At 33.3% G+C, this 57,671-nt stretch carries 56 protein-coding genes and 3 tRNA genes (2 of these 59 cut by a window edge); 33 read left to right on the top strand and 26 right to left on the bottom strand.

The window, feature by feature from the left end:
* Positions 1-341, bottom strand: the 5' portion of a protein-coding gene (locus AC4FRF_RS00685) for a fatty acid desaturase family protein (RefSeq protein ID WP_491157516.1). 754 nt of this gene lie to the left of the window's left edge; 341 of the gene's 1,095 nt are visible here — the first part of the coding sequence; the start codon lies at positions 339-341; its stop codon lies off the left edge, out of view.
* Positions 342-450: 109 nt separating this feature from the next.
* Here AC4FRF_RS00685 and rsmG point away from each other — a divergent pair, with 109 nt between their 5' ends.
* Entirely contained in the window at positions 451-1,080 is a 630-nt protein-coding gene (gene rsmG / locus AC4FRF_RS00680; RefSeq protein ID WP_491157515.1) for a 16S rRNA (guanine(527)-N(7))-methyltransferase RsmG, read from the top strand.
* A gap of 83 nt (positions 1,081-1,163) precedes the next feature.
* Here the strand turns inward: rsmG and pruA are convergent, their stop codons facing one another.
* From pruA to AC4FRF_RS00625, 11 genes are all read right to left on the bottom strand, one after another.
* On the bottom strand, positions 1,164-2,792 hold the full coding sequence (gene pruA, locus AC4FRF_RS00675) for an L-glutamate gamma-semialdehyde dehydrogenase (RefSeq protein WP_491157514.1): 1,629 nt from the start codon (positions 2,790-2,792) through the stop codon (positions 1,164-1,166).
* A gap of 156 nt (positions 2,793-2,948) precedes the next feature.
* Positions 2,949-3,335, bottom strand: coding sequence for a Co2+/Mg2+ efflux protein ApaG (apaG, locus tag AC4FRF_RS00670; RefSeq protein ID WP_373392399.1), 387 nt, complete (start codon positions 3,333-3,335; stop codon positions 2,949-2,951).
* A gap of 79 nt (positions 3,336-3,414) precedes the next feature.
* Positions 3,415-4,671, bottom strand: a complete 1,257-nt coding sequence (locus AC4FRF_RS00665) for a type IX secretion system plug protein (protein ID WP_491157513.1) — start codon at positions 4,669-4,671, stop codon at positions 3,415-3,417.
* Positions 4,672-4,750: 79 nt separating this feature from the next.
* The gene (locus tag AC4FRF_RS00660) at positions 4,751-5,515 is read right to left on the bottom strand and encodes a class I SAM-dependent methyltransferase (RefSeq protein WP_491157512.1); all 765 of its coding nucleotides are present in this window, start codon (positions 5,513-5,515) and stop codon (positions 4,751-4,753) included.
* A 51-nt stretch (positions 5,516-5,566) separates the two neighbouring features.
* Positions 5,567-5,980: a GxxExxY protein gene (locus AC4FRF_RS00655; RefSeq protein ID WP_491157511.1), complete on the bottom strand. Its 414-nt coding sequence runs from the start codon at positions 5,978-5,980 to the stop codon at positions 5,567-5,569.
* A 63-nt stretch (positions 5,981-6,043) separates the two neighbouring features.
* The gene (gene map, locus AC4FRF_RS00650) at positions 6,044-6,862 is read right to left on the bottom strand and encodes a type I methionyl aminopeptidase (protein ID WP_491157510.1); all 819 of its coding nucleotides are present in this window, start codon (positions 6,860-6,862) and stop codon (positions 6,044-6,046) included.
* Between the two features lie 43 nt (positions 6,863-6,905).
* Positions 6,906-8,294 (bottom strand): TolC family protein, encoded by a 1,389-nt coding sequence (locus AC4FRF_RS00645; RefSeq protein ID WP_491157509.1) that lies wholly within the window; start codon positions 8,292-8,294, stop codon positions 6,906-6,908.
* On the bottom strand, positions 8,294-9,640 hold the full coding sequence (locus AC4FRF_RS00640; protein ID WP_491157508.1) for an HlyD family secretion protein: 1,347 nt from the start codon (positions 9,638-9,640) through the stop codon (positions 8,294-8,296). The genes AC4FRF_RS00645 and AC4FRF_RS00640 overlap by 1 nt, the downstream gene beginning before the upstream one ends.
* A gap of 2 nt (positions 9,641-9,642) precedes the next feature.
* Positions 9,643-11,304, bottom strand: coding sequence for a peptidase domain-containing ABC transporter (locus AC4FRF_RS00635; protein ID WP_491157507.1), 1,662 nt, complete (start codon positions 11,302-11,304; stop codon positions 9,643-9,645).
* Between the two features lie 317 nt (positions 11,305-11,621).
* Positions 11,622-13,145, bottom strand: a complete 1,524-nt coding sequence (gene gpmI, locus AC4FRF_RS00630) for a 2,3-bisphosphoglycerate-independent phosphoglycerate mutase (protein WP_491157506.1) — start codon at positions 13,143-13,145, stop codon at positions 11,622-11,624.
* A 141-nt stretch (positions 13,146-13,286) separates the two neighbouring features.
* Positions 13,287-15,623, bottom strand: coding sequence for a DUF5916 domain-containing protein (locus tag AC4FRF_RS00625; protein ID WP_491157505.1), 2,337 nt, complete (start codon positions 15,621-15,623; stop codon positions 13,287-13,289).
* A gap of 264 nt (positions 15,624-15,887) precedes the next feature.
* Here AC4FRF_RS00625 and AC4FRF_RS00620 point away from each other — a divergent pair, with 264 nt between their 5' ends.
* The 3 genes from AC4FRF_RS00620 (at position 15,888) to AC4FRF_RS00610 (ending at position 17,007) form a co-directional block, all read left to right on the top strand.
* Entirely contained in the window at positions 15,888-16,610 is a 723-nt protein-coding gene (locus tag AC4FRF_RS00620; protein ID WP_491157504.1) for a murein L,D-transpeptidase catalytic domain family protein, read from the top strand.
* A 165-nt stretch (positions 16,611-16,775) separates the two neighbouring features.
* A tRNA-Gly gene (locus AC4FRF_RS00615) sits at positions 16,776-16,848 on the top strand.
* An 86-nt stretch (positions 16,849-16,934) separates the two neighbouring features.
* A tRNA-Gly gene (locus tag AC4FRF_RS00610) sits at positions 16,935-17,007 on the top strand.
* 35 nt (positions 17,008-17,042) lie between these two features.
* Here the strand turns inward: AC4FRF_RS00610 and pepE are convergent.
* Positions 17,043-17,750, bottom strand: a complete 708-nt coding sequence (pepE, locus tag AC4FRF_RS00605; RefSeq protein WP_491157503.1) for a dipeptidase PepE — start codon at positions 17,748-17,750, stop codon at positions 17,043-17,045.
* Positions 17,751-17,878: 128 nt separating this feature from the next.
* Here pepE and AC4FRF_RS00600 point away from each other — a divergent pair, with 128 nt between their 5' ends.
* From AC4FRF_RS00600 to AC4FRF_RS00580, 5 genes are all read left to right on the top strand, one after another.
* A complete protein-coding gene (locus AC4FRF_RS00600) occupies positions 17,879-18,616 on the top strand; it encodes a hypothetical protein (RefSeq protein ID WP_491157502.1) in 738 nt (245 codons plus the stop codon).
* The gene (locus AC4FRF_RS00595) at positions 18,603-19,328 is read left to right on the top strand and encodes a carboxypeptidase-like regulatory domain-containing protein (protein ID WP_491157501.1); all 726 of its coding nucleotides are present in this window, start codon (positions 18,603-18,605) and stop codon (positions 19,326-19,328) included. The genes AC4FRF_RS00600 and AC4FRF_RS00595 overlap by 14 nt, the downstream gene beginning before the upstream one ends.
* Complete coding sequence (gene bamP, locus AC4FRF_RS00590) at positions 19,318-20,070, top strand: BamP family beta-barrel-assembly machinery protein (RefSeq protein WP_491157500.1); 753 nt, start codon at positions 19,318-19,320, stop codon at positions 20,068-20,070. The genes AC4FRF_RS00595 and bamP overlap by 11 nt, the downstream gene beginning before the upstream one ends.
* A 113-nt stretch (positions 20,071-20,183) precedes the next feature.
* Positions 20,184-20,510 carry a Sec-independent protein translocase subunit TatA/TatB gene (locus AC4FRF_RS00585; protein ID WP_491157499.1) on the top strand — a complete coding sequence of 109 codons (327 nt, stop codon included), beginning with the start codon at positions 20,184-20,186 and terminating at the stop codon, positions 20,508-20,510.
* Positions 20,510-21,073, top strand: a complete 564-nt coding sequence (locus tag AC4FRF_RS00580; RefSeq protein WP_491158284.1) for a phosphatase PAP2 family protein — start codon at positions 20,510-20,512, stop codon at positions 21,071-21,073. Before AC4FRF_RS00585 ends, AC4FRF_RS00580 begins: the two co-directional genes overlap by 1 nt.
* A gap of 75 nt (positions 21,074-21,148) precedes the next feature.
* Here the strand turns inward: AC4FRF_RS00580 and AC4FRF_RS00575 are convergent, their stop codons facing one another.
* The gene (locus tag AC4FRF_RS00575) at positions 21,149-21,790 is read right to left on the bottom strand and encodes an O-methyltransferase (protein WP_491157498.1); all 642 of its coding nucleotides are present in this window, start codon (positions 21,788-21,790) and stop codon (positions 21,149-21,151) included.
* A 108-nt stretch (positions 21,791-21,898) separates the two neighbouring features.
* Here AC4FRF_RS00575 and rlmN point away from each other — a divergent pair, with 108 nt between their 5' ends.
* Complete coding sequence (gene rlmN / locus AC4FRF_RS00570) at positions 21,899-22,942, top strand: dual-specificity RNA methyltransferase RlmN (RefSeq protein ID WP_491157497.1); 1,044 nt, start codon at positions 21,899-21,901, stop codon at positions 22,940-22,942.
* Between the two features lie 74 nt (positions 22,943-23,016).
* Here the strand turns inward: rlmN and AC4FRF_RS00565 are convergent, their stop codons facing one another.
* The gene (locus tag AC4FRF_RS00565) at positions 23,017-23,865 is read right to left on the bottom strand and encodes a hypothetical protein (RefSeq protein WP_491157496.1); all 849 of its coding nucleotides are present in this window, start codon (positions 23,863-23,865) and stop codon (positions 23,017-23,019) included.
* A 179-nt stretch (positions 23,866-24,044) separates the two neighbouring features.
* Between AC4FRF_RS00565 and AC4FRF_RS00560 the strand changes: the two genes are divergently transcribed.
* Positions 24,045-25,022 (top strand): polyprenyl synthetase family protein, encoded by a 978-nt coding sequence (locus AC4FRF_RS00560; protein ID WP_491157495.1) that lies wholly within the window; start codon positions 24,045-24,047, stop codon positions 25,020-25,022.
* A 76-nt stretch (positions 25,023-25,098) separates the two neighbouring features.
* Positions 25,099-27,153, top strand: a complete 2,055-nt coding sequence (dnaG, locus tag AC4FRF_RS00555; RefSeq protein WP_491157494.1) for a DNA primase — start codon at positions 25,099-25,101, stop codon at positions 27,151-27,153.
* On the opposite strand, the gene AC4FRF_RS00550 is transcribed toward dnaG, so the two are convergent.
* Positions 27,154-27,783 (bottom strand): LuxR C-terminal-related transcriptional regulator, encoded by a 630-nt coding sequence (locus AC4FRF_RS00550; protein WP_491157493.1) that lies wholly within the window; start codon positions 27,781-27,783, stop codon positions 27,154-27,156.
* A 97-nt stretch (positions 27,784-27,880) separates the two neighbouring features.
* A complete protein-coding gene (nadE, locus tag AC4FRF_RS00545) occupies positions 27,881-28,681 on the bottom strand; it encodes an NAD(+) synthase (protein WP_491157492.1) in 801 nt (266 codons plus the stop codon).
* A 100-nt stretch (positions 28,682-28,781) separates the two neighbouring features.
* Between nadE and gldB the strand changes: the two genes are divergently transcribed.
* Both gldB and gldC read left to right on the top strand, forming a co-directional pair.
* On the top strand, positions 28,782-29,741 hold the full coding sequence (gene gldB, locus AC4FRF_RS00540; RefSeq protein WP_491157491.1) for a gliding motility lipoprotein GldB: 960 nt from the start codon (positions 28,782-28,784) through the stop codon (positions 29,739-29,741).
* Positions 29,741-30,076, top strand: coding sequence for a gliding motility protein GldC (gene gldC, locus AC4FRF_RS00535; protein WP_491157490.1), 336 nt, complete (start codon positions 29,741-29,743; stop codon positions 30,074-30,076). The genes gldB and gldC overlap by 1 nt, the downstream gene beginning before the upstream one ends.
* Positions 30,077-30,174: 98 nt before the next feature.
* Here the strand turns inward: gldC and yihA are convergent, their stop codons facing one another.
* Together yihA and AC4FRF_RS00525 are read right to left on the bottom strand one after the other, a co-directional pair.
* Positions 30,175-30,795 carry a ribosome biogenesis GTP-binding protein YihA/YsxC gene (gene yihA, locus AC4FRF_RS00530; RefSeq protein WP_491157489.1) on the bottom strand — a complete coding sequence of 207 codons (621 nt, stop codon included), beginning with the start codon at positions 30,793-30,795 and terminating at the stop codon, positions 30,175-30,177.
* 19 nt (positions 30,796-30,814) lie between these two features.
* Entirely contained in the window at positions 30,815-31,579 is a 765-nt protein-coding gene (locus AC4FRF_RS00525) for an alpha/beta fold hydrolase (RefSeq protein WP_491157488.1), read from the bottom strand.
* 380 nt (positions 31,580-31,959) lie between these two features.
* Between AC4FRF_RS00525 and mraZ the strand changes: the two genes are divergently transcribed.
* From mraZ to AC4FRF_RS00445, 16 genes are all read left to right on the top strand, one after another.
* On the top strand, positions 31,960-32,430 hold the full coding sequence (gene mraZ, locus AC4FRF_RS00520) for a division/cell wall cluster transcriptional repressor MraZ (protein ID WP_491157487.1): 471 nt from the start codon (positions 31,960-31,962) through the stop codon (positions 32,428-32,430).
* Positions 32,405-33,313: a 16S rRNA (cytosine(1402)-N(4))-methyltransferase RsmH gene (rsmH, locus tag AC4FRF_RS00515; protein ID WP_491157486.1), complete on the top strand. Its 909-nt coding sequence runs from the start codon at positions 32,405-32,407 to the stop codon at positions 33,311-33,313. Before mraZ ends, rsmH begins: the two co-directional genes overlap by 26 nt.
* A 12-nt stretch (positions 33,314-33,325) precedes the next feature.
* Entirely contained in the window at positions 33,326-33,667 is a 342-nt protein-coding gene (locus AC4FRF_RS00510) for an FtsL-like putative cell division protein (RefSeq protein WP_491157485.1), read from the top strand.
* On the top strand, positions 33,658-35,661 hold the full coding sequence (locus AC4FRF_RS00505; RefSeq protein WP_491157484.1) for a penicillin-binding protein: 2,004 nt from the start codon (positions 33,658-33,660) through the stop codon (positions 35,659-35,661). Before AC4FRF_RS00510 ends, AC4FRF_RS00505 begins: the two co-directional genes overlap by 10 nt.
* A complete protein-coding gene (locus tag AC4FRF_RS00500) occupies positions 35,661-37,121 on the top strand; it encodes a UDP-N-acetylmuramoyl-L-alanyl-D-glutamate--2,6-diaminopimelate ligase (RefSeq protein WP_491158283.1) in 1,461 nt (486 codons plus the stop codon). Before AC4FRF_RS00505 ends, AC4FRF_RS00500 begins: the two co-directional genes overlap by 1 nt.
* Positions 37,122-37,128: 7 nt before the next feature.
* Positions 37,129-38,358: a phospho-N-acetylmuramoyl-pentapeptide-transferase gene (gene mraY, locus AC4FRF_RS00495; protein ID WP_491157483.1), complete on the top strand. Its 1,230-nt coding sequence runs from the start codon at positions 37,129-37,131 to the stop codon at positions 38,356-38,358.
* A 1-nt stretch (position 38,359) separates the two neighbouring features.
* Positions 38,360-39,691 carry a UDP-N-acetylmuramoyl-L-alanine--D-glutamate ligase gene (murD, locus tag AC4FRF_RS00490; RefSeq protein ID WP_491157482.1) on the top strand — a complete coding sequence of 444 codons (1,332 nt, stop codon included), beginning with the start codon at positions 38,360-38,362 and terminating at the stop codon, positions 39,689-39,691.
* Positions 39,692-39,780: 89 nt separating this feature from the next.
* Positions 39,781-41,070: an FtsW/RodA/SpoVE family cell cycle protein gene (locus AC4FRF_RS00485; RefSeq protein ID WP_491157481.1), complete on the top strand. Its 1,290-nt coding sequence runs from the start codon at positions 39,781-39,783 to the stop codon at positions 41,068-41,070.
* 11 nt (positions 41,071-41,081) lie between these two features.
* Positions 41,082-42,170 carry an undecaprenyldiphospho-muramoylpentapeptide beta-N-acetylglucosaminyltransferase gene (murG, locus tag AC4FRF_RS00480; RefSeq protein WP_491157480.1) on the top strand — a complete coding sequence of 363 codons (1,089 nt, stop codon included), beginning with the start codon at positions 41,082-41,084 and terminating at the stop codon, positions 42,168-42,170.
* Positions 42,171-42,411: 241 nt separating this feature from the next.
* On the top strand, positions 42,412-43,764 hold the full coding sequence (gene murC / locus AC4FRF_RS00475) for a UDP-N-acetylmuramate--L-alanine ligase (protein WP_491157479.1): 1,353 nt from the start codon (positions 42,412-42,414) through the stop codon (positions 43,762-43,764).
* The gene (locus AC4FRF_RS00470; RefSeq protein WP_491157478.1) at positions 43,748-44,473 is read left to right on the top strand and encodes a cell division protein FtsQ/DivIB; all 726 of its coding nucleotides are present in this window, start codon (positions 43,748-43,750) and stop codon (positions 44,471-44,473) included. Before murC ends, AC4FRF_RS00470 begins: the two co-directional genes overlap by 17 nt.
* A 6-nt stretch (positions 44,474-44,479) precedes the next feature.
* Positions 44,480-45,859 carry a cell division protein FtsA gene (gene ftsA / locus AC4FRF_RS00465; RefSeq protein ID WP_491157477.1) on the top strand — a complete coding sequence of 460 codons (1,380 nt, stop codon included), beginning with the start codon at positions 44,480-44,482 and terminating at the stop codon, positions 45,857-45,859.
* 52 nt (positions 45,860-45,911) lie between these two features.
* Positions 45,912-47,897, top strand: coding sequence for a cell division protein FtsZ (gene ftsZ, locus AC4FRF_RS00460; protein WP_491157476.1), 1,986 nt, complete (start codon positions 45,912-45,914; stop codon positions 47,895-47,897).
* A 178-nt stretch (positions 47,898-48,075) separates the two neighbouring features.
* Positions 48,076-48,525 carry a GatB/YqeY domain-containing protein gene (locus AC4FRF_RS00455; protein ID WP_491157475.1) on the top strand — a complete coding sequence of 150 codons (450 nt, stop codon included), beginning with the start codon at positions 48,076-48,078 and terminating at the stop codon, positions 48,523-48,525.
* A gap of 79 nt (positions 48,526-48,604) precedes the next feature.
* Positions 48,605-48,678 (top strand) — tRNA-Arg (locus AC4FRF_RS00450).
* 90 nt (positions 48,679-48,768) lie between these two features.
* Positions 48,769-49,587, top strand: a complete 819-nt coding sequence (locus tag AC4FRF_RS00445; protein WP_491157474.1) for a zinc-dependent peptidase — start codon at positions 48,769-48,771, stop codon at positions 49,585-49,587.
* Between the two features lie 36 nt (positions 49,588-49,623).
* Here the strand turns inward: AC4FRF_RS00445 and rpe are convergent, their stop codons facing one another.
* Both rpe and AC4FRF_RS00435 read right to left on the bottom strand, forming a co-directional pair.
* A complete protein-coding gene (gene rpe, locus AC4FRF_RS00440) occupies positions 49,624-50,286 on the bottom strand; it encodes a ribulose-phosphate 3-epimerase (protein ID WP_491157473.1) in 663 nt (220 codons plus the stop codon).
* A 154-nt stretch (positions 50,287-50,440) separates the two neighbouring features.
* The gene (locus tag AC4FRF_RS00435) at positions 50,441-51,304 is read right to left on the bottom strand and encodes a sigma-70 family RNA polymerase sigma factor (protein WP_007804760.1); all 864 of its coding nucleotides are present in this window, start codon (positions 51,302-51,304) and stop codon (positions 50,441-50,443) included.
* A 239-nt stretch (positions 51,305-51,543) separates the two neighbouring features.
* On the opposite strand from AC4FRF_RS00435, the gene AC4FRF_RS00430 reads away from it, so the two are divergent.
* Positions 51,544-52,017 (top strand): hypothetical protein, encoded by a 474-nt coding sequence (locus AC4FRF_RS00430; protein WP_491157472.1) that lies wholly within the window; start codon positions 51,544-51,546, stop codon positions 52,015-52,017.
* A 77-nt stretch (positions 52,018-52,094) separates the two neighbouring features.
* On the opposite strand, the gene AC4FRF_RS00425 is transcribed toward AC4FRF_RS00430, so the two are convergent.
* The 4 genes from AC4FRF_RS00425 to AC4FRF_RS00410 form a co-directional block, all read right to left on the bottom strand.
* Complete coding sequence (locus tag AC4FRF_RS00425; protein ID WP_491157471.1) at positions 52,095-54,239, bottom strand: polyribonucleotide nucleotidyltransferase; 2,145 nt, start codon at positions 54,237-54,239, stop codon at positions 52,095-52,097.
* Between the two features lie 183 nt (positions 54,240-54,422).
* A complete protein-coding gene (gene rpsO / locus AC4FRF_RS00420) occupies positions 54,423-54,692 on the bottom strand; it encodes a 30S ribosomal protein S15 (RefSeq protein ID WP_035661095.1) in 270 nt (89 codons plus the stop codon).
* Positions 54,693-54,842: 150 nt separating this feature from the next.
* Entirely contained in the window at positions 54,843-55,787 is a 945-nt protein-coding gene (locus tag AC4FRF_RS00415; RefSeq protein ID WP_491157470.1) for an energy transducer TonB, read from the bottom strand.
* Between the two features lie 127 nt (positions 55,788-55,914).
* Positions 55,915-56,370, bottom strand: coding sequence for a GAF domain-containing protein (locus AC4FRF_RS00410; RefSeq protein WP_491157469.1), 456 nt, complete (start codon positions 56,368-56,370; stop codon positions 55,915-55,917).
* A 79-nt stretch (positions 56,371-56,449) separates the two neighbouring features.
* Here AC4FRF_RS00410 and xrtF point away from each other — a divergent pair, with 79 nt between their 5' ends.
* Positions 56,450-56,986 (top strand): exosortase family protein XrtF, encoded by a 537-nt coding sequence (xrtF, locus tag AC4FRF_RS00405; protein ID WP_491157468.1) that lies wholly within the window; start codon positions 56,450-56,452, stop codon positions 56,984-56,986.
* Positions 56,976-57,425: an exosortase F system-associated membrane protein gene (locus AC4FRF_RS00400; RefSeq protein WP_491157467.1), complete on the top strand. Its 450-nt coding sequence runs from the start codon at positions 56,976-56,978 to the stop codon at positions 57,423-57,425. The genes xrtF and AC4FRF_RS00400 overlap by 11 nt, the downstream gene beginning before the upstream one ends.
* 74 nt (positions 57,426-57,499) lie before the next feature.
* Here AC4FRF_RS00400 and AC4FRF_RS00395 read toward each other — a convergent pair whose 3' ends face one another.
* Positions 57,500-57,671, bottom strand: the 3' portion of a protein-coding gene (locus AC4FRF_RS00395; RefSeq protein WP_491157466.1) for a transglutaminase family protein. 3,254 nt of this gene lie beyond the right edge of the window; the window shows 172 of its 3,426 coding nt (coding positions 3,255-3,426); its start codon lies off the right edge, out of view — the gene reads right to left on this strand; the stop codon is at positions 57,500-57,502.

Genomic DNA, 57,671 nt, shown 5'->3' with positions numbered 1-57,671 from the left:
GCCAAGACATAAATGGTTCCACCCATAATTTTGTTGACCCATTTCTTGTTAGAATAAGAACCATGATTGCCATCGTGCATTACATTCATCCCTAATCCTGCCATTCCTATTCCCATAACAATGGTTAAAAGAAGGTGTGCCCAAAAAGGCATATCGCTAGTCAGAATTAAAAAATAAGGAACCAGAAAAACTGTGAATAAAATAATGGCTTTTAAATGCAGTTTCCAATTACCTGCTTTTGAAATGTTATTTTCTTTGAAGTAATTGTTTACCCGCGAGTTAAGCGTTCTAAAGAACTTTAGTTTGTCTTGCTTAGCAAATGTAGGTGCGGTAGTGTTCATATAATTCAAAAATAGTTTTCAAAGATAATTATTTATAAATTTTAACTCTGCAAAATTGAGTTAAATATTTCAAACTTAAAAATAGTACTTTTGTTAAAAAAATAAAACGATGGACGAAATATTGAGCTACTTTCCGGATTTGACCGATATTCAAAAAGAGCAGTTCCAAAAATTAGATGTACTTTATCACGATTGGAATGAAAAAATAAATGTAATCTCTAGAAAAGATATTGATTCATTATATACCAAGCACGTTTTGCATTCTTTAGGAATTGCTAAAATCATGAAGTTTGAACCCGGAAGTTATGTGTTAGATGTAGGGACTGGTGGAGGATTCCCTGGTGTTCCATTGGCAATTCTATTTCCTGAAACGCGTTTTTATTTGATTGATGTAATTGCTAAAAAAATTAGAGTGGTGCAAGGCATAGTGGATGCTTTAGGATTGAAAAATGTAAAAGCAGAACAAATTCGTGCCGAAAATGTAAAAGGCGATTTCGATTTTATTGTGAGCCGTGCGGTGACTAATATGCCCGATTTTGTTTCTTGGGTAAAAACCAAAATCAAAAAACAACAGAAACACGAATTGAAAAATGGAATTCTGTATTTAAAAGGTGGAGATTTGACGGAAGAATTAAAAGATTTCCCCAAAGCAACCCAATATGATTTAGCTGATTTCTTTAAAGATGAATTTTTCGAAACGAAGAAAGTAGTGCATTTACCATTGAAGTTTGTGGTGTAATTGAAATCATAAAATAACATAAAAACGCCGAATCTTTAACTAAGATTCGGCGTTTTTTTTAATCTAAATTCTGAAATCTATATTTATTCTCCTAAAAACGGATAGCGGTAATCTTCTGGAGAAACAAAAACTTCTTTGATGGTTCTCGGTGAAACCCAACGCAACAAGTTGATCGCTGAACCCGCTTTGTCATTGGTTCCGGAAGCTCTTGCTCCACCAAAGGGTTGTTGTCCAACAACGGCTCCGGTACATTTATCATTGATGTATAAGTTTCCAGAGGCGTTTTGTAATTTAACAGTCGCTTCTTCAATAGCATAACGGTCTTGACTGAAAATAGCTCCCGTAAGTGCATATTCTGATGTTTGGTCGATGAGTTCAAGGGTTTCAATCCATTGAGTATCTTCGTAAACATAAATAGTTAAAACAGGTCCGAATAATTCGGTTTCCATGGTTACATATTTTGGATTTGTAGTTAAGATAACTGTAGGTTCAATAAAGTATCCAACAGATTTGTCGTAGTTTCCTCCAATAATAATTTCTGCATCAGCATCATTTTTTGCTCTGTCAATGTAACTCGCTAATTTGTCAAATGAACCTTCGTGGATTACAGCAGTAATAAAGTTGCTGAAATCTTCTGGCGAACCCATTTTCATAGATTTTACATCAGTTGTAAGTTGCTCTTTTACCGCTGGCCATAAACTTTTTGGAACATATACTCTTGATGCAGCTGAACATTTTTGACCTTGAAATTCAAATGCACCACGCACAATTCCTGTTACAGCTTGTTTTACATTGGCACTTGGATGCACCATAATAAAATCTTTTCCACCGGTTTCACCTACAATTCTAGGGTAGGTTTTGTAATGATGTACATTGCTTCCTATTTTTGCCCAAAGATCTTTAAAAACATGAGTAGAACCTGTAAAATGCAACCCGGCAAAATCTCGACTGGCTAAAATGGTATCGGTAATCATTGTCGCATCGCCAAAAACAACATTGATAACTCCGTTAGGAAGTCCAGCTTCTTTAAAGATATCAATGATTATTTTTGCCGAAAAAACTTGGCTGTCACTTGGTTTCCAAACGACTACATTTCCCATCATAGCAGCACTTGCAGGTAAATTAGCTGCAATGGCAGTAAAATTAAATGGAGTAATAGCATATATAAAACCTTCTAAAGGACGGTATTCTAATCGATTCCAAACACTTGAATCTGAATAAGGCTGATCAGCGTAAATTTGAGTCATATATTCGACATTGAATCTTAAAAAGTCGATTAATTCGCAAGAAGCATCAATTTCCGCTTGATGAATGTTTTTAGATTGTCCAATCATTGTTGCAGCATTAATTCTTGCTCGATAAGGACCTGCAATCAATTCGGCTGCTTTTAGGAAAATAGCGGCACGTTGTTCCCAAGCCATATTTGCCCAAGCTGTTCTTGATTCAAGAGCATTTGCAATGGCTTTTTCGATATGTGTTTTTTCGGCAAGATGGTAGCTTCCTACAATGTGTTTGTGATCGTGTGGTGGAGTGATGTTTCTAGTGTTTCCTGTTTTGATTTCTTCGTTTCCAATGTAAAGCGGAACCTCTATTTTAGTATTCCACATTTTTTTGTAAGCGGCTAAAACGGCATCTTTTTCTGGGGAATTAGGCGCGTAGTTTTTTACAGCTTCGTTTATTGCTTTGGGTACTTTAAAAAATCCTTTTAACATGTTGTTGTATTTTAGTTATCTAAAAGCGTTTAGATAAGGTTAGAAAAATATATTCGAAAGTTGCGAATAATCAGGTATGCTAACAAAAGTACGAAAGGAGAATTTAAAACTTTTATAATGAAGCTATAATAAGTTGTAAAATAAGGTTGCTAAATGTTAATTTAATGCAAATGGAGCACATAACCTAAAAGTAGGGATAATTACTTTGAAGGTTTTAGTGTTTGTAAAATTAATCATGTTGAAGTGTCCTTTCATAGCTCCATAAGGAGAAGAAAGTAAGCAACCGGAACTATAAGTATGATTTTCTCCTGGTTTTAATACTGGTTTTTTGCCAATGATGCCTTCGCCATCTACAATTTCAATATTGTTTAATGAATCAAAAATCTCCCAATGACGAGAAGTTAATTGTACAGAATCCTTACTGTGATTTTCGATTGTGATATGGTAACTAAAGGCAAAGTGAATCTTGTAGTTTTTGAAGTAGGTACCTTCAAAACTAGTCAAAACGGTAATTTTTATGCCTCTTGTTATTTGAGAAACCATATTAAAGTATTAAATCAGTGTTTAATAGGGGCAAAATTACAAAATTTTCATTTGCTTTTCTCTATTTTTAAATCTTTTTTTAGTTAATGATGTTCAGGGAGTTAGCATTCCCTTTTCCAATGATTCTATCATAGCGTCCTGTGTTCTCTTTGTAATAAACTAAAACGGTATATTCGTTTTCAGTTTGGTAGAAATTTCCGTCTATTGCATTTTCGTTGTCAATGACTCCTTTGTTGTCTGCAATAACATATTGAAAGTTAGTAAAGCCCTGTTTGATTAAAATAGGTTTTTCATAAATTCCTTTTTTCTCGTTGTAGTCCATTTTGTATTCAGGTGATAAACTATAGTTGTTAAACATTCCTGTAATATAAATGTCTTTATTAAGTCTATAAGTTGGTGCAGAAAGGCTGAAATAAATCCAAGCATAATCGGCCTCAATTTCATTGTTGCTTGCGTTTGCATTGTTGACTACAAAATTACCGTTTACATCTTCAAATCGAGTATAAGGGAAATTTTTTCTAGCATTGTTAGTATAGAGCAAGCAATTGTAAATATCTGTACTTGAGTCTATTTTGGCGATATAATTGCTGGCAACTCTAATGTTTTTATTGTCAAAATATAAGAATTCGTTTCCTGCCCAAAATTGAGTTTCAGTATCGTATTTGTATATCAAATCATTCCCAATAGTGTATTGCGGTTTTATGTTTTTTATGGCGTTATTGAAATTACCATTTTGTAATAATGTTACTCTTATGTTTTTTAAGGGGTTTTGAAAAATAATACTATTTGATTTTATCGAAAATTCTAAGTTTTGCTTAGATTCTATAACACTTACATTTCGAGCTCTTTTTATTTGCAATGGCACGGTGGCGATATCTTCATAAAGCATGAATTTTCTAGAAAAAACAACTTCTCTGTCTTCGTTTAAAATTTTAAGAATATAGTTGCCACTAAGGCGCAATTGCTGGGTGAATTGGTTTGGGATGCTTAAATTATAGTGAGAATATATTTGTAAGGTGTTGAAAGAATTGGAATAATTTTGAATTCTTTGGTTGTCAAATCCTTGTAAGTATTCGTTTTTAGGAATGTTTGTTGGGACCCAATTGTAATCACAATGAATGATTTCATAATAGTAATTTGCTTCATTACCAAAAAGGTCATCGAATTGGAATTGGAAGCTAGTTCCTAATTGGAAAATAGGAACGGCATTTTGGCTGTTTTGAACAAAAGTAACCGTTTTTATGTTGTACGGAGGTATCAATTCTTCTTGTACTTGCGCTATGGCAGAAACAAAAAAGAATGACATCAGGATTCCGAAAAGAAAATTTTTAGGCATAATTGTTTTAATTGCTATTATGTAAATATAACAAATAAAGCCTTAAAATAGTATGTGGAGTTAGGAGTCTTTTAGGGATTTATTTAAAACAAACAGGGATTATTTCTCCTTTTGCCAGACAATATTTTTCTACTAATTCAGGATTTATAGTGTTGGTGTAATCTTCTTCAACTACTTTGAAACCAATACTTCTTAATTTGTCAAAATAATCACGGCCATAAATACGCACGTGGTCGTATTGACCAAAAATCTTAGCGCGTTCTTTTTGGTCGGTAATGCTATCATCGGCAAAAGTAACTTCTCTTTTTAAATCTTGAGGAATTTGTAAAATAGCCATCCCGCCAGGTTTTAGTACGCGATATAATTCTTGCATTGCTTTTGTGTCATCAGGAATGTGCTCTAAAACGTGGTTGCACAAAATCACATCGTATTGATTGTCTTCAAACGGAAGGTTACAAATATCAGCTTTTACATCAGCCAAAGGTGAAAACAAATCAGTTGTAGTGTAATCTAGGTTTTTTTGGTTTCTAAAGCGTTTGTAAAAAGCTTGCTCGGGAGCAAAATGCAATACTTTTTTTGGTGTTGTGAAAAAATCGGTTTTCTCGTTCAAATACAACCACAACAAGCGGTGCCTTTCTAATGAAAGGGTGCTTGGTGAAAGGACATTGTTTCGTTGTGTTTCGTATCCATAAGGCAACATCGACTTGAAACTTTTCCCATCAATAGGATCAGTATATTTATTTCCCTTTAAGGAAAAGGCAATAAGAGGACGAGCTACATAACTCAAACGAATTAATAGTGGACGCGGAATGGTGTTTAAGATGAGTTTGAAAAGTTTTTTCATAAGTTGTTACACAGAGATTCGCTAAGAACTACACGGAGATTCGCAAAATGATTATAAATATTCCTTAGAGTTGATGAATCTTTTTATGTTGTTTTTTAATATTTTAGAATTAAAATTAATTAAAAGTCCTAACGGATATTCCCCTAATTTTAGGTAGGTAAGAATTTGTGCAAAATGAACTGAACTAAATTCTTCTACAGTTTTTAATTCTAAAACTAATTTGTCTTCAATTAATAAATCTATTCTGTAACCTTGGTCTAGTTTGATTTCTTTATAGCTGATAGGAAGTGAGATTTCTTTTTCTACCTTTAATCCTGCTTTTTGAAGTTCATAAATCAAACACGCTTGATAAGCAGATTCTAAAAGCCCCGGGCCAAGTTGGCGGTGTACTTCGATTGCTAAACCAATGACTTTATACGAAAGCGCATTCAATTCTTCATTTAACTCTAAAGTTCCATTTTCCATAAATGCTGCAATTAAAACTTTGTGAACCTTCGTGTAGTTCTTAGCGAATCTTAGCGAAATAATCTAAATCACCAAAGGCACTTTTCTAAACTCATCTTCTTCGTTGCTTTCAATTCCTAATGCTTTGTATATGTAAGCAAAAGTAGATAGCAACTCTGGTTTTCCGTCTACTAAAGCAATGTCGTGCTCAAAATGTGCAGATGGTTTTCCATCGGCCGTCAAAATTGTCCAGCCGTCTTTTAATTGTTTGATGTTGCGGGTTCCTTGATTGATCATAGGTTCAAGTGCAATAACCATTCCCTCTACAAAAAGTTTTCCACGACCTTTTTTACCATAGTTAGGCATTTCAGGATCTTCGTGCATTTTTTGTCCTAATCCGTGACCTACTAATTCACGAACTACTCCGTAACCATGGCCTTCTGTATATTTTTGGATAGCGTTCCCTACATCTTCCACACGATTTCCAGCTTTGAATTCGCGCATTCCAACATAAAGAGATTCCTTAGTAACTTGTAATAATTTTTTAGTTTCAGGAGCTACTTCACCAACTTCAAAAGTATAGGCGTGGTCACCGTGAAAACCGTTTTTGAAAGCGCCACAATCAATCGAGATAATATCACCGCTAACAAGAGGAGTGTTGTTTGGAATTCCGTGTACTACTTGTGCATTAGGGCTCATGCAAAGTGAATTTGGGAAACCATATAAACCAAGGAAACTTGGTTCAGCTCCATGATCACGAATAAATTCTTCAGCTAATTTGTCAAGGTGTAATGTGGTTACTCCTTCCTTTACTTCAGAAGCAAGCATTCCTAATGTTTTTGATACGATTAAGGCACTTTCGCGCATTAATTCTATTTCTTCACGGGATTTAACTACAATCATATTTTTTATTTTCGATTTGCAAAAATACAATTTTATAAATTATTTAATCCGGATTAGCCATTATTTTAAAAAGCTCCGAATTAGACACGAAAAAACTGTTCTCTAAAGCTATTTTAGATAACTGCGCACTTACTAATTTATTCTCACGGCTATTGATTAAAAATAGCGAACTTTCTCCAAATGAAAATAATCTTTCTTCCGATTTCAACATTGTCGAATAATCTTCAACAACGCTTTTAATCAGTTCTTTTTGTTGGGATAAAGCTTCAATTTCCATTTTTTGGGCATTGATTTTATTGGTCAATTGCACTTTTTCTAAATCTAATGTAAATTCGGTTTCCTGGACTTTGTATTTGGCTAATTTTAAACTGCCTCGTTCTTTTCTTAAAAATAGTGGGAAATAAAAGTTCAGACCTATTTTATAATCTTCAAATCTATAATTGTCAATATAACTAGGTTCGGATAAATACGAATAGCCTACATCAATTTTAGGCAAAAGCATATTGGCTTTTAATTTTCTGTCTACATTTAAAATATCAATTTTACTTTGCAGTGCATTGATTTTTGGGTGTTCGTTAATGGAAAAATCAGAACTTAAAAGTGCATTGGTTTTTAAAGTTTCCTGAATGGTATATTCCAATTGCGCTTCAGGAATAATATCATCGGCCAATTCTAAAGGAATGTTGTTTTCTAACCAAAGGAAATTGGAGAGTTCTAATTTGGCTTTTGCCAACTTAAGCTGAGAACCTATTAAACTCAAGCTTCTGTCTTTGACAGTTATGCCTGCTTCAACACTGTCAATAGCGCGTTTATCACCTTCTTTGATAGAAGTTTGAATTCCTTTAAATCGAATAACAGCATTATTTTTATATTCTTCATATAATACTACTTCATTGAAGCTTTTTTTCCAATTAAAATAAGCAATAGAGGCATCATACAAAACTGCAATGGCTTGTAATTTCTTTTCGGCTTGGCTCAGTTGAATTTGCATTTTAGCTTTCCGCAAATCGGCCATTCTTTGATTGATGAATAAGCCTTGACCTAATGGAATATTAATTCCTAGCGAAGTTAATCCTTGATTAGGAACTGTGTTTTGTGGATTCAAATAGACTCCTTCGTTGTTGTCAAAACCAGCTTTGATTTCGATACCATACCAAGTTGGAATTTTAAAACTGCTGTTTAGAATAGAATAGTATTCCTTGTCTTTGAATTGTTTTTTGCTAAAATCGACTTCTATTTTAGGGTCAAATCCGCCTCGAGCCATCATTAAATTGGCTTGCGCTTTGCTGATTTCTAAATTGGCATTCTTAACCAATGGATGATACTTTTTTACAAAGCCCAAAAACTCATTGTAAGTGAGTTCTTTTGAAGTAATTTCTTGGGCATTTAAAGTAAAACCAAATAATAAAAACGCTAAAAAAATATGTTTCATTATTTTTTCTCTTTTGTTGTTTTGGTTGTTGGTTTGTAATAATTAGGAGGGAATCCGTTTAAGGTTCTCCATATTTCAAACCAAACAGGTACGTTGTCTAATAAGGCAATGGTTTGTGCTCCAGCACCAATGCTTAGTTGTTCGGGCCATTTGTTTTCGGCTTTATCAGGAGCAATAAGTACTCTGTATTTTCCATTTTCGCTGATGAAGTTTTCAATAGCCACAATTTCTCCACCAAAAGTTCCATAAGACATATCAGGCCATCCGGAAAATACAATTGAAGGCCATCCATCAAACCAAACTCTGATTTTGTCTCCTTTTGAAATTAATGGCAAATCAATTGGATTCACATAGGTTTCTACCGCAATATCATAATTTGCAGGCATAATCGTTGCAATTGGAGTTCCTTCTTTAATCGTTTCACCTATACCAGATTGCAATGCTCTATTAATATAACCATTTTGCGAAGCTTTAATGTAATACATGCCATTACGGATGCTGTAATTCGTGTATTGATTTTGGAGTTTGTTTACTTGAGCGTCAGTGTCATATTGGCTGCTAAGAGCTGTAAATTTATCGCTGTTGGCTTTTGAAATTTTTTCAGCATATTCAGCACTAATTCTATTTATTTCAACTTTAGCATTAATAAGTTCGTTTTTACTGCTCAAGTATTTGTTTTCCTGGGTGATAATTTTAGCTTCAACTTCTTGTAGTTTCAATCTCTTTTCTTCAATGTCGGTTAGTGGTTTTAATCCCTCTTTGTTTAATTGAACCGTACGATTGTATTGTGTGTTGGCAATTTTTAGTTGTGTTTTTACAGCGGCCAAATCCATGCTATCACTTTTAATTTTTAAAATAGATTGCAGGATTTTATTTTGCGCTTGTTCCAGCTTTAATTTTCGTTCATTGGTGATGGCTTCAATTTGGTTAGATAACATATTTACTTTAGAGCCATAAGATTCTAATGATTGTTTTTTGGCGTTCATTTGGTTTTTAGTATTCTCAACTAAATTAGGATCCATGTAATCTTCTTTAATTTCTGAGATAAATAAAATAGTGTCTCCTTTTTTTACAAAATCACCTTCTTGAACGTACCATTTTTCTATTCGACCAGAAATTACACTTTGGATGGATTGTGGTCGTTGGTTGGGTTTTAACGTCGTTACATTCCCTGAACCGGAGATAGTTTGTGTCCAAGGTAAAAAAAGTGCTGCCAGTCCAATTATAGAAACACCAGCTATAATTCTATTTAAAATTTTATAATGTGGTCTATTGCTTAAGTTTTTAACTGTTTCGTATCGCTCCAGCGATTGCAGTTTTGTTTTGTTGTTAGATATGTTTAACATGCTTAATTATTTTTTAAATCAACTTGAATCGCTCCGTTTTGCATTATAATTCTTCTGTTGCATTTGGTTGCCCAATAAGGATTTTTTGAAGAAACAATAATGGTCCAATTGTTTTTTTCTGAAGTAATGAAATCAATAATTTCATTGGCTACTTTTTCGTCCATCATATCTGTTGGGTCTTCGTAAAATAATATTTTGGGTTTATGAATAATACTTCTGGCCAATAGCAATTTTTGAGCGTTGGAAGAAGATAGTTGTCTCCCTTCTGGGAAAATGTGTGTGTCCAAACCTTTTGGTAGCGATTTTATAAATGGAGAAAGTTGTACACCGTCAATTGCCCACTTTAAATCCTCGGAGGTGATGCTTTTGTCGTTGAAAGTAATGTTTTCTAATAAGGTTCCTTCAAATGGTGTTTCGCCTTGAATGATACTTCCTATTTGAGAGCGGTATTGTTTTAAATTGATTTTTTTAAAAGTATCATCGTTAATGAAAAACGAGCCAGAGGTTCTTTGTAATAAGCCTGATAATATTCGAATGAGGGTTGTTTTTCCGGCTCCATTTTCTCCTTCAATAACTATTTTTTCTCCTTGTTCTATTTTTAACGAAATAGCTTTTAAAATTTCGGTATCTGAATCAGGGAATTTAAAAGATAGATTCTCTGTTTCTATAGAAATGTTAGTGTAGCAAGAATCAATGTTGTTGTCGCTTTCATTTTCTAATTCTAGGTCGGTTACTTGACCTATTTTTTCAATTGAGGTTAATACATCATAAAAAGTTTCTAGTCCGAAAATTATTTTTTCGGATGAATTAATGACTAATAAAATAATGATTTCGGCCGCTACAAATTGTCCTATATTCATTTCTTGAGATAGTACTAAAAAACCACCGATAAGCAGTAAACTGGCTGTTATAATGACTTTAAAAACAATTAATTGGGAGAATTGTCTTTTAATAACATCAAAATGTTTTTCTCTGTAATTTAAATAATCATTTACCAGATTGTTGTTTTTTTGTAAACCAAAATCATAGTTTAAGTCGTTTTTAAAACTGTAATTATTTCGGGCTATTTCTTGTAACCAGCTTGCAACTTTGTATTTGAATTTTGATTCTTTAAGGCTGGTTTCTAATCCTACTTGATAGGAAAATTTGAAAATAAAATATAAAAATCCAAATAACAAAATTCCAAAAACAATAAAATAGGGATGGTATAGAGACAATAAAATAATTCCAAAAATAATTTGTAAAAGAGCTGCAGAAAAATCAATTAATAGTTTTGAAGTTCCTTTTTGAATCGTCAAGGTGTCAAAAAAACGATTGGCCAATTCTGGCGGATAACTATTGTATAATTGGTTTGTTTTTATTTTTGGTAAGCGAGCTCCAAAATCAAATGAAGCGCGAACAAATATTTTTTGTTGCAGGTTTTCAGTAATACGCAATTGCATTAAAGACAATATTCCCACTAATATTACACCAAAAACTACTAAAATAATTAATGCAATCCAAGATGCGCTCACTCTTCCGGATTGTATTAGGTTTGTAATGGCTTGGATTCCTAAAGGTAAAGACAAACTGATTAATCCAGCAAAAATGGCATAGAAAAATATTTGAGAAACATCTCTTTTGTCTAATTTTAGTAAGTTGTAAAAACGTTTTAAAGGAGTCATAATGGCTGTTTTGTTTTTTATTTTGAGTACTTATGAAGCTGTTTTTTTCAATAAGTTTAATTTAGTTATTTTATGTTAATTTCAGCAAAATTAATAGCGATACTTTTATTTTAAAGGTTTTAACATTAAATTATGTGAAAAGATATGCAATTCTAATGTTATTTTAATGTTGGTCTAATTTTGGAGATTTTTGTATTTAAAAGTTGTAATAACAGCATGATGAATTTTTAATTTTAAAATTTTGTTGAATAAATAATAGAATAAAAAAAAACGGCTGTTCGAAAGAACAGCCGTTTGCTTAAATATTATCAGAAGTATTATTTTTTCAATAATGAATGACTTGACATGGCATCAGGTTGTTGTACTCCCATTAAATCTAAAATAGTTGGTGCAATATCACCTAAAACACCATCTTCTATTGCTAGTTGATCATTGTCAACTAAAATAAAAGGAACTGGATTTGTTGTGTGCGCCGTATTAGGACTTCCGTCAGGATTTATCATTGTTTCGCAGTTACCGTGGTCTGCAATTACAATAGTAGAATAGCCATTTGCTAAAGCTGTTGTGATTACTTTTTCAACACATTTATCTACAGCTTCACAAGCTTTGATAGCCGCTTCCATAATTCCTGTATGTCCTACCATGTCCCCATTGGCAAAGTTAAGGCATACAAAATCAACATCGCCTTTTTCAAGTTCAGGGCATAAAGCATCAGCTAGTTCGTAAGCACTCATTTCTGGTTGTAAATCGTAAGTGGCTACTTTTGGAGAGTTTCTCAAAATACGGGATTCACCTTCAAAAGGAGTTTCTCTACCTCCAGAAAAGAAGAAGGTTACGTGAGGATATTTCTCGGTTTCAGCAATACGAATTTGTTTTTTACCTGCTTTTTCTAAAACTTCTCCTAATGTTTCGGTAATGTTGTCTTTGTTGTAAACTACTTTCACATTTTGGTAGGTTTCATCATAATTAGTTAATGTAACATAGTACAAATCCAATTTATGCATGTTTTGTTCGTGGAAATCCTGTTGCGAAAGCGCTTCAGTCAATTCACGACCTCTATCTGTTCTAAAGTTGAAAAAGATAACCACATCATCGTCTTGAATAGTAGCTAATGGTTTTTCGTTAGCATCAACAGCAACCAATGGTTCAATAAATTCATCCGTAACATCGTTGCCGTAGCTGGTAGCTATAGAAGTAACAATATTGTGTGTAGGAGTTCCTTTTCCGTGAACTACTAAGTCGTAAGCTAGTTTAACTCTTTCCCAACGTTTGTCACGATCCATTGCGTAATAGCGACCAATTACTGAAGCAATTTTTACAGGAGTGTCAGCAATATAATTTTCTAAATCTTGAATGTATTTTTTTCCTGATTTTGGATCAACATCTCTACCGTCAGTGAAGGCGTGGATGAAAACTTGGTCTAAACCATAATCCTGAGAGGCATCAATTAATCCTCGTAAATGAGAGGTGTGAGAGTGGACACCTCCATCAGAAACTAACCCTAGGAAATGTACTTTCTTATTATTGTCTTTAGCGTATTGAAAAGCATCTTTTAGTACTTGTTCTTGTGCTAAAGTTTTATTGGCCACAGCCAAATTAATTTTAGCTAAATCTTGGTAAACAATTCTTCCTGCACCCAAATTCATGTGTCCTACCTCAGAATTTCCCATTTGACCTTCTGGTAAACCTACATGTAAACCATCGGTTCTAAGTTGTGCGCTAGGATATTTTTTGTAAAGACTGTTTATAAAGGGAACATTTGCATTATCAATTGCAGATACTTTCGGGTCAGGAGATTTTCCCCAACCATCCAAAATCATTAGGATTACTTTTTTGTTCATTGTTTTTAAATTTTCAACAAAGATAAATTATTTCTAAAATCTTCGTTAGGAATAAAACGACTATTATGTATTAAGGAATTAAGCTAGGGTAAAAATGATAATTTTGTTGCAGAAAGCTTCTTTTTTTAAAATAAATGCACCCTAGAATTTGTTTTTTATAACATTATAATCAATGTAGTAACGCAGACTAATAGAGAAAATAGAAGTCATATTTGAATTAAATATAGCGCTGAGGTTGCGATTTAAATTTCTTTCTACCATGTCTGTATTCTCCTGTGCATAGTTTCTATACAATACAGATAGTTGGCTTCCCGGAGCAAACCACCAGGAATAAGATAAGTCGAAATTCCAAGAATTAAAATTTATGTTTTTATTGGTGTTATAAGTGTTGTTTGGTGTTAAATAACCGTCGTTTTTTAATGTGTAATAATTTTGATTGTCGGAGTATGACCAGTAATAACGTGCTTTTAGATTAAAAGTCATTTTGTTGTTGATTGCGTATTTCCCAGTCAAATCGTTTTGAAGGATTTCTCTATTGCGTCTTGCGAAAATGATTCCTGAATCGGTATTTTCTAGCCACCCGATGTTGTTTGTTTCTTTTGTATAATCGGTTGAAAAAGCTAAAGAAAATTTATCGCTAAACCGGTATTTAGGTCCGGCATAAACTCTGTAGGTAAATCGGTTTTTTTCGTTGTATTTAATAAAAGAAGGTGTAATATCAAATGTTAAGTTTTTATTCTTGTTAGATTCCATTTCTAAATAAGCAGAAACTTTGCCAGGATTGTAAATGTACCTACCTTCATCATGAGGCAAGTAAAAATCGAAAGTTTTAAAAGGGACTATGTTAAAGCCTAATTGGAAATAATAATAATTCAGGGTTGTTGCGGTCAAGATTGTTTGAATCCAGCTGGTGTTTTGAATTTTATTGGTGGTATTGTCTATGTCCAGATTTACTTCTTGCTCAATTAGGAAAGTGTTGAAAATCTTGTTTGGGTTAAGGATTCTGTAATTTCCATTTACATAACCGCTGTAATAATTGTTGTAGTATAGAATACCCAAGTCGTTAGTGTCATAATTTTTAGAAGTGTATTTTCCATTCAATAAATACCGGTACTTTCCACTTGTTTTGGCAAAATTAAGATAGGTTTTAAAGCCGTTATAGTCTTTAATATCGTTAATGTTGCTGTATTTGAAATCGCCTGAAAGATTGTAAGTGTTGGCTTTTGTGTTTAAATCAAACACTAATCCAGTTACGTTAGCATCTCTATAATTGCCATTACGACTTGTATTGGTATTAATAAAAGAAACGGAAGAGTTTTGTCTAAAACGTTGGTCAAAAACTATTATGTTGTAATTGGTTAATGGTTCTATTACTGCTCTTCTTGTGCTGTTATTGTCGGTATTTTTAATTGTAGCATACGTTTTTTCAGTAATGGCATTAAGAATGCCAATGCCTAGCCCTTTTTTTGTTCTGCCTGATATTTTTATAGTGTTTAATAAGTCAACGTTGCTTGGATATTCTGTAATACTTTCGTTTTCTTGTAAGGTGGCTTCCAATTCATTTTGAGATACGGTTGGGCTTCCGCCAATGCGTCTAGAATAAAAAAGATTTCCTATGTTAAATAGATTGGTTCCTTCGGTAAAAAAAGGTCTGTTTTCATTTAGTTTTTGTTCAAAAGGTTCCAGGTTTAAGATGGCATTGTCAAATTTGGTTTGACCAAAATCAGGAACTAAAATAGCATCTAAAGTAAAAGCTTCGTTAATTCCGTATTTAATATCTAATCCTGCTTTTAGAGTTTTGTCGGATACAAAATTGTCTTTTTGATAATAAGCAGAAGTATACGGAATTAGGAAAAGTCGGGTAGGAGGATCAATGTCTTTGATTCCTTCTAGAATTCCTGACTGAGTTAATTCATTACCTATTTTTGTATCGATGTAGTTCCAGGTATATTTTTGAGCATTTCTTTTAATTTCGCGCAAGAAATTTATGCCCCAAGTTTGATTTTTATTTTTTGGAAAACGAATAGCAGCATAGGGGATTTTCATTTCAACTGTCCATCCAAAATTGGTTATTTTTACATTGCTTTGCCAAATAGCATCCCAGGTGAAATCTTCATTGCCTTCAGTAGCTAAACAGTCCATTTGAACCCCGGATGTACTTACGTAAAAACGGTAATCTTGTTGTCCGTCATTAAAACCATTAATATAAACAGCAAAATTATCAGCAACACCAAAAACATCTCTTTCGGTTAATTCTCGTTGAATTTTTTTAGGTTCATTGTCGTACAATACGGCAGAAATATAAATTGCGTCGTCGTCGTATAAAACCTTAACTTCTGTTTTTTTATTTTCATCGATGCTTTTACCATTGTCAGGAGTAAACATTATAAAATTAGTTGCTATTTCGGAATTGTTTTGCCATTCTTCTTCATCTATTTTACCATCAATAGTGATGTTCCCAATTTTTTGTTTTGCCAAAAGATTCTTTTTTTGGGCAAAAGCACTTAGGTTTAATAATGTGAAAAGGCAATAAATAGATAAACGAAATACCGTCATGAAAAATATAATATTCAAGCAAAAATAATAAAATTAACGAGATTAACAATTTTTTAACACCTTGTTTCTGTAATTAAAAAGCTACTTAAGGGTTAAAACTATCTTATAGTGTATTATAATGTTTTTTTTGGGAGCTTTTTTTTATATTTTTGGCAACAATATTTTTTTATAATTAAATAATAATCAATGGTTTACAAGAGGTTTTTGTTCTTTTTAATGTTGGCTTTATTTTTAATGTCTGCAAATGTGTTTTCATTTAAAGCCAATACAAATGTTACAGTGTTAAAGAGAAATGTGTTGAAGGATGTTGAAGGATTTGATGTGGAGGAAGTTTATAAGAGGTTGCACTCAGCCAATTATAGTTTGCCAAAATTAGAAAGTTTTAAAGAGGCTTTGATGGGGTTTAATAAATTAAAAGCACAAGGAATCGTTAGTAAGAATATCTTAACTTTAATTGATTTTAGTCTTTCGGCAAACACCAAGAGACTTTGGGTTATAGATTTAGATACAGATACTATTTTGTTGCACTCGCTTGTGGCTCACGGAAGAAATACCGGAGAAGAATATGCGAATAGTTTTTCTAATACGCCAGAATCCTATAAAAGCAGTTTAGGTTTTTATGTTACAGGAGAGATTTATAATGGGAAACATGGAAAATCATTAAAACTGGATGGTTTAGAACGAGGAATAAATGATAATGCTCGAGAAAGAGCTGTTGTGGTTCATGGTGCTAATTATGTTTCGGACTCTTTTATTAGAAATAACAAAAGATTAGGCAGGAGTTTAGGCTGTCCAGCCGTTCCTGTTGAAGTAACGGATGAGTTGATACGCACTATTAAAGACAAATCTTGTTTGTTTATTTACTTTCCTTCGGATTCGTATAAGCGTTCTTCTAAGTTGATTTCTTAATAAATATGTCAATAATGGCCATTGTTGTTTGTTTGGTTTAAAAAAAAATAAGATTGTAATAGTTTAGTTTTAAAAAAGTTAGAATTTGATTCTGATTTTAAATAAAAAATCTATTCAAAAAATTTGTTTTAAACTTAACTTATTCTTTATATTTGCAGCCGTTATGCGGAAGTAGCTCAGTTGGTAGAGCTCCAGCCTTCCAAGCTGGTTGTCGCGAGTTCGAGCCTCGTCTTCCGCTCTAGAAAACAGAAATAAACAAGGTTTCTGTTTTTTTAAAATAAAACTTGTAGGTTTGTAAATAATTTGTATATTTGCAGCCGTTATGCGGAAGTAGCTCAGTTGGTAGAGCTCCAGCCTTCCAAGCTGGTTGTCGCGAGTTCGAGCCTCGTCTTCCGCTCTAGAAAAAGCCGAAACTTGATAGTTTCGGCTTTTTTATTGGATAAAACTTAACTCTGTTTCTGCTTTTATTTCAATTGATGGCTGGTTTTTTCTAAACAATCTGGCAGCTAATTTTCCTTTTAAGATTATGGTGTTCTTTTTTATTTGAAGCCAACTCCCTTCTTTTAGTCCTAAGACAGGGAAATTATTGAAATGATGGAATTCATTTATTCTTGTTTCTCGTGATTCTCCCATGTGAGTAGATTGGTCATCTTTGTCTAAGTAATGTACGTTTAGATTAAAAGGAATTAGTCCAAGTGTTTGAAAAGTGGGTGGATAAACAATAGGCATGTCGTTTGTGGTTTGCATGCTTAATCCTCCAATATTACTTCCTGCGCTTGTGCCTAAATAGGGTGTGCCTTTTTCAAGTGTTTCTTTTAATATGGTCATGATTTTGTTTTGGTACAATTGACTAACCAAGAGAAAAGTATTTCCGCCTCCGGTAAAAATTCCTTCTGCGCTTTGAATGGCTAAAGCTGGGTTTTCAAATTTATGTATGCCTTTGATTTCGATATTAATTTTGGCGAAAACTAAAGCTGTTTTATGAGTGTATTCATCGTGCGAAATTCCGCTAGGTCTGGCATAGGGAATAAATAATACAGACTTGCAGTTTTTAAAAAGCACTTGTAATTCGGGTAGTAAATATTCTAAATAGCTACTTCCGTGTAAGGTAGAAGTGCTGGCTAAAATTAGATTTTTCATTTGTTCTTTTTGAACTAAAGATATGAAATCAGTTAAGGATTGAAGTTGTTTATTAACAAATTTTTATAAGCTTCTTAGTATCAAATTGGGAGGTTTCGGGTTTATTTTTACCCTTTATATCCTTTTTAATGAGCAGGTTTTTAGTTGTATATTTTGTTCTAATTGTTAGTGTGACTTTTGGCCAGCACAAAGATTCTATTGTTCTAAAAGGGCGGGTAAATGCTTATGTTTCAAATTTAGAGGGGATTTATGTTATTAATTTAAAAACAGAACAGACTATTTTTACAAATGAGACAGGCGATTTTGTAATTAAAGCTACTGTAGGCGACACTTTAGTGTTTTCTGGATTACAGTTCAAAAGAAAGGAAGTGGTGTTGTGTGCTGAGGATTTTGATAGAGAATTGTTTGAGGTGCATTTAATGGTCAGGGTTAATGAGTTAAATGAAGTGGTCGTTAGGAATTACAGCGGTATTAATGCTGTTGCTTTGGGGATTATTCGGTCCGACCATAGAGTCTATACACCGGCAGAAAGAAAATATGCTACTGCTAGTTCGGCACGACTTAATCCGATGGGCTTGGATCCTATTATAAATTTAATTTCTGGTCGAAGTGCGATGTTGAAAAAAGAAATAGCTGTAGAAAAGAAAGAATCTTACATCGCTTTGTTAGAAAAAATGTTTGACAAAGAACATTTTATTAATACTTTACACTTACCTTTAGACTATGTAAATGGCTTTAAATATTATGTGGTGGATAACCAAAAATTCACGAAGGTATTAGAAATGAAAAATAAAACAACAATTGAGTTTTTACTAGGAGAATTGGCTGTAAAATACAAAGATATAATTGCTTGTGAAAACGAATAATACTTATCTTTTATTCTTGTTTTTGTTATGCCAAGTCGTTTTTTGTCAAAATAATGATAGAAAAGTAGTTCATGGAGCTGTTCGGGTAGACTCAACTGCAGTAGAAGGAGTCAATATTGTAAACGAAAGCAGTCAAAAATCAACCGTAACCGATAAAAATGGAAACTTTGTTCTTTTGCTAAAAGAAGACGATATGTTAGTTTTTTCTGCGGTAAATCTTGTAACTTTACGTAAAAAGATAGTTCGTTCTGATGTGGAAAAGACAACTTTATTGGTGCAATTGCAAATAGAAAGCATTCCTCTAAAAGAAGTAGTTGTAAAAGAAGATTCCAGAATTTCTGCCGAGAACCTTGGGATTATTCCTCGTGGACAAAAAAAATATACCGTTGCCGAAAGGCGATTGTATACCGCAAGATCAGGTTTATTAGATAGACCATTAAATTGGGTATCCGGAAGAACGGCTCGATTGAAAAAAGAATTGGCGGTATCCGAAAAAGAACGATTGATAACGAATCTGGAATATCTTTTTGAAGAAAATTTTTATACAGAAACTTTAAAAATAAATAAAGATTATATTAGAGATTTTCAATTATTTTGTATTGAAAACAATGATTTTGTATTGTCGTTAAATTCAAAAAATAAAACCCTGTCAAAGTTTTATATTATTTCTTTGGCAAAAGAGTATAATAAAATAATCGTGTATGAAAATTAAAGTAAGTGTTTTGTTTTTTCTTCTATTAAGCCATTTTTCTTTTGGTCAAATTGGATTGCGAAAAAATATAGAAGGTCAGGTTAGAAATGATTTAGTTCCAGTAGAAAATGTTATTGTGTTTAACGCAAGTTCCAATGTGGGAACTGTGGTAAATCAATATGGTTTTTTTACAATTATGGCAAGAGTTAGTGATACTTTGGTTTTTTCTAGTTTGGCATTTAAATCAAAAAAAATAGTGCTTAGTCAAAAAGATTTCATGGATTCAAAATTGGTGGTGAAATTAGATGTTTTTACCAATGAATTAGCCGAAGTACTTATTGGAGCTAAAAAAGAATTGAATCCAATTCAAGGAAATTCACAAAAATATGTGGATATGAAATTCTTTGATGATTTGAAATCTTCTCCTAAAAATAAAACACTGCCTCCAATTGGAGGTATAGAAAACGGAACTGATTTTGTTCGAATTTATAAAGATGTTTTAGGAGTTTTAAGAAAAAAGAACCCACAGAAAACCGACTTCTATAAAGAAACCAGTTTTTCAGAAGTGGTAATGAATAAGGTAAATTATTCTTTCTTTTCAAATACATTACACCTGAAAGACGATGAAATTAAATTGTTTTTAATTTATTGCGAAAATGACTCCAGATCTAGAGCATTTATGCAACCAAGTGAGGAATTTAGACTAATGGATTTTTTGATTACAAAGAATGATGAATATAAAAAAATAACTCAATATAAATAAGTTGTTTTGTAGCTACCGCTCTGTTGTAAGCTAAATAACAGCTTGTTATTTTATGATAAAATTAAAAGTAGAACTTTTTAATTTTGGTATATTTGCCAAAAAAATCACAGAATATGTTTGGTATAGGAGGAGGAGAATTAGTCTTTATAATGTTTGTAGTATTACTGCTTTTTGGTTCGGATAAAATACCAGAAGTAGCGCGTACTATGGGTAAAGCAATGGCACAACTTAAAAATGCGACCAATGATATTAAGAACGAAATTCAAAAAGGTGCAGAAGAAAATGGTTTAGATGCAAAATCTTTATCGGAAATGACAGGAGGGATTAATACTCATATTAATAAAGTTAAAGATGACCTATTAGGAGATAGTGTAGTTCAGGCCAATAAAATTAAGGAAGATATTGAAGATATCGCCGGTCCGGTAAAACGTAGTCGATGATGTTAGAAAAACTTCTTTCTTTAGATACACAACTTTTTGTTTATTTAAACGGTCTGGGTTCTGAATCTTATGATGGACTTTGGCTTTTTATAACTAAACAGCTTAACTGGATTCCGTTTTTTTTGCTTTTACTTTATATTATTTATAAGAAAATAGGTAAAAAACAAACGATGTATGTAATCCTGTTTATTGCTATTTTAATTCTGTTTACAGACCAATGTACCAACTTGTTTAAGCATAGTGTTCAAAGGTTACGTCCATGTAATAATCCAGATATTCATTCGATTATAAGAATTGTTCAGTCACGTTCTTCATTTAGTTTTTTCTCAGGACATGCTGCTAATAGTATGGCTTCGGCGGTGTTTATTTACCTCTTGATTAAACCATATTTTAAATATGCCTTTCTTTTGTTTTTATGGCCGTTAATTTTTGCTTATAGCCGTATTTATCTAGGATTGCATTATCCATTGGATATTTTATGCGGTTATCTTTTTGGGATAATGACGGGATTATTTGTTTTTAGGTTGTATCAGTTCACGCAAATAAAATATTTTCCACTTTAATTTTTTTAGAGAGTAACCATAAAAAACGCACATTCATAATTTTGAATGTGAGTTTTTTAATTTAAGCTAAGTTTCTTAAAGTACTCTGCTTACGGTTAATCCATCACGAATAGGGAGTAATACCGTTTCTACTCTAGGATCCTCTTTTAAGAACTGATTGTATTCGAGTAAGACTTTTGTACTAATATCTTTCGGGTTTAATGGTTCTAAAACTTTACCGCTCCAAAGTACGTTATCCGATAGAATAATTCCTCCCTTGTTCATTTTAGGTACAATTAACTCAAAATAATTCAAGTAATTTTCTTTATCAGCATCAATAAAAACCAAGTCAAATTTTAAATCAAGTGTTGGGATAATGTCAATAGCTTCTCCTAAATGTTGCACAATTTGTTTTCCCCAAGGAGATTTATCAAAATGTTTTCTTTGGAAATCGATTAATTCTTCTTTAATGTCTATGGTATGAAGTTGACCGTTTTCTTGCATTCCTTCGCACAAACACAAAGCAGAATAACCGGTATAAGTTCCAATTTCAAGAATGTTCACCGGACGGATTAATTTGGCAAGCATACTCAAAACACGACCTTGAAAATGACCACTTAGCATTCTAGGCAAAAGAATTTTTTGGTAGGTTTCTTTGTTTAATGCCGCTAATAATTCAGGTTCTTTTTCTGAATGTTGTTCAATATAATCTTCTAATTCAGGGGAAATAAAATGCATTTTTTATTTTTTTCGATTTCGAACAAAGTTACCAAATTATCAAAATAACAGACTAGCATTTCTATAAATTGATGCAATAAATCAACAAATAGTCATTAAATTTGCAGCATGCAAATCGAGAAAAAAGACATACGAGCCTTATCTAAAGAAGAATTACGCGATTTTTTTGTTAACAATCGTGATAAAGCATTTAGAGGAAATCAAGTTTACGAATGGTTGTGGAGTAAAGGAGCACATAGTTTTGAGGATATGACTAATATCTCTAAAGGAACACGTTCCATGCTGGAAGAAAACTTTGTAATCAATCATATTAAGGTGGATACCATGCAGCGTTCAGAAGATGGTACGGTTAAGAATGCTGTTCGTTTGCATGATGGTTTAGTGGTCGAATCGGTTTTGATACCTACTGAAACACGTACTACTGCTTGTGTTTCCAGCCAAGTAGGTTGTAGTTTGGATTGTAATTTTTGTGCCACAGCACGATTAAAAAGAATGCGAAATTTAGAACCTGGTGAGATTTACGATCAGGTGTTGGCTATAGATCGAGAAAGTCGTTTGTATTACAATCACCCTTTGTCTAACATTGTTTTTATGGGAATGGGCGAACCGCTTATGAATTACAACAATGTGATAAAAGCCATTGATATGATTACTTCGGAAGAAGGATTAGGGATGTCGCCAAAACGGATTATTGTTTCTACTTCAGGGATTCCAAAGATGATTAAGAAAATGGCTGATGATGAGGTAAAATTCAAGTTAGCAGTTTCTTTACACTCTGCAATTGATGAAATTAGAGCCCGAATTATGCCTTTTAGTAAAAATTTTCCTTTGGCTGATTTGCGTGAAGCATTGGAATATTGGTATAGAAAAACAAAAAGTAAGGTTTCTTATGAGTATGTAGTATGGAAGGGTATCAATGACAATAAAGCTTCAGTGGATGCTTTGGTTAAATTTTGCAAATATGTGCCTTGTAAGGTCAATTTGATTGAATACAATCCAATTGATGATGGAGAGTTTCAGCAGGCATCTGAAGAAGCAATTGATGCTTACATTAAAGGGCTTGAATCTATTGGAGTTGTGGTTAAGGTAAGAAGAAGTAGAGGAAAAGACATTGATGCTGCCTGTGGGCAATTGGCAAACAAAGAAGGATAGTTTTATATATAAAAAAAGCCTCCGAATATTGAGTTCAAATCAATATTCGGAGGCTTTTTTGTTTTTAGACGTTTTTATTTTCCTAAAGTTATTTCGGTTGTAACGTCGTCAATTGTTAATAATGCTAACTTATCGCAATCACCGTTTCCAAAATCTAAAGTGGCTGTAGAATCGTTTTTAGTAATGGTTTTAGAGCCAGAAACAGGGAAAGGAGATCTGCAACTCATTTGATAACGCAACGGGCTTGTTATTTCACAAGTGATTACAGTGCCATCTTTTTTAGTAATACTGCTGTTTCCGGTAACAAGGAAAACATTGTCTTCCCATTCTAAAGGCGTGTTGTATCCTTCTGTCATTTCTCGGGTTTTAGTTCCTGCCATTTTATACATTTTTCCATCGTCAAAAGTCACAGTCATATCAATAGAGTGTGATAATACCGGGTGAATTTCACTTTGTAAATCGGTACTAGCTTTAGTGTAAGAGATGTTTTTGTTTCCTTCTATTAACTTACCGTTGTGGTAGAATCCTTCAAAAGTATAAGAGATAGCGTGGGTAGCACTGCTAAAATCATTGGTGAAGCTAATAATGATTTTTCCTTTGATGGTGTTTCCATTGGGAAGTGTGCATCCATCCACTCCAAAATCAATAGTTCTGGTCCATACATTAGTAGTTAAAACAGTGGTAATAGTAGCGCAGTTAGGCAAAATACTTTTCCTAAATCCTTCCATTTTTCCAGTAATGCTTTGTTGAGCACTAAATTGATCTTCAACTATGGCGTCAATATCTTCTAAAGAATTGTCAATTTTGGCAGTTAATGCCACATCATCGGCTGAAACAGCAGTGCTGTCAGCAACAGTTTCATTTGAACTACAGCTAAAAAGCGCTAATGCAAATAATGCTAATGCTATTTTTTTTGTTTTCATAACGTTAGGGTTTGTTGGTTGTTTGAAATTAATAAAATATTCTATAGAATTATGGGGCAATTTTGTATATTTTTAAACGATTTTTTTTGCTTTATAGTATACAATTGGTGAATAAAATATAGATTAGTGTTAAAAAAATAGGAAGTCTTTTTTATAAAAATAGTATCTTTGGAAGCTAAATGAATGTCACCTCTCAAATAAAACAACCCATATTTAAAGAAATGGAACTTTTTGAAAAAAAGTTCTATGAATCGATGTCTTCACAAGTGGCGTTGTTAAACAGAATTACCTATTATATAGTGAACCGTAAAGGAAAACAAATGCGTCCGATGTTTGTTTTTTTAGTGGCCAAAATGGTTTCGGAAGGAACGGTTAATGAAAGAACCTATCGCGGTGCTTCGGTAATTGAGTTGATTCATACTGCAACTTTGGTTCATGATGATGTGGTGGATGACAGTAACCGTCGACGTGGATTTTTCTCCATTAATGCGCTTTGGAAAAATAAAATTGCCGTTTTAGTTGGTGATTATTTATTGTCAAAAGGATTGTTACTTTCTATAGATAATGGCGATTTTGATTTGCTTCAAATTATTTCTGTTGCGGTACGCGAAATGAGTGAAGGCGAACTCCTCCAGATTGAAAAAGCCAGAAGATTAGATATTACTGAAGGGGTTTATTACGAAATCATCCGAAAGAAAACAGCAACTTTAATTGCTGCTTGTTGTGCTTTAGGAGCCAAATCGGTTTCGGAAGATGCAGTTCAGGTAGAGAATATGAGGAAGTTTGGAGAATTAATTGGAATGGCTTTCCAAATAAAAGATGATTTGTTTGATTATACTGAAGATGCCATTGGGAAACCAACAGGAATCGATATTAAAGAGCAAAAAATGACTTTGCCTTTAATTCATGTTTTGAATCATTGTACTTCAAAAGAGAAAAGTTGGTTGATTAATTCGATTAAAAATCACAACAAAGACAAAAAACGCGTCAAAGAAGTGATTGCTTTTGTCAAAAACAATAATGGTTTGGATTATGCCGAAAATAAAATGATCGAATTTCAACAAGAAGCGCTTCAGTTGCTAGAGAATTACCCTGATTCTGATTTTAAAGCGGCTCTAATTATTATGGTTAATTACGTTATTGAAAGAAAAAAATAGATTCTTTTGATTCTGATTGTGTAATTTTACAATCACAAATTCCTTGATTTTTTACATTTTTTAATTTTACTATAAATTGATTTCAAAAGCCACCATAGATACTGTTTTCGAAACTGCTCGTGTAGAGGAAGTTATTGGCGATTTTGTTAATTTAAAACGCGCTGGTAGTAACTTTAAAGGCTTGAGTCCGTTTTCTGATGAGCGCTCTCCTTCTTTTATGGTGTCGCCTGCTAAAGGAATTTGGAAAGATTTTAGTTCGGGAAAAGGAGGAAATGCTGTGGCTTTCCTAATGGAACACTCGCATTTTACCTATCCAGAGGCCATTCGATATTTGGCTAAAAAATACAACATCGAAATTGAAGAAACCGAGCAAACTGATGCCGAAAAAGCCAATATGGATGCGCGCGAAAGTATGTATTTGGTTTCTGAATTTGCTAAAGATTATTTCCATAAAACACTTTTAAATACAGAAGAGGGGAAAGCGATTGGTCTTACGTACTTTAAAGAAAGAGGATTTACTACTGAAACGATTAAGAAATTTAGTTTAGGATATTCGCCTGAAACCTGGGATGCGTTAACTAAAGAAGCTTTAGGAAAAGGATATCAGTTCGAATTTCTAGAGAGCACAGGTTTGACAATTCCTAGGGAAGATCGTCCTTTTGATCGTTTCAAAGGGAGAGTGATGTTTCCTATTCAAAGTATGTCGGGACGTATTTTAGGATTTGGAGGCCGAATTTTGACTAATGATAAAAAAGCGGCAAAATACCTGAATTCACCTGAGAGTGAAATTTACCATAAGAGTAAAGTTTTATACGGGATTTTCCAAGCTAAACAATCTATTGCAAAACTAAATAATTGCTTTCTGGTGGAAGGTTATACGGATGTGATTCAGTTCAATCAAGCAGGAATTGAAAATGTGGTAGCTTCTTCAGGAACGGCTTTGACGCCAGATCAAATCCGACTGATAAACCGATTGACAAAAAATATTACGGTTCTTTTTGACGGGGATGCTGCAGGACTTCGTGCTTCTGTTCGAGGAATTGATTTGATTCTGGAAGAGGGAATGAATGTAAAAGTTTGTGCTTTTCCTGATGGAGAGGATCCAGACAGTTTTGCAAAAAAAACACCGCATGATGATTTAGTAGCTTATTTAGAGAATAATGCTAAGGATTTTATACAATTCAAAGCTTCTCTTTTAATGAATGAAGCTAAGAATGATCCTATCAAGAAAGCCGACTTGATTAGGGATATGGTGCAAAGTATTTCTAAAATCCCAGACCGTATTCAGCGCGAAGTGTATATTCAAGAATGTTCCCGAATTATGGATATTTCGGAGCAGGTGTTGGTGAGTACTTTAGCGCAATTGATTCAAAAAGATGTGGCTGAAGTTGCTAAAAAGCAAAAGCAGGAACAAAAACCATTTCAAGTTCATAGGAATCAAAACCCAACAAATACAGGGTTTTCAGGAGGGGATCCAGAAGATCCAAGGTTTGGGCCACCAGAAGATTATCCTGGAGAACCGGGATATCCAAGCGAGGCTACAGAAAAAGTAGATGTCTTATACCGCCTGGAACGAAAAATAATAGAGATTTTACTTTTATACGGAAATAAAGAGGAGGAGTTTGAGGATGTTTTGATGAAAGCTAACGACGAAGGTGAAATCGTGAATGTTTCCGTAATGAAAAAGTATAAGGTGTTTCAACGTATTTATCTGAGTTTACAAGAAGATGAGGTTGAATTAGCTAACCCTTTGTTTCGTGGAATATTTACGGATTTGATTAATCATTATCTTCAAAATGATCGCTTTAGTCTAGATCAGTACTTAATGCATTTGCCAGCAGAATATGCCCAAGAAGTTACAGATATTTTGATGGAAGACGAGCGTTTAGTGATGCATAACTGGGAAGGTCAAAACATTTTTCCAAAATCAAAATTAGATACAATTAGTCAAAACGTTTCGGAGACTATTTTAACCCTTAGATGGTATTTAGTGGGGCGAATTATAGACGAATTAAAAAACTCCATATCACCTGATGCAGATAATATGGAGTCTTTAATGATGATAAAAGATTATAATGAACTCACTCGTGCTTTTTCAAAAAAGCTGGGTAGAGTCATGTCTCGTTTTTAATTAAACGATTTCTAAACTTTTAGCTTTGTTTACCAAGTCAACTAAGTTAGTAACATTCAATTTTGTTAATAAACGTAGTTTGTAAGTACTAATTGTTTTTTCGTTAAGACCTAAGATTTCAGCAATCTCATGGTTTTTCTTACCACCGCTTAAATAACGTAAAACTTCTACCTCACGGTTTGAAAGTTTACGGTATAAACGTTCGCTTTTACTTTGTTTTGCAATTAAAGCTAGGTTTTTCTTAACGGTTTCGTTCATGATAATTTTACCTTGATGAACTTTGACTATTGATTGACCTAAAGTCTCTAATTTTTCTTTTTTGTGAACGTATCCAGATACTCCTGCCTTAATAGCATTTGGAGCATAAATTTGTTCAGACAGTCCGCTGAAAATAATAATTTTAGTTTTAGGGAAGTCTTTTAAAAGCGATTTCACTTCAAATATACTCGAAAGACCTTCAAGTTCTAAGTCTAAGATTAGAACATCAATTTCTTTTGTTGAGAGAATATCTCGAATCATCAAAAAACTACCAACATTGGCAGCAATTGATATGTCTGAATGGTCCTTGAAGTACGATTTTACTCCAAAATGCACTACCGGAAAATTATCGGCTAGACAAACTTTAATCATGATTTTTTTTTTTTAGGGTTGTTATTTTTGTGTGAATTGTATATATAAAATTAGGAAAAAAAAAGGTCTCCTGCTATTTTTTATGGATAAAATCGTATTAAATCCGATTAATTGCACAAACAGGTATCGGATTCATCTTGTGTTGGTTGATTGTGTTCAATCTTTTGTAGATTTCGAACACCTTTTTTTCTCTTTCTGTGTAATGGTCTGACGGATTGTTGTTTTCGGCTTCTAGCATAGCCCATTCTAATTCATCATAGCTAGCTCCCAGTTGTTGCTCGTCTGTTTTTTCGTCCCCAAATAAACCATCTGAAGGTTGTGCAACAAGAATTGAGTTAGGGACTTGTAAATATGAAGCTAATGCAAAAACATCCGATTTCATTAAATCAGCAATCGGGCTTAGGTCAACTCCACCATCACCGTACTTGGTATAGAAACCAACGCCAAAATCTTCTACTTTGTTACCTGTTCCAGCAACTAAAAGACCGTGAACTCCAGCGTAATAATATAAAGTGGTCATTCTTAAACGTGCGCGAGTATTGGCTAATGTTAGATTTAGTTTGCTTTCTTCAAAGTCTGTAGGGACTTCTTTTTTGAAAGTTTCAAAAACTGAAGTCAAATCACTTTGTACGCTACTTACATTATCAAAACGTTTTTTAAGTTGTTCAATATGTTCTTTTCCTCGACTTACGTGGCTTTGGTGTTGGTGAATTGGCATTTCAACACATAAAACTTTAAGACCTGTTTGAGCGCATAAAGTTGAGGTTACTGCAGAATCAACACCTCCTGAAATCCCTACTACGAAACCATTTACTTTAGCGGCTTCGGCATAGGATTTTAACCAATTGACAATCTGAGTGTTTACATCTTCAACTTTTATAGTGCTTTTTTTAGTCATAATAGTTTAAATTTTAGCTGTCAGGAGCGTATCTTTGCGCAATATTTTTGATAACATACTGGTTATCCTGATATAATGCTGCAAATTTAATTAAAATAAAATGAAAACGTATGTAATTTTCTTAGTTCTGTTGTTCTTTTTTTTATCGTGCAATACTAAAAATAAGACAGAAAAAGCAGTAGAGGCTATTCCGATGGATTTACAAGTGATAAGGTTTGATAAAATTTTTTTCGAAACAGCACCTCAGGATTTGCCTAAAATAAAGAAAGCCTATCCTTTTTTCTTCCCAGTAGGAAATGATGATAGAGTTTGGTTGGAAAAAATGCAAAATCCGCTTTGGAGAGAATTGTATACTGAAGTCCAAAAAAAGTTTTCAGATTTTAATACTTATAAATTGCAGATAGAGGATGTTTTTAAGCATATAAAGTATTATTTTCCAAAGGTTCAAATACCTAAAAAAGTGTATACCGTTATCTCGGAAATGGATTATAAAAATAAAGCTATCTATGCTGATAGTTTGCTGATTGTTTCTTTAGAAATGTATTTGGGCAAAGAGCATAAGTTTTATCAATTTCCCAAGTATATCAAACAGAATTTTGAACCACAACAACTCATGCCAGATGTGGTGGAGAGTTTTGCTAAAAAACAAGTCATGCCTACGCTAGAGAAAAATTTTTTAGCAGCAATGATTTATGCAGGAAAAGAATTGTATCTTAAAGATATGCTTTTGCCTGAATATCAAGATGCAGATAAGATAGGTTATACTGCTGAGCAGTTGCAGTGGTGTCAAGAAAACGAAAGTTATATGTGGCGCTATTTTATCGAAGGTCAATTGTTGTATGATGATGATCCTAAGTTGTTGCCTCGATTTGTAAATCCGGCTCCTTTTTCTAAATTTTATTTAGAAATTGATAATGAGTCGCCAGGGAAAGTAGGAGCTTGGATAGGTTGGCAAATTGTTCGTTCGTATATGAAAAATAATGAAGTATCTTTGCCGCAATTAATGCGCATTAGTGCAAAAGAAATCTTTGAAAAATCAAATTATAAACCTAAGAAGTAATGTCAGATAAACATAAATCAGAAATTAATTTTCTAGTAGAATTAGATGAAAACCGTATCCCAGAAAAATTATATTGGACGGCAAAAGATGGCGGAATTGAGTTAGAAGAGTCTAAGGCAATTATGTTGTCTGTTTGGGATAGCAAGGCTAAAGAAAGCATGCGAATTGACTTGTGGACAAAGGATATGCCAGTAGATGAAATGAAGATTTTCTTTCATCAAACTTTAGTGGCTATGTCGGATACTTTTCACCGTGCTACTGGCGATGAGAAAATGTCAGCAACTATGAAAGATTTCTGTGAGTATTTTGCGGAAAAATTAGAGTTGACTCAGTAAAGGAATATCTAATTTAGTCTATAAAAAAATCTCAAATTCCAGTTTTATATTGGAATTTGGGTTTTTTTATGCTGTTTTTAAGACTTAGGATTTATACATTAAAATCCGCTATTGTTTTTAAATATTTCTTGATTTACTTCGTCAATGTAGCTTAAAACTTCTTCTTTTCCTGTTCCTTCTGTTGATGAGGTTACAAAATAAGGAGGCATTTCTGCCCAGTTGTTAGCAAACATCTGTTTTTTGTATGCTGCAACGTGTGAGTCAATTTTTACCTTACTAATTTTATCGGCTTTGGTGAAGATAATGCAAAAAGGAATTTCGCTTTCGCCCATATAACTCATAAATTCAATATCGATGGCTTGTGCTTCATGACGAATGTCAATCAATACAAAAGCGCAGGCAAGTTGCTCTCTTTTTTCAAAATAATCAGTAATGAACTGTTGGAAAACCGATTTGGTTTTCTTTGAAACCTTTGCGTAACCATAACCAGGTAAATCAACTAAAAACCAATTGTTATTGATTAGAAAGTGATTAATTAGTTGTGTTTTTCCAGGTCTTCCTGATGTTTTTGCTAGTTTTTTATGGTTGGTCAACATATTTATTAATGATGATTTCCCCACATTTGACCTGCCTATAAAAGCGTATTCTGGCAAGAAGTCTTTTGGACATTTGCTTACATCTGAGTTGCTAATTACGAATTCGGCGGTGTTAATTTTCATATCTTTTGATTCAAGAAGCTTATAAATTGGTTTTTTTAAGCCATTCTTCTAATAAATTATTGAATTCATTGGGGTGCTCCATCATGGCTGCATGACCACATTTGTCAATCCAATATAAGGTTGAATTGGGTAATAATTTGTTGAATTCTGTTGCTACTTCTGGTGGGGTAACCTTGTCATTTTTTCCCCAAATAATACAAGTTTGCACATGCATTTTTGGTAAATCTTTAGCCATGTTGTGACGAATAGCGCTCTTAGCAATGGTTAAAGTTTTTATTAATTTAATACGATCGTTTACAGTTGCATATACTTCATCAATCAATTCAGGTGTAGCAATTTTTGGATCGTAAAATACATCTTCGGCTTTTTTCTTGATGTATTCATAGTCGCCTCTTTTTGGGTAACTATCTCCCATGGCGCTTTCGTAAAGTCCTGAACTTCCTGTTATTACAAGTCCGGCTACTTTTTCAGGGTACATTTTAGTATGGTACAAAGCTATATGTCCGCCAAGCGAATTTCCTAAAAGAATTACTCTGTCAAAACCTTTAAAAGTAATAAAGTCTTTTACATATTTAGCAAAGGCTTTTACATTGGTTTTTAATAAGCTTTGAGTGTAAATAGGTAAGTCTGGTATAACAATTTTATATCCTTTATCGGAGAAGTAATTAGCTACGCCGTCAAAGTTACTTAGGCCTCCCATTAATCCATGTAAAATGACAATTGGGGTTCCTTCTCCAGCTTCGTAATAACTGTATCTGCCTTCTTTTTTATAGTTTTTGTCCATGCTTTTGAATGCGAATTTCAATTTCGACAAATATAGGATATAATCAGTTAAAAAGAGTTTTTGAAAACATTTTTTGAGGATAATATTCAAGATTTTCCTTGTGTTTGGAAAAGATACTCTTGGTTATGTTATTGAGTCTCTAGTGTTTTTTTGTGATATTTTAATCGATTTTAAAAAATAAAAATACAGCTTTTGTAACAGCTAAAACCGATTTAAAATGGGTCGCATGTAAGAAAACTTAAAGAGGCTAATGTTCTGGTAGTCTAAAAATTAAGGGTTTTGCTTTGAATGTGGGTAAACTTATCAACAAAGTGGTAGAAAGTGGTAAAAGGTGGTAAAATTTTTTATATTTTTGCTCTATATCATTTAAAGCGATTCTTTTGAATACAATTGTTGGTACATACGAATGTAAAGTTGATGCTAAAGGAAGGGTTTTGTTGCCTGCTCCTTTGAAAAAGCAATTGGCTGCTTCTCTTCAAGACGGTTTTGTCTTGAAGCGTTCGTTGTTTCAACCGTGTTTGGAGTTGTATCCAATGGAAGAGTGGAATGTGATGATGCAAAAAATCAACAAATTAAATCGATTTGTAAAAAAGAACAACGACTTTATCCGCAAGTTTACTGCTGGGGTTAAGGTGGTTGAAATAGATGCTTTAGGGCGTTTATTGGTTCCTAAGGATTTGGTCAATTTTGCCAGTATTGCTAAAGATGTGGTTTTTTCTTCTGCGGTGAATATTGTTGAAATTTGGGATAAGAATTTGTATGAACAGTCAATAGATGATGGTGTTGATTTTGCGGATTTGGCTGAAGAGGTAATGGGTAATATAAATGACGACAACAATGGAATATCATAATCCGGTTTTGCTTAAAGAAACAGTAGATGGTTTAGATATTAAGCCTGATGGAATATATGTGGATGTAACTTTTGGTGGAGGTGGTCATTCTAAGGAGATTTTGAGACGATTAGGACCTAATGGAAAGTTGTATGCTTTTGACCAGGATGAAGATGCTTTAGCTAATGCACTTCCTGATGAAAGATTTGTATTGATAAATGAGAATTTTAGACATATCAAACGGTTTTTGCGTTTTTACGGAGCAAGAAATGTTGATGGGATTTTAGGTGATTTAGGAGTTTCTTCACATCAATTTGATGTGGCTGAAAGAGGTTTTTCTACTCGATTTGATGCTGGATTAGATATGAGAATGAGTCAGAAGAATGACTTAAATGCTTATAAAGTAGTTAATGAATACGATGATGCTAATTTAAGACGTGTGTTTTATGATTACGGCGAATTGAAAAGCGCACCGGCTTTATCCAGAACTATTATTGAGGCTAGAATGCATAGGCCTATTAAAACTACAGATGAGTTGAAAGAGGCCTTAGCTAAGTATTTACCTGAAAAAGTTCGTAATAAAGTGTTAGCGCAAATTTATCAGGCTATTCGTATTGAAGTCAATCAAGAAATGGATGTTTTAAAAGAATTCTTAGAGCAATCCTTAGAAGTTTTAAAACCAGGAGGAAGATTAAGTGTGATTTCCTATCATTCTCTTGAAGATCGTCTGGTAAAAAGATTCATGAAAAACGGCATGTTTGAAGGTGAACCAGAACGAGATTTTTTTGGAAACTTTTCAGTTCCTTTTAAAATAATAGGAAAATTGATTGTTCCAGGCAACGAAGAAATCAAGCTCAATAATAGGGCTAGAAGTGCAAAATTAAGAATAGCCGAAAAGATATAATTAAGAAACAAGATGAGTATTTATAATCTATTAAAAGCAAGATTTTTGATCGATGATGACGCGATGAAAAATTGGCGTTTCATTGTTTTTTTGATTGTCTTGGCTATAATTATGATTGCTAATACACAGCGTTATGAGCAAAAGGTATTTAAAATAGCTGAATTAACTTCAGAAGTTAAAGAATTGCGTTCAGAGTTTGTAGACAGACGTTCAGAACTAATGAAGTTGCGTATGGAATCGACAGTTTCTGAAAAAATGATAGCAAAAGAAATTTTTCCATCAACAGTACCTCCAGTAAAGATTAAAGTAAAAAAAGAAGAAGATAAAAGTTTCCTTAAGAAATTATGGCAGTAGATGATAAATACATATCGTACCGAATTTATCTAGTGGCTTGCGCTATCTTTTTGATGGCAATAGCTATTGCTGTAAAATTGACCAACATCCAATGGGTGGAAGGAGATTATTATCGCGAATTAGCTAAGGAAAGAACGGTTCGTAATTTTGTTATTCCTGCTAACAAAGGGAATATCTATTCAGCCGACGGAAGTTTACTGGCAACTTCAATTCCAAAATACAGTATTCGTTTTGATGCTTTGGCACCAAAGAAAGAAAATTTTGAGAAATATGTTAATTCATTAGCCGATTCATTAGCTACAGTTTTAGACAAACCAGCAAGTTTTTATCAAAATGAATTAAGAAAAGCAAGAGCCAATAATAATCGTTATTTTTTAATTGCAAGAGATTTAAGCTACACCGATTATATGAAAATAAAGGGTTTTCCTTTGTTTCGCTTAGGAGCCTATAAAGGTGGAATTATTGTTGAACAAAAAACCGTTAGGGAACACCCGATTGGTAAAATTGCTGAAAGAACAATTGGTTACGAAAGAGAATTGAAAAAAGGGCAATCAAATGGTAAAGGAATTGAATGGGCTTATAAAGATTATTTAAACGGAAAGGACGGTAAAATTCTAAAACAGAAAATTGCTAAAGGTCAGTGGAAACCTATTCGTGATTTGAATGAAGTAGATCCTCAAGATGGCTACGATGTGATTTCGACAATTGATGTTTATATACAAGATATTGCGCATCATGCCTTATTGAAACAATTAGAGGATTACGAAGCCGATCATGGTTGTGTTGTGGTAATGGAAACGCATACCGGTCAAATTAAGGCAATTGCTAATTTAGGAAGAGCAAATGACGGAACTTATTATGAAACCACTAATTATGCGGTAGCAGAATCTCACGAACCAGGTTCTACCTTTAAATTAGTCGATTTGATGGCTATTTTAGAAGACAAGGTAGCTGATACGAGTACAGTTTATGATACGCATGGTGGTGTAGTTAAGTATTACGGAAGATCAGTTCGTGATTCGCATACGGGTGGTTATGGTAAGATTTCATTAGCTCGCGGATTTGAGCTTTCATCAAATACAGTAATGGTTCAGGCAGTGTATGAGAATTACAAAAATAATCCGTCAAAATTTTTAAATCATATCAAAAATTTTGGTTTGGATAAAACTTTAGGATTGCATCTTAAAGGAGAAGGAAGGCCAATTATTCCGCATCCAGGAGATAAAAGCTGGTCAGGAATTTCGCTTCCTTGGATGGCTTTTGGATACTCAGTTTCGGTTACGCCAATGCAAACTTTAGCTTTTTATAATGCTGTTGCTAATAATGGTGTAATGGTAAAACCACAATTTGTTTCAGAAATTAAAGAATGGAACAAGACCATCAAAAAAATGGAACCTGAAGTTATTAATCCTAGAGTTTGTTCAGAAGAAACACTTTTAAAATTAAAAGCGGTTTTGAAAAATGTAGTTAAAAAAGGGACAGGTTCTAAATTATATTCTAAAGATTTTTCGATGGCAGGGAAAACAGGAACAGCTCAGGTAAATTACGGAAAGCACGACGGTTCTGGCTTGTATTATGCTTCTTCTTTTGTTGGTTATTTTCCAGCAGATAAACCTAAGTATTCTTGTATAGTAGTGGTGCATAAACCCAATACATCCAAGAATAATTATTATGGCGCCGATGTAGCAGGTCCTGTTTTTAAAAGAATTGCACAAAAGATTTTTACAGAAGTTCCATCAACAAACGAAATTAAAAAGTTAGACGGAAAGATTCCTAAGCAAGAGAAAAATTATAATGAATATTATGCTAAGCTTCAGAAATCGCAAGAAGTAGTTCCTAATGTAAAAGGGATGCCGGGAATGGATGCTATTGCGTTATTAGAAAATCTAGGATTACATGTAAGAGCCAAAGGGATAGGGAAAGTTAAAAATCAATCCTTACAGGCAGGACAGAATTTTACAAAAAACACAACTATAACCTTAGAATTACTGTGATAAAATTAAAAGACATATTATATAGAGTAGCAATTGAAGCCGTTCATGGTTCTACTGATATTGCTATCAGTAAATTAGATTTCGATTCGAGAAAAATCGAAGTTAATGATGTGTTTGTTGCTATTCGTGGTACTATTTCAGATGGACATGATTATATTCAAAAAGCCATCGATTTGGGAGCTAAAGCCATTATATGTGATGCTTTTCCAGAGCAATTTGTATCTGAAGTGACTTATGTTCAGGTAAATGATACGAATACTGCGCTTGCTTTTATGGCGGCGAATTACTTTGGAAATCCTTCCGAAAAATTAAAATTAGTGGGGATAACTGGTACTAACGGAAAAACGACTATTGCTTCGTTATTGTACCAAATGTTTAAAAAAGCAGGTTTCAAAGTAGGTTTGCTTTCTACAGTGAAAATTTTGGTTAATGATGTAGAGTATAAAGCCACTCACACCACACCAGATTCCATAACTATCAATCATTTTTTAAATGAAATGATTCATGCTGATGTAGAATATTGTTTTATGGAAGTGAGTTCTCATGGAATTCATCAAAAACGAACTGAAGCATTGCATTTTACAGGTGGTGTATTTACTAATTTGTCTCACGACCATTTGGATTATCACCCCACTTTTGCTGAATACAGAGATGTGAAAAAATCATTTTTTGATCATTTGCCTAAATCAGCTTTTGCAATTTCAAATCTTGATGATAAAAATGGAGCAGTAATGCTGCAAAATACAGCGGCTATAAAAAGAACTTATGCACTAAAATCCTATGCTGATTATAAAGCTCAAATTTTAGAAAATTTATTATCAGGTTTGTTATTGAAAATTGAGGGAAATGAAGTTTGGGTAAAATTAATAGGTGTTTTTAATGCTTATAATTTGTTAGCTATTTATGGTACAGCAATCGAATTAGGTATGGATTCATTAGAAGCACTTCGTTTATTGTCTGAATTAGAAAGTGTTTCCGGAAGATTTCAGTACATAGTTTCTGATTCGAATATCACTGCAATAGTAGATTATGCACATACTCCAGATGCTTTAGAAAATGTACTGAAAACTATCAACGAAGTACGTACTAAGAACGAACAATTAATCACAATTGTAGGTTGTGGAGGAAATAGAGATAAAGCAAAGCGACCAATTATGGCTGAAATTGCTTCTGAATTGAGTAATAAAACCATTTTGACATCGGATAATCCCAGAGATGAAGATCCTGATGCTATTATCAGTGAAATGGAAAAAGGGGTGCCTCCTCAAAATCATAAAAAAGTTTTTGCTGTTACCGACAGAAAGCAAGCTATTAAAATTGCCTGTCAATTGGCTCAGCCTAATGATATTATTTTAATTGCAGGGAAGGGACATGAAACGTATCAAGAAATCAAGGGTGTACGCACTGATTTTGACGATATGAAAATTGTAAAAGAGATTTTAGAACAACTTAATAAATAGTGAAATTATGCTATATTATTTATTTGATTACTTCAACAAAGTATTGAATATTTCTGGAACGGGAGTATTTCAATACATTACTTTTAGATCATCATTAGCTTTTATTCTTTCATTGTTGTTGTCTACAATTTACGGGAAAAGAGTAATTAAGTTTTTGCAAAGACAGCAAGTTGGTGAAACTATTCGAGAGCTTGGTTTGCAGGGGCAAAATGAAAAAGCAGGTACTCCAACTATGGGAGGTTTGATTATCATTTTTGCAACCTTAATTCCGGTTTTTTTGTTTGCCAAACTGCATAATATCTATATCGTTTTACTAATTGTGACCACCTTATGGATGGGAACTATTGGTTTTGTTGATGATTATATCAAAATATTTAAAAAAGACAAACAAGGGTTAAAAGGTATTTTTAAAGTTTTTGGTCAGGTAGGCTTAGGTTTAATTGTAGGAAGCGTATTGTACTTTAATCCTCATGTAACTGTTCGTACCGATACTGGAAAAACAGATGTTTTTAAACAAACTTCAGAAACAGTGGTGTTACCTGCTCCTGTTGAAGAAAAATCAACAGCGACTACAATTCCTTTTTTCAAAAATAATGAATTTGATTATGCTGAATTGTTGGCTTGGACGGGTGATGGTTATCAAAAATGGGCTTGGATTATTTTTATTCCAGTTGTTATTTTTATCATTACTGCAGTTTCAAATGGTGCTAATTTAACGGATGGAATCGACGGGCTTGCTGCGGGAACATCGGCAATTTCGGTCTTGGCACTCGCTATTTTTACATTCGTTTCAGGGAATATTATTTTTTCAAATTATCTCAACATTATGTATATCCCAAATTCGGGAGAAATGACTGTTTTTATCGCAGCATTTGTTGGTGCACTCATTGGGTTTTTATGGTACAACTCTTATCCAGCCTCTGTTTTTATGGGGGATACCGGAAGTTTAACTATTGGTGGTGTTATAGCAGTTTTGGCAATTGCTGTTAGAAAAGAATTGTTGATTCCGTTATTGTGCGGTATCTTCTTGGTAGAAAATTTATCAGTGGTTTTGCAAGTGAGTTATTTTAAATATACCAAGAAACGTTTTGGCGAAGGCCGAAGAATTTTTCTAATGTCGCCATTGCATCATCATTACCAAAAGAAAGGTTATCACGAAAGTAAGATTGTAACCCGATTTTGGATTGTAGCCATCATGTTGGCTATACTTTCAATAGTTACCTTAAAACTAAGATAATATGAGATTAGTAGTGTTAGGTGGAGGCGAAAGTGGTGTGGGAACAGCCATATTAGGAAAACAAAAAGGATACAATGTTTTTGTGTCTGATTATGGAAAAATAAAAGATAATTACAAAAAAGTTCTGATACAAAATGGTATCGATTGGGAAGATGAAAAACATACAGAATCCCTAATCTTAAATGCCGATGTGGTGATGAAAAGTCCCGGTATTCCAGAAAAAGCGCCCATTGTTAAGAAGCTGGTTGAGAAAGGAATTCCAGTGATTTCTGAAATTGAATTTGCGGCTCCTTTTACTAAAGCAGTCACTATTGGGATTACCGGAAGTAACGGGAAGACAACTACAACAATGTTGACTTATCATTTGCTAAAATCGGCGGGATTGAATGTGGGACTAGCAGGAAACATTGGAAAGAGTTTTGCAGAACAAGTTGCCGAAGATAAGTATGATAGTTATGTGTTGGAATTGAGTAGTTTTCAGTTAGACGGAATCATAAATTATAAACCGCATATAGCCATAATAACGAATATTAGTCCAGATCATTTAGATCGATACGATTATAAATATGAGAATTATATAGATTCAAAATTTAGAATCACGATGAATCAAACTGAAGAGGATTATCTCATTTATGATGCAGATGATGAAGCGATTTCTGAATGGTTACAAAAGAACAAAACAAGAGCAAAATTAATTCCTTTTTCATTGACAAAAGTATTTGAAGAAGGAGCCTTTATAAAAAATAATACAATGGAAGCAATAATCAATCAAGAGGAATTTACAATGGAAACAGAATCAATTGCCTTGGAAGGAAAACATAATTTAAAGAATGCAATGGCAGCAACTTCTGTAGCGAAACTAATGCAAATTAGAAAAGCAACAATTCGTGAGAGTTTATCAAATTTTCAGGGTGTAGAACACCGTCTTGAGAAAGTATTAAAAATCCAAAATGTACAATACATTAATGATTCTAAAGCAACTAATGTTAATGCCACATTTTTTGCATTAGATAGCATGAATACACCAACAGTTTGGATTGTGGGTGGTGTTGATAAAGGAAATGATTATAATGAATTAATGGCTTTAGTTCGTGAGAAAGTAAAAGCTATTATTTGTTTAGGTGTTGATAATAGGAAAATTATTGATGCTTTTGGAAATGTAGTGGATATGATGATTGAAGTGCAAAGCATGCGTGAAGCGGTTATTATGTCGCAACGTTTAAGTGAAAAAGGAGATACTGTGTTATTGTCGCCAGCTTGTGCTAGTTTTGATTTATTTGAAAACTACGAAGACAGAGGACGTCAATTTAAAGATGCCGTACATAACTTGTAAAAAAAAGTTAGGAGTCAGGAGTTAAAAGTATATATAAGTTATTCATAACTCATAACCCATAACGGATAACCCATAACTTAAAAAAAAAAATGAAAAAACTAATTAGCAGATTAAAAGGGGATAAAGGGATTTGGTCATTTGTGGCCTTATTGGCCTTGTTTTCCTTTATGCCTGTTTTTAGTGCGAGTAGTAATTTGGCATATTTGGGACATGGGACGGGAAATACTTTAGGTTATTTAGTGAAACATTTCATACATGTTTGTTGCGGATTTGCCATCATTTTTGCTGTACACAATGTACCATACCATTATTTCCGCTCTATTTCTAAATTGTTGTTACCAGTGGTTTGGGTAATACTGGCTATTACCATGATTAAAGGAACTGTGATAGGTGGTGCTAATGCTAGCAGATGGTTGCAAATTCCATTAGTAGGAATGTCGTTTCAGCCTTCGGCTTTTGCGGCTTTGGTTTTATTTGTTTTTGTGGCGAGGTATTTGTCCAAAACCAGAGAGGAACATATTGACTTTGTCGAATCGTTAAAGGAACTTTGGTTGCCTGTTTCTATAACATTAATGTTGATACTTCCTGCTAACTTTTCTACTACAGCGTTGATTTTTTCAATGATAATCATGCTGGTTTTTATAGGGAGATATCCAGTAAAATATATAGGAATTATAATAGGTTCAGGTATTGTATTTATGACTTTTTTCGTCTTGGTTTCTAAAGTTTTTCCTGATGCTAAGTTGTTTAGTAGGGTAAGAACTTGGGAGAGTCGTATTGAAAACTTCAGTACCAATAAACCAGACGAAGATGATTATCAAATAGAAAAAGCAAAAATTGCCATTGCATCTGGAAAAATATACGGATTAGGGCCAGGAAAAAGTGTTCAAAAAAACTTTTTGCCACAATCTTCTTCTGATTTTATTTATGCCATTATTGTAGAAGAATATGGATTAATTGGCGGTTTAGGTGTATTAGGTTTGTATATGTTACTGCTTTTTCGTTTTGTAGTTGCTTCTCATAAAGCCAATACACTTTTTGGGAAATTAGTTGTAATAGGTCTGGGGTTTCCAATGATTTTTCAGGCAATGATTAATATGGCAGTGGCGGTGGAATTATTGCCGGTTACGGGACAAACTTTGCCACTTATAAGTAGTGGAGGAACTTCCATTTGGATGACTTGTATTTCTTTGGGAATTATTATTGGGGTAACCAAAAAAGAAGAAGAAATCGAACAGGAACAAAAAGCAGCTGCCAAAAGAGAAGAAGCTTTGCAACGATTGATTGATGCTGAATTAGCTTCTGAAGAAGAAAAAAATGAATCTTTTTCAATCGAGGATAAAGTGAGTAATCCTATGAATGCAGTTTTGAATAAATAAATTGGATAGCAATGAAACAATATAAATTCATATTAAGTGGCGGTGGAACTGGAGGACATATTTATCCTGCAATTGCAATTGCTAATGAATTAAAATCAAGATTTCCTGATGCTGAGTTTCTTTTTGTAGGAGCCGAAGATAAAATGGAAATGCAAAAAGTACCTCAAGCTGGATATGCTATCAAAGGTTTGTGGATTGCTGGTTTGCAAAGAAAATTGACATTACAAAACGCGATGTTTCCGTTGAAATTAATGAGCAGTTTATGGAAATCCCGAAAAATAATTAAGCAATTTAAACCAGATGTGGTTATAGGAACCGGAGGTTTTGCTAGTGGTCCTTTGTTACAAATGGCAAATATGCTGGGAATTCCAACAGTAATTCAAGAACAAAATTCCTTTCCAGGAATTACAAATAAATTGTTGAGTAAAAAGGCCAATGCAATTTGTGTGGCTTATGAAAACTTAGAACAATTTTTTCCAAAAGGAAAAATGATTTTGACTGGAAACCCTGTTCGTCAAGATTTGATTGCGATAGAAAGTAAGCGAGCAGAAGCAATTGAATATTTTAAATTGGATGCCAAAAAGAAAACATTGTTGGTTCTTGGAGGTAGTTTAGGCGCTAGAAGAATCAATCAGTTGATAGAGAAAGAACTAAAAAATATTGTTTCGCAAGGCGTTCAAATAATCTGGCAATGTGGGAAATTGTACTTTGAAGAGTATAAAAAATACAATTCAGAAAATGTTCAGGTTGTAGCTTTTATTGAAAAAATGGATTTTGTTTATGCTGCTGCCGATATTATTATTTCGCGAGCAGGTGCCTCTTCGGTATCGGAATTATGTATTGTGGGGAAACCGGTCATTTTTATTCCTTCGCCCAATGTAGCCGAAGATCATCAGACTAAAAATGCAAAAGCTATCGTTGATAAAAAAGGAGCGCTATTGTTGAAAGAATCACAGTTGGATTCCGAATTTAGTTTGGTTTTTGAAGCCTTGTTAAAAGATAAAGAAAAACAAAATCAGCTTAGCGAAAACATGAAAGAGCTCGCTTTACCAGAAGCAACAACACAAATTGCTGACGAAATTGTGAGATTAATAAAATAATTGATTTATGGGTTTTGTGTTATTGTTATTATTTGTTCTTGTGATTTTAGCTATTGGAATAGCGTATTATTTTGACTATAAGAATGATAAAAAAGGATTTAATAAATCAATTAAAAATATTGGATTTTTAGCGTTGATTATTTTGGGATTGTATTTTGCCTCAATAGTAATTGAAAAAATTTCGAACTGTATTTCGAACTAATTAGTGTCTTAGCGCCTTAGTGGCATAAATAAAAATAAAATGAATTTAAACCAAATACAAAATGTCTTTTTTATCGGTATCGGAGGTATTGGTATGAGTGCTTTGGCGCGCTATTTTAAGTACATTGGAAAGGAAGTTTCTGGTTATGATAAAACGCCAACAATTTTGACTAATGAGTTAATTGAAAGCGGAATTAATATTCATTTTGAAGATGAAATTCATTTAATTCCTAAAGATTATTTTGTTGAAAATACTTTGGTTATTATAACACCAGCGGTACCAAAAACACATTCACAGTGGAATTATTTTTTGGAGCGTGATTATCAAGTTAAAAAAAGAGCCGAAGTTTTAGGAATTATTACTAAAGATACTTTTTGTTTTGCTGTAGCTGGAACACACGGAAAGACAACTACATCAAGTATTTTGGGGCATATTTTACATGAAAGTGGTGCTGATGTTACTGCATTTATTGGTGGTATTGTAGAGAATTATAATTCAAATTTAATAGGAAGCGGAAAAACCGTAACCGTTGTTGAAGCAGATGAGTTTGATCGTTCCTTTTTGCATTTGCATCCAGATATTGCTTGTGTGACCTCTATGGATGCTGATCATTTGGATATTTATGGGACTGATGAAGCAATTAAAGCCTCTTTTGCTGAATTTGCAGATAAGGTAAGTGATAAAAATAAATTATTTGTTACAACCGAATTACCGCTTTCCGGAGTAACAGTGGGAGTGAATGAAGAGGCTACTTATAATGCTTTTAATATAAGAATCGAAGATGGTAGTTATGTTTTTGATGTAAAAACACCAAACGGGATTTTAAAGGATTTTCGTTTTGGACTACCAGGAAGACACAATTTGATGAATGCTTTAATGGCTCTTGCCATGGCAGTAAATTTCGGCACCCCAACCGATGCCATCGCAAGAGCCTTAGCTTCATTTAAAGGAATTAGAAGGCGTTTTTCTTATCAAATTAGAACTGAAAATTTAGTCTATATTGATGATTATGCGCATCATCCTACAGAGATAAATGCTGTGCATCAGGCGGTAAGAGAATTGTATCCGAATAAGAAAGTTTTGGCTGTTTTTCAGCCGCACCTTTTTAGTAGAACTAAAGATTTTGCAGATGATTTTGCTAAAAGTCTTTCACAATTTGACGAAGTGCTTTTGATGAATATTTATCCGGCAAGAGAGTTGCCAATGGAAGGTGTTACGTCAGAATGGTTATTGTCTAAAATAGATAATCCAAACAAAAAGATTGTCTCCAAAGAAGATTTAATAACCACTATGTTGAAAAGCGATGCTCCTGTTATGGTTACTATTGGGGCTGGTGATATTGGGGAAATGGTATTAGCGATTAAAAAAGCTTTAAATGAGAAAAATATTTAATTGGACAAATATCAGATTATTTCTTATGTTGGGTTTGGTCTGTTTTCTTTTTTCGTTTACCTCTAAGCGAAATGAAAGAAGAAAAGTGGCTAAAATTGATGTTGTTTTTGTAGGAGAAAACAATCTTTTTATTAAATCTGAAACGGTTAATAAATTGTTAATAGAAAATATGAATAACCGCTTAGGCATTGAAAAAGATAAATTAGATTTGAATAAGCTAGAAAGTAAGCTGGATTCAAATGCGATGATTGACGAATCGGATGTGTTTGTAAGTATTGATGGCGTGCTAAAAGCGGTTGTAAAGCAAAAGACTCCTGTAGCTAGAGTGGTTAATGATTTAGAATCTTTTTATATTGATTATAAGGGGGGTAAAATGCCGCTATCGGATAATTTTACAGCAAGGGTTCCACTGGTTTCAGGGAATGTAAATAGTAAGAATGAAGCAAAATTGGCGGAATTGTTTCGTGTTATTCACGAAGATGATTTTTTAAAAAAAAACATCATTGCCATCCAAGTTTTGCCCAATGCTAGCCTAAAAATGTTCAATAGAAATTACAATTACCAGATAGATTTTGGTAGTATGACGAATTTTGAAGCAAAATTTAAGAACTATAAAGCTTTTTTTCAAAAAGCTGTTTTAGATAGTACATTGTATAAATATAAGAAGATTGACCTCAGGTTTACAAAACAAGTAGTTTGCACTAAATAATAGAAAATGGAAAAAGAGAATATTGCAGTAGGTCTAGATATAGGGACAACCAAAATCGTTGCCATGATTGGCAAAAAAAATGAGTATGGTAAGTTGGAAATTTTGGGTGTTGGAAAATCCAAAAGTCTAGGTGTGGCTAGAGGAGTGGTGAATAATATTACACAAACCATTCAATCTATTCAGCAAGCAATAAATGAAGCAGAAACAAATTCAGGTTATAAAATTAAGGATGTTGTTGTAGGGATAGCGGGTCAGCATATTCGTAGTATTCAACATACCGATTATATCAGTAGAAATAATCCCGAAGAAGTAATTGGTGGTGATGATATTCAATTATTGATTGATCAGGTGAATAAATTGGCGATGTTGCCAGGTGAAGAAATTATTCACGTACTGCCACAGGAATTTAAAATTGACGGACAATCAGAAATTAAAGAACCTATCGGTATGTACGGTGGACGACTAGAGTCTAGTTTCCATGTTGTTGTAGGTCAGGCTTCGTCTATACGCAACGTAGGACGTTGTATCCAGAGTTCAGGTATTGAATTATCAGGATTAACATTAGAACCTTTAGCTTCTTCTGATGCAGTTTTAAGCCAAGAAGAAAAAGAAGCTGGAGTTGCCTTAATTGATATTGGAGGAGGAACAACGGATTTGGCTATTTTTAAAGATGGGATTATTCGTCATACTGCAGTAATTCCTTTTGGAGGAAATGTTATTACAGATGATATCAAAGAAGGTTGTTCTATTATAGAAAAACAAGCTGAATTATTAAAAGTGAAATTTGGTTCGGCTTGGCCAGGTGAAAATAAAGACAACGAAATTGTATCTATTCCTGGATTAAGAGGTAGAGAACCAAAGGAAATTTCGTTGAAAAATTTATCTAAAATTATTCACGCTAGAGTAGTTGAAATAATCGAGCAAGTTTTTACAGAAGTAAAAGCTTATGGTCACGAAGATCCAAGAAAAAAATTAATTGCCGGAATTGTACTTACTGGTGGTGGAGCACAATTAAAACACATCAAACAGTTGGTGGAATATATCACTGGAATGGATACCAGAATTGGATATCCTAATGAGCATTTGGCAGGAAATTCAGATGAAGAATTCTCAAGCCCATTATATGCAACTGCAGTTGGATTAGTAATGAATAGCATTTGTAATAATACACAAAGTGCTATTAGAAAAGAAGAAGTGGTTTCTCAAAGAACGGTGTTTTATCGTGAGCCGGTGGCTGAACCAGTAGAACGTATTCAGCAAGAAGTAGAAGAAGTGGAAACGCAAAGTTATTCTAAAAATGAAGAATCAACAGGAGAAAAAATTAAGCGTTCTTTTTTTGATCGATATGTTGATAAGATTAAAGATTTTTTAGATAATGCCGAGTAGTAAGTAAGAAGGAGAATAAAGACAAATATATTAATATCAAATACCAAATAATATGACGAGCAACTCAGAATTTGGAAGTATTTCATTTGATTTACCTAAAAATCAATCAAATGTAATAAAAGTAATAGGTGTAGGTGGAGGAGGAAGTAATGCTATCAACCACATGTTTAAGCAAGGAATCAAAGGAGTTGATTTCATTGTTTGTAATACGGATTCACAAGCATTACAAAACAGTTCAGTACCTAACAAAATTCAATTAGGGGTAAACCTTACTGAAGGACTTGGGGCTGGAGCTAATCCTGATGTAGGACAACAATCAGCTATTGAAAGTATCGCTGACATTGAAAAAATGTTAGATCGTAATACTAAGATGGTTTTTATTACAGCCGGAATGGGTGGAGGTACCGGAACAGGTGCTGCGCCTGTAATTGCTCAACTGGCTAAAGAAAGAGAAATTCTTACTGTAGGAATTGTAACCTTGCCATTTACTTTTGAAGGTAAAGTGCGTCAGGAACAAGCGCTTATTGGTATCGAAAAATTACGCAAACAAGTAGATTCTTTAATTGTTATCAATAATAACAAATTAAGAGAAGTTTACGGAAATCTTGGGTTTAAAGCAGGTTTCTCTAAAGCTGACGAAGTTTTAGCAACTGCTTCAAGAGGAATTGCTGAGGTAATTACACATCACTATACTCAAAATATTGATTTACGTGATGCTAAAACTGTTTTAGCAAATAGTGGAACGGCTATCATGGGTTCATCTGTAGCTTCAGGTGAAAACAGAGCTAAAGAAGCTATTATTGCAGCTTTAGATTCTCCATTGTTGAATGATAATAAAATTACAGGAGCCAAAAACGTATTGTTGCTCATCGTTTCTGGTTCTAACGAAATTACCTTAGATGAAATTGGTGAAATCAATGACCACATTCAAAGTGAAGCGGGTTATAATGCTAATATCATCATGGGGGTTGGAGAAGATGAAACATTGGGTGATGCTGTTGCAGTGACTATTATTGCTACAGGATTTGATATTGAACAACAAAACGGAATTGTAAATACTGAACCAAAAAAAATCATTCATACTTTGGAGGATGAACAAAGAAGTGTTCATAATCTAAGTAATAATCCAGTTGCAGCTTTTGATTTAAACATTGATAAGCCAGTAAGCAAAACGGAAGATAGAGTTGTTTTTGATTTAATTGATGATGAAGAAGAAATAATTGCAACTCCAATAGCTCCTGTAGCTGCTGATGAGCCAGTAGTTCCTGTTGCGGGAAACGAAGAATTGATGGCAATGTCTGAATTTATTAAAAATATCGATGTTACTTTCGAAATTGTTTCTCCAATTAAAGAAGAAGAATTTACATTTTCTACACCAAAAGTAGAAGAAGTAAAACAGCCAATTATTGAAGAGTCAAAAGCTATCGATAAACAAGAGCAAACTTCTATTTCTTTTGATTTACCACTTTTTAAATCAGAACCAGTAAAATCAGAGCCAGTTCAGGAAAAAGAAGAAAAAGTTTTGTTTGAATTGACAAATGAAACTAAAGAAATAAAAGTAAATCAGGCAGTTCAATTTGTACCTGTTACTGAATTGTCAGATAATGGAGTGATTAGATATTCTCTTGAGGAATATATGGAAGCTGAAAATGAATTATCATCGGCTAAACCAGTTGAAAAAGTAGTTGAAGAAGTGATTCCTGAGGAGTTAAATATTACGATGAAAAAAGTAGAAGCAGCTCCGGAAGATTTTTCAAATGCTGAGGATATTTCTCCTATCGAAATGACTATTGAAGAGACATTGCGTTTAAGAGCAGATGAGAGAAGAAAAAAATTAAAAGAATTCAATTATAAGTTTCATAATAATGTTTCAAAGATTGATGAATATGAAAAAGAGCCTGCTTATAAAAGATTAGGTATTGATATTTCAAACAATCAAACAAACAATTCGAATTCAAGAATTTCTGTTGGAACAGATAGTAATAATGATTTACAATTGCGTTCTAATAATTCTTATTTGCATGACAACGTAGATTAGTAACTCTAATTTCCGAGATAATAACCCGAAAATTGAATTTAATTTTCGGGTTATTTTTTTTACCTTCGCACAGAGTTTGAGACACTGTTGATGTTTGTAATAGCATTTTGTCTTTATAAACTTCCTTGCATAAGTAAATGTCAAATTGAGCAGTAATGCTCATTAATAAAAAATATAAATGAGTTTATCAACAAAAATCATGGATGAAATGAAAACAGCCATGAAAGCCAAAGATACAGTGGCATTAGAAGCTTTAAGAGCTATAAAATCAGAATTGCTTTTAGCTCAAACTTCTTCAGGAACAAAAGAAGAAATTTCAGAAGATGAAGAAATTAAATTGCTACAACGTTTAGTGAAAACGCGTAAAGAAAGCGCAAGAATTTATACAGAGCAAAATCGTCCTGATTTAGTAGAACCAGAATTAGCTCAGGTAGCTGTAATTGAAAAGTTTTTGCCAGCTCAATTGAGTGAGGCTGAAATCGAGGCTGTAATTGCTAAGATTATTGCAGAAACAGGGGCTTCTGGAATTGCTTCTATGGGAAAAGTAATGGGATTGGCTTCTGCACAATTAGGAGGAACTGCCGAAGGGAAAACAGTTTCTACTATTGTGAAAAAATTATTAGTATAAATAATTTTAGACTTTTGAGTTCAGATATTAGATTTTGAATGATAATCTAAAATCTGAATTCTTAAATCATAAATAAACTGACTGCGTAGTTCAACTGGATAGAATATCAGATTTCGGCTCTGAGGGTTGGGGGTTCGAACCCCTCCGCGGTCACAAATACAAACAGGCTTCAAAAATAATCAAGATACTTTGATTGTTTTTGGAGCTTTTTGTTTTAATTTGGATTTAAATTTAATATTATATATGGCGTTGAATTTAGTGTTTCAAGTTTGTATTGTTCTGTTTTTGGGAATACTGATTCTTCAATTTATTCTTTTTCGAATTATTGAGCCTGTGTATGTGTTGGTTTATAAAAAACCTTTGTTTTTATATTTTTATCCTTTTCCTAAAAAACTAAGTTCGGAGGAAATAGTAATTTTAGAAGATAATTTTCCTTTTTATAATCGGCTTAGTCTAAAAAAGAAAAGGTATTTTGAGCATAGAATTAAAGAGTTTTTAGTAAAATATGATTTTGTGGCTAAGGAAGATGTGGTTGTTACTGAATTTATGAAAATACTCATTGCCGGAACTTATGTAATGTTGACTTTTGGTATTAGGAAATATTTGATTGATTTGTTTTCGAGAATCGTTATTTATCCATCCAGTTATTATTCTACTTTGAATAAGGTATATCACAAAGGGGAATTTAATCCTCGAATGAAATCCATTGTTTTTTCTTGGGAAGATTTTATTTTAGGTCATACAACAGCCAATGATAATCTTAATTTAGGTTTGCATGAATTTGCTCATGCTTTGCATTTTCATAGCTTAAAGAGTAATGATCCAAGTGCTGTAATCTTTTATGATGAGTTTAATAAATTAACACGTTATTATACCGATGAAAGTTTAAATGCAGAATTACGTTCCAAAGCTTATTTTAGATTGTATGCTTATGAAAATCAGTTTGAGTTTTTGTCTGTAATTTTAGAACACTTTTTTGAGACTCCTGAAGTATTTAGAAAGCAACACCCAGAATTATTTCAGATTATTGCTAAGATGATTAATTTTAAAGAATCAGTTTAAGTAAAAAAAAGTCCCAATTAAGGGACTTTTGATTTGTTATAATGAAGTGATTTTCTTTAAATCAGCTACTGTTGCAATGGGGTCAGCTGCACCAAAAACATAACTTCCTGCTACAAGAACATCAGCTCCAGCTTTTACTAGTTGGGCTGCATTTTTATTTGTAACACCGCCGTCAATTTCGATAATAGTTGAAGCGCCTTTTCTGTCAATTAAAGCTTTCAGCTTTCTAACTTTATCATAAGTATTTTCAATAAACGATTGTCCGCCAAAACCTGGATTCACGCTCATAATTAAAACCATATCAATGTCGTTAATAACATCTTCCAGCAAATCAACGCTGGTGTGTGGGTTTAGTGAAACTCCGGCTTTCATTCCTTCTGCTTTGATTGCCTGTATTGTTCTATGTAGATGAGGACAGGCTTCAATGTGAACCGTAAGGATGTCAGCTCCCAGTTTTTTAAATGTAGAAATGTATTTATCTGGTTCTACAATCATCAGGTGAACGTCAATGGTTTTTGTAGCATGTCTTTTGATAGCTTCCAAAACAGGCATTCCAAAAGAGATATTAGGAACAAAAACGCCATCCATGATGTCAATATGAAACCAGTCTGCTTCACTAATGTTAATCATTTCAATATCGCGTTGTAGATTGGCAAAATCTGCAGCGAGAACTGACGGTGCAATAAGTGTGTTTTTCATTGTGGTTGTGTTGTGTGTTTAATTTTTTTTGCAAAGGTACAAAATCAAATGGCTTTTAAACAAAGTGATTTGTTGCTTTATAATTCTGTTTGTAATAAAAAAAACTCCAGTTTGAACTGGAGTTTTCTACTAGAAATAATTAATTATGGGAAAATTATCCTAAGTATGTTTTTAAAATTTTACTTCTTGAAGTATGTTTCAATCTGCGAATTGCTTTTTCTTTAATTTGACGTACACGCTCACGAGTCAGGTCGAAAGTTTCTCCAATTTCTTCTAAAGTCATTGGGTGTTGATCGCCAAGGCCAAAATACAAACGAACCACATCAGCTTCTCTTGGAGTTAATGTTTCTAATGAACGCTCGATTTCAGTACGTAAAGATTCGTGGATTAATTCTCTGTCTGGATTTGGAGATTCCCCTGAACGCAATACGTCATAAAGATTAGAATCTTCTCCTTCCACAAGAGGTGCATCCATTGATAAGTGACGGCCAGAGTTTTTCATAGACTCTTTAACGTCATTTACAGTCATATCAAGTTCTTTTGCAATTTCTTCAGCAGAAGGTGGACGCTCATTAGATTGTTCTAATAAAGCATACATTTTGTTGATTTTATTGATAGAACCAATTTTGTTTAAAGGCAAACGTACAATACGTGATTGTTCAGCCAAAGCTTGAAGGATAGATTGGCGAATCCACCATACCGCATACGAGATGAATTTGAAACCACGTGTTTCGTCAAAACGTTGTGCTGCTTTGATTAGACCTAAATTTCCTTCATTAATTAAATCAGGAAGTGTTAATCCTTGATTTTGGTATTGTTTTGCAACGGAAACAACGAAACGTAAATTGGCTTTTGTTAATTTCTCAAGTGCTCTTTGATCTCCAGCTTTGATGCGTTGTGCTAATTCTACTTCTTCGTCAGCAGTAATAAGGTCAACTTTTCCAATTTCTTGTAAATATTTGTCTAATGAAGCAGTTTCACGATTGGTAACCTGCTTGGTAATTTTAAGTTGTCTCATGATTTTGTTGTCCCAATTTTTATAGTGTACGAATGGTTATACGTATGAAGTTGTGAAAAAGTTACAAGAATTTGAAAATAATTTATATAATTTCAACCTCAGTTAGTAGGGAAGCTTTTGTTTGTTGATTGTAAGTGTTTTATATCTTTTTTTTATGGTGTTAATTAAATGTAAATGCAGGTTTTTGCATTGCAAAGTTTGCTAAATTTAGTAGTATCTAATTTTAAAACGATAGTGTCATGAAAAAAATGATTTTGTTTGGTTTGCTGTTGGTTTTTTCAAACCAATTTTATGCTCAAGGAACAGTAGGTAGTACTGTGTTAAAGGAAAAAAAAGAAAAAGTGGTTGTTGAGAAGAAAAAAATCGACAAAGAAGCGAAAGAAAAAACAATGACTGTAGCTGAGAAAAAAAAGAAATTAGCTGACGAGGCTAAAGCCAAAAAAGAAGCTGTTGACAAGAAAAAATCTGCTTTGACAAGCGGTGCAAAAAAAGAGCTAAAGGATAAGAAAGAAGCTGGAACTAATATGTCAGCCAATAAAGCACAAATAGCAAAAGACAATGCATTAGCTAAAGAGGCAAAAATAAAAACCAATACTTCAGTAACAAAAGATAAGGTTACGGGAACATATAATGGTAAGAAAGTGTATACAGGTCCAAAAGGAGGAAAGTATTATATAAATAGCAACGGAAATAAAACTTATCTTGATAAATAGATATTGAAATACAAAAATCCCGCTCACCTAGGTGAACGGGATTTTTTATAATAAACCTTTAGTAAACTAAGATCTGATTACTCTTGTTTAGCCTCGCGAGGAGGTCTGGCGATAAGTGCTTTTCTTGACACTTTCTCTTTTTTAGTTTTAGGGTCAACTCCTAAGTATTTTACTTGGAATACATCACCCATATTTACTACATCGGTTACGTTTTCAGTACGTTCCCAAGCTAATTCAGATACGTGTAATAAAACCTCATTTCCTGGTGCTTCAGTATATTCAACTACAGCACCAAAATCTAGCATTTTAATTACTTTTACTTCATAAGCTTCTCCTACTTGAGGCTTGAATGTAATAGATTTAATTTTAGCTAATACTGTTTCAATTCCAGCAGGATCAGTTCCTAAAATTTCAATAACTCCTTGCTCGTCTACTTCGTTGATTACGATAGTTGTTCCAGTAGCTTTTTGTAATTCTTGAATTACTTTTCCTCCAGGTCCAATTAATGCTCCAATAAAGTTTCCTGGAATAGTTCTAGTAATGATTTTAGGTGAGTGTGCTTTAACATCAGATCTAGGAGTAGCGATAGTTTCAACTAGTTTTCCTAAGATATGTAAACGTCCGTCACGAGCTTGAGATAAAGCTTGTTCCATGATGTCATAACGCAATCCATCAATTTTGATGTCCATTTGACAAGCAGTGATTCCGTCAGCAGTACCTGTAACTTTAAAGTCCATATCACCTAAGTGATCTTCGTCTCCTAAAATATCTGAAAGTACAGCAAATTTTTCACCATCTGTAATTAATCCCATAGCAATTCCAGAAACTGGTTTTACCATTTGAACCCCAGCATCCATCAAAGCCATAGTTCCAGCACAAACTGTTGCCATAGACGATGAACCGTTAGATTCTAGTACTTCTGAAACTACACGAATAGTGTAAGGACAATCAGCAGGAATCATGTTTTTTAATGCTCTTTGAGCTAAGTTTCCGTGACCTACTTCTCTTCTTGAAGTTCCTCTTAATGGACGAGCTTCACCAGTTGAGAAAGGAGGGAAGTTATAGTGTAAGTAGAATTTTTCTTCACCTTGTTCAGATGGAGAATCGATTTGGTTCGCTTCTCTAGAAGTTCCTAAAGTTACTGTAGCTAAAGCTTGAGTTTCTCCACGTGTAAATAATGAAGAACCGTGTACAGAAGGTAAATAATCTGTTTCACACCAAATAGGTCTGATTTCAGTTGTTTTTCTACCATCCAAACGAATTCCTTGTTCAAGAATTACGTTACGAACAGCTTCTTTGTTGGTTTTGTAGAAATATTTTCCAACTAAACCAGCTAAATCAGCATTTTCAGCGTATTCTTCTTCTGTAAATAAAGCTTTTGCTTCTTCTTTTACAGCAGCAAATTTTTCACCTCTTTCGCTTTTTCCAGATGCTTCTGCTGCAATAGCATAACATTTGTCATAAGCAGCTGCTTTTACTTTTGCATAAACAGCTTCGTCTTCTACTTCACCTTCGTAAGTTCTGTAGTCAGGATTTCCAACCGCCGCTCTTAAACGTTGTTGCGCTGCAATTTGTACTTTGATTGCTTCGTGAGCAAATTTAATTGCTTCAATCATTTCGGCTTCTGAAATCTCTTTCATTTCACCTTCCACCATTGCAACAGAATCCATAGAAGCACCGATCATCATATCGATGTCTGATTTTTCTAATTCTTCTCTACTTGGGTTGATCACTAATTTACCATCCACACGTGCAACACGTACTTCTGAAATTAAATTGTAAAATGGAATATCAGAAACTGCTAAAGCTGCGGATGCTGCTAAACCAGCTAATGCATCTGGCATAACGTTATCGTCATGAGACATTAACTGAATCATTACCTGAGTTTCTGCGTGGTAATCGTCTGGAAAAAGTGGACGCAATACACGGTCAACTAAACGCATTGTTAATACCTCACTGTCGCTAGGGCGAGCTTCTCTTTTAAAGAAACCTCCAGGGAAACGACCTGCAGCTGCAAATTTTTCACGGTAATCTACCGTAAGTGGTAAAAAGTCAACACCTGGGTTAGAAGTTCTTGCTGATACTGCTGTTGCAAGCAACATACAATTTCCTAAACGAACTACTACTGAACCGTCAGCTTGTTTGGCTAATTTACCTGTTTCGATTGAGATGCTTCTTCCATCCCCTAAATCGATAATTTCTTGTTTTACTTGTGGAATCATAAATTTTCCTTTTTTGGTTTATACTACGGGTGATAGTTGTGTTGTAGTTGTTGTGCGTAGTTAATGCGTAATACCCAATGAAAAACCAAACTTTTTTTTATTTTGCCCAATACCATAGCGGTAGTAGGAGGTAATTTTGTTAAAAACAAAAAGAGGTACTTGCGCACCTCTTTTTTGTATTGATTATTTTCTGATACCCAATACTTTGATAATTTCACGATATCTGTTGATATCTTTCTTTTTCAAGTAGTCAAGTAAAGATCTTCTTTTACCTACTAATTTCACTAGTGAACGCTCTGTGTTGTAATCGTGACGATTTTTTTTCAAATGCTCAGTCAAGTGGTTGATTCTGAATGAGAACAAAGCGATTTGTCCTTCTGCAGATCCAGTGTTTTCTGCTTTTCCTCCGTGTTGAGCGAAAATTTCCGCTTTTCCTTCTTTAGTTAAATACATGCTAATATTTTTTTAAATGATTTTTATGTATGTCCAACAATTATTGTAAGACGGCAGCAAAAGTAATACTTTATTTTGAATTGACAATATAAATTTTCAAGTCAGTTTGTTACCAACGGGGATTTGTGTTTTTAACAGTTATGGTTATTATTAATTTGGTGATTGAATAGTTATTGGTAAAGAATACAATACCTTAGTAGGAACTCCTTTCATTTTTCCGGGTATCCATTTTTCTGCTTTGTGCAATACTCTTATAGCTTCTTCTCCCGTACCGTAACCTATGTCTTTGAGTAATTTATAATCAGTTAGACTTCCATCTTTGTCAACTACAAAAGTTACGTATATTTTTCCTTTTAATCCTGGTGTATCAGGCATTTTATAATTTTTTCCAATAAATTGGTAAAAGTCCATTATTCCTTTTTTTGGTTCGGGTTTTTTGAATTGAATTTTATAAGGATATTTGTTGTTTCCAGCGTCGGTACTAATTCCTGACTTAAATTCACCATTTTTATAAATTTCAGTAAATGTATAGTTTCTCTTAATGCTTTTGCCTTCCCAAATACCTTGTTTTTCTCCGTCTTTTATTTCTCCTTTTTCATAGAATTCATCTCCTGTTTCTTCAACCAGTCCATTACCATCTGTTACTGTTTTTTTACCTTCGGGATTCCAAAATTGGAGAATTTTTGATTTTGTTTCTTTATTTTTATCATCCCAAGACATTTCTTTTTCTGATTTTTTTTGGTTGTTTTCATACCATTCGGTTTGTAATCCACTTAATTTGTTGTCTACATAATTGGATTCTTTCTTTTTATTACCATTTTCATAATAGTCAAGTCGTATGCCTTCTAATCGTAAAATGTCTTTGTTTTTAGAGGTGGCAATCATGCTCAATTTTCCTGAAGGATGATAATATTCTGTTACTTTATATAAGTCTTTTTTAGTGTTGTAATTTTCTACAACTCGGGTGTAAAAGATTTTTTCTTTATTGGTGAGATTGTGTAATGAATCGAGAGTGAAAATTTTGTTTTCGTTTTCTTGCGCAAATAAAGTTGCTGAAACTAATAATAAAGTTGTGGTTAAATTTTTTATTTTCATTTTTCGGTTGTATTTTTTTTCAAATATAAATGAAAAGTATTACAGTATTGTACTACATGTAAAAAATAATTCAACTGTAAAAAAAAGCAACTCTATCGAATTGCTTTTGGATGGTAAAAAAAAATATTTAAAAAAGTTTGGCTACTTGCTGATTGACAAATTCCAGAAAACGTTCGTCCTTTTCGGTAAACGGATCAATAACATGACTGTCGATATCGATTTGACCAATATTAACACCATTCACAAATAATGGCACAACAATTTCTGATTTCACCGTAAAACTACAGGCAATATAATTGTCTTGGGCACTTACATCCGGAACAACGAAATTAGAATTTGAAACTGCTACTTGTCCGCAGATGCCTTTCCCGAATGGAATCACAGTATGGTCAGTTGGATCGCCTACGTAAGGACCAAGGTGTAAAGTTTGTGTTTCGTGATTGGCAAAATAAAAGCCTACCCAGTTATAATAGGAAACAGAACTGTTTAAAAACTCACAAATAGCCAAGAGCTTTTCTTCTCGAGTCAATAAATTATTCGTTGTTATAGTAGTAATTGGCTGATGAAGTTCTGTAAGTTTCATGTTTCACTTTTATAATTTGATACAAAAGTATTTCAAAGTGGCTTTTAAAAAGATTAATTTTGGTTAAAAAAATTAAAGTTTGAAAAAATACTTTATTCTATATCGTCCGTTTTTAATTTTCTTGGCTAAATTTTTCTTCACTTATCTAGTTTTAAGTTTAGTTTACCAAGGCTATTTGTCTTTATATGATGGGAATTCGGTAGATAGGATTACTCAATTTGTGGCTCGTAATACAGAGCAGTTGCTCGCATTGTTTCGGGTTGATTTTCAAGCTCAAGAAGTTTTAAATACCCCTTATATCATTTTGAACTACAATCAGAAAGCCATTGCTAGGATAATTGAAGGTTGTAATGCTATTAGTGTTATCATCTTATATATTTCATTTGTGGTTTCTTTTTCAGGAAAGTTAAAACCTACTCTGTTTTTTATTTTTGGAGGAAGCTTTTTGGTTTACATTTTTAATGTAGTTCGGATTGCTTTGTTATCAGTAGCTTTATATTGGTTTCCTCAGCATGAAGCTTTCTTGCACGAGATTGTTTTTCCTCTTTTTATCTATGGAGTAGTATTTGTTTTATGGGTAGTTTGGGTAAATAAATTTTCGACATATGCAAAATAAGATCTATTCTCGAGGATTAAAATCATTGTACATAACAGCCTTGTTGTTTTGTTTTATCTTGTTGCGCTTTAACGAGGATTTTTTGTTTTATGATCCTTTTTTAGCTTATTTCCGAAGTGATTTTAATAGAATGCCTTTGCCTGATTTTGATACGTTACGATTGATTTTGAATTTAATGTTACGATATGGCTTGAATATGCTCATTTCTTTGGGATTGATTTATGTGATTTTTAAAGATAAAATGATGATTCAGTTTTCCATTCTGCTATATCTCGTTACCTTTTTTGTATTACTGATTGCTTTTTTGGGAATCATTCAGATATACGGTTCAACTAATAATTTTTTGCTGTTTTACGTTCGACGATTTTTAATTCAGCCTATTTTTGTTTTGCTCTTCATTCCTGGTTTTTATTATCAGAAAATAAGAAATAGTTTTTAAAAAAAGTATGGTTTGCTATTTTCTGACTCATTTTAATCAGATAATAGCAAACCCTTTTTATAGTAGCTTCTTATTTATATTTTCCCAGTCCAAAAATGTCTTAAGTCTAAAGTATAGGGATACTCAGGATTGATAAGTTCAATAGGAGTATCTGGTCTAAGATTGGATTTTGATTCGACTAAAAAACGAGAAGCAGCCGTGCTGTTAGAAGAAGTTTCTTTGTCTTGTTCTTTCTCTTTTTCCTCA

The sequence above is a fragment of the Flavobacterium sp. ST-158 genome (assembly GCF_058309975.1).
The sequence above is the reverse complement of the archived record's forward strand: the minus strand, read 5'-3'. Positions and strand labels throughout refer to the sequence as shown.

What these genes read in the sequence shown, in the direction of transcription:
- rsmG (WP_491157515.1), top strand. Translation starts at nt 451, where the DNA reads ATGGACGAAATATTGAGCTACTTTCCGGATTTGACCGATATTCAAAAA.
- pruA (WP_491157514.1), bottom strand. Translation starts at nt 2,792, where the DNA reads ATGTTAAAAGGATTTTTTAAAGTACCCAAAGCAATAAACGAAGCTGTA.
- apaG (WP_373392399.1), bottom strand. Translation starts at nt 3,335, where the DNA reads ATGGTTTCTCAAATAACAAGAGGCATAAAAATTACCGTTTTGACTAGT.
- AC4FRF_RS00665 (WP_491157513.1), bottom strand. Translation starts at nt 4,671, where the DNA reads ATGCCTAAAAATTTTCTTTTCGGAATCCTGATGTCATTCTTTTTTGTT.
- AC4FRF_RS00660 (WP_491157512.1), bottom strand. Translation starts at nt 5,515, where the DNA reads ATGAAAAAACTTTTCAAACTCATCTTAAACACCATTCCGCGTCCACTA.
- AC4FRF_RS00655 (WP_491157511.1), bottom strand. Translation starts at nt 5,980, where the DNA reads ATGGAAAATGGAACTTTAGAGTTAAATGAAGAATTGAATGCGCTTTCG.
- map (WP_491157510.1), bottom strand. Translation starts at nt 6,862, where the DNA reads ATGATTGTAGTTAAATCCCGTGAAGAAATAGAATTAATGCGCGAAAGT.
- AC4FRF_RS00645 (WP_491157509.1), bottom strand. Translation starts at nt 8,294, where the DNA reads ATGAAACATATTTTTTTAGCGTTTTTATTATTTGGTTTTACTTTAAAT.
- AC4FRF_RS00640 (WP_491157508.1), bottom strand. Translation starts at nt 9,640, where the DNA reads ATGTTAAACATATCTAACAACAAAACAAAACTGCAATCGCTGGAGCGA.
- AC4FRF_RS00635 (WP_491157507.1), bottom strand. Translation starts at nt 11,304, where the DNA reads ATGACTCCTTTAAAACGTTTTTACAACTTACTAAAATTAGACAAAAGA.
- gpmI (WP_491157506.1), bottom strand. Translation starts at nt 13,145, where the DNA reads ATGAACAAAAAAGTAATCCTAATGATTTTGGATGGTTGGGGAAAATCT.
- AC4FRF_RS00620 (WP_491157504.1), top strand. Translation starts at nt 15,888, where the DNA reads ATGGTTTACAAGAGGTTTTTGTTCTTTTTAATGTTGGCTTTATTTTTA.
- pepE (WP_491157503.1), bottom strand. Translation starts at nt 17,750, where the DNA reads ATGAAAAATCTAATTTTAGCCAGCACTTCTACCTTACACGGAAGTAGC.
- AC4FRF_RS00600 (WP_491157502.1), top strand. Translation starts at nt 17,879, where the DNA reads ATGAGCAGGTTTTTAGTTGTATATTTTGTTCTAATTGTTAGTGTGACT.
- bamP (WP_491157500.1), top strand. Translation starts at nt 19,318, where the DNA reads ATGAAAATTAAAGTAAGTGTTTTGTTTTTTCTTCTATTAAGCCATTTT.
- AC4FRF_RS00585 (WP_491157499.1), top strand. Translation starts at nt 20,184, where the DNA reads ATGTTTGGTATAGGAGGAGGAGAATTAGTCTTTATAATGTTTGTAGTA.
- AC4FRF_RS00580 (WP_491158284.1), top strand. Translation starts at nt 20,510, where the DNA reads ATGTTAGAAAAACTTCTTTCTTTAGATACACAACTTTTTGTTTATTTA.
- AC4FRF_RS00575 (WP_491157498.1), bottom strand. Translation starts at nt 21,790, where the DNA reads ATGCATTTTATTTCCCCTGAATTAGAAGATTATATTGAACAACATTCA.
- rlmN (WP_491157497.1), top strand. Translation starts at nt 21,899, where the DNA reads ATGCAAATCGAGAAAAAAGACATACGAGCCTTATCTAAAGAAGAATTA.
- AC4FRF_RS00565 (WP_491157496.1), bottom strand. Translation starts at nt 23,865, where the DNA reads ATGAAAACAAAAAAAATAGCATTAGCATTATTTGCATTAGCGCTTTTT.
- AC4FRF_RS00560 (WP_491157495.1), top strand. Translation starts at nt 24,045, where the DNA reads ATGAATGTCACCTCTCAAATAAAACAACCCATATTTAAAGAAATGGAA.
- AC4FRF_RS00550 (WP_491157493.1), bottom strand. Translation starts at nt 27,783, where the DNA reads ATGATTAAAGTTTGTCTAGCCGATAATTTTCCGGTAGTGCATTTTGGA.
- nadE (WP_491157492.1), bottom strand. Translation starts at nt 28,681, where the DNA reads ATGACTAAAAAAAGCACTATAAAAGTTGAAGATGTAAACACTCAGATT.
- gldB (WP_491157491.1), top strand. Translation starts at nt 28,782, where the DNA reads ATGAAAACGTATGTAATTTTCTTAGTTCTGTTGTTCTTTTTTTTATCG.
- gldC (WP_491157490.1), top strand. Translation starts at nt 29,741, where the DNA reads ATGTCAGATAAACATAAATCAGAAATTAATTTTCTAGTAGAATTAGAT.
- yihA (WP_491157489.1), bottom strand. Translation starts at nt 30,795, where the DNA reads ATGAAAATTAACACCGCCGAATTCGTAATTAGCAACTCAGATGTAAGC.
- AC4FRF_RS00525 (WP_491157488.1), bottom strand. Translation starts at nt 31,579, where the DNA reads ATGGACAAAAACTATAAAAAAGAAGGCAGATACAGTTATTACGAAGCT.
- rsmH (WP_491157486.1), top strand. Translation starts at nt 32,405, where the DNA reads ATGACGACAACAATGGAATATCATAATCCGGTTTTGCTTAAAGAAACA.
- AC4FRF_RS00510 (WP_491157485.1), top strand. Translation starts at nt 33,326, where the DNA reads ATGAGTATTTATAATCTATTAAAAGCAAGATTTTTGATCGATGATGAC.
- AC4FRF_RS00505 (WP_491157484.1), top strand. Translation starts at nt 33,658, where the DNA reads ATGGCAGTAGATGATAAATACATATCGTACCGAATTTATCTAGTGGCT.
- mraY (WP_491157483.1), top strand. Translation starts at nt 37,129, where the DNA reads ATGCTATATTATTTATTTGATTACTTCAACAAAGTATTGAATATTTCT.
- murD (WP_491157482.1), top strand. Translation starts at nt 38,360, where the DNA reads ATGAGATTAGTAGTGTTAGGTGGAGGCGAAAGTGGTGTGGGAACAGCC.
- AC4FRF_RS00485 (WP_491157481.1), top strand. Translation starts at nt 39,781, where the DNA reads ATGAAAAAACTAATTAGCAGATTAAAAGGGGATAAAGGGATTTGGTCA.
- murG (WP_491157480.1), top strand. Translation starts at nt 41,082, where the DNA reads ATGAAACAATATAAATTCATATTAAGTGGCGGTGGAACTGGAGGACAT.
- murC (WP_491157479.1), top strand. Translation starts at nt 42,412, where the DNA reads ATGAATTTAAACCAAATACAAAATGTCTTTTTTATCGGTATCGGAGGT.
- AC4FRF_RS00470 (WP_491157478.1), top strand. Translation starts at nt 43,748, where the DNA reads ATGAGAAAAATATTTAATTGGACAAATATCAGATTATTTCTTATGTTG.
- ftsA (WP_491157477.1), top strand. Translation starts at nt 44,480, where the DNA reads ATGGAAAAAGAGAATATTGCAGTAGGTCTAGATATAGGGACAACCAAA.
- ftsZ (WP_491157476.1), top strand. Translation starts at nt 45,912, where the DNA reads ATGACGAGCAACTCAGAATTTGGAAGTATTTCATTTGATTTACCTAAA.
- AC4FRF_RS00455 (WP_491157475.1), top strand. Translation starts at nt 48,076, where the DNA reads ATGAGTTTATCAACAAAAATCATGGATGAAATGAAAACAGCCATGAAA.
- AC4FRF_RS00445 (WP_491157474.1), top strand. Translation starts at nt 48,769, where the DNA reads ATGGCGTTGAATTTAGTGTTTCAAGTTTGTATTGTTCTGTTTTTGGGA.
- rpe (WP_491157473.1), bottom strand. Translation starts at nt 50,286, where the DNA reads ATGAAAAACACACTTATTGCACCGTCAGTTCTCGCTGCAGATTTTGCC.
- AC4FRF_RS00435 (WP_007804760.1), bottom strand. Translation starts at nt 51,304, where the DNA reads ATGAGACAACTTAAAATTACCAAGCAGGTTACCAATCGTGAAACTGCT.
- AC4FRF_RS00430 (WP_491157472.1), top strand. Translation starts at nt 51,544, where the DNA reads ATGAAAAAAATGATTTTGTTTGGTTTGCTGTTGGTTTTTTCAAACCAA.
- AC4FRF_RS00425 (WP_491157471.1), bottom strand. Translation starts at nt 54,239, where the DNA reads ATGATTCCACAAGTAAAACAAGAAATTATCGATTTAGGGGATGGAAGA.
- rpsO (WP_035661095.1), bottom strand. Translation starts at nt 54,692, where the DNA reads ATGTATTTAACTAAAGAAGGAAAAGCGGAAATTTTCGCTCAACACGGA.
- AC4FRF_RS00415 (WP_491157470.1), bottom strand. Translation starts at nt 55,787, where the DNA reads ATGAAAATAAAAAATTTAACCACAACTTTATTATTAGTTTCAGCAACT.
- AC4FRF_RS00410 (WP_491157469.1), bottom strand. Translation starts at nt 56,370, where the DNA reads ATGAAACTTACAGAACTTCATCAGCCAATTACTACTATAACAACGAAT.
- AC4FRF_RS00400 (WP_491157467.1), top strand. Translation starts at nt 56,976, where the DNA reads ATGCAAAATAAGATCTATTCTCGAGGATTAAAATCATTGTACATAACA.